Raw genomic sequence first — 54991 nt, 5'->3', positions numbered from 1 at the left:
CTGCCGGTCGATGGCCTGCATATTGATCTGGTGCGGGCACCTGAACAGTTCCCGACCATTCTTGACCGGCTGCCGGCTTACAAGGTGTTGTCGCTCGGCTTGGTCAACGGGCGTAACGTCTGGCGTTGCGACCTGGAGCAGGCGCTGGCGGTAGTCCGGCAGGCTGCTGAGCGTCTGGGAGACCGGTTGTGGATAGCGCCGTCGTGCTCCCTGCTGCATGCGCCTGTCGATCTGAATCGTGAAGATCAGCTCGATCCTGAGATCAAGTCTTGGCTGGCCTTCGCCGTGCAGAAATGCGTAGAGGTCGCGGTGCTGGCACGCGGTGCCGAACAGCCGGACGATCCACAGGTGCAGGCGGCCGTCCAGGCCAGCCGGGCCGTCCAGGCCGGGCGAGCTGCGTCGCCGCGTATCCATAAACCGGACGTGCAGGCGCGGTTGGCAGCGATCAAGCCGCGGCACAGCCAGCGTCAATCGCCGTTCGCAACGCGCATCGAACAACAGCGCGCGCGGCTGAATCTGCCGAGCTTTCCGACCACTACCATCGGTTCCTTCCCGCAGACCGCTGCGATCCGCCTGGCGCGGCAAGCGTTCCGGCAGGGCAAGCTCGCGCTGGCCGATTACACCGAAGCCATGCAGGCCGAAATCCGCCACGCGGTCGCGGTGCAGGAGCAGCTCGGGCTGGATGTGCTCGTGCACGGCGAAGCCGAGCGCAACGACATGGTCGAATACTTTGCCGAGCAACTGGATGGCTATGCCTTCACCCGTTACGGCTGGGTACAGAGTTATGGCTCGCGCTGCGTGAAGCCCGCGGTCATCTACGGGGACCTGAGCCGGCCAGCACCGATGACGGTAGAGTGGATCCGCTATGCGCAACAGCAGACCCGCAAGGTCATGAAGGGCATGCTGACCGGGCCGGTGACCATGCTGATGTGGTCCTTTACCCGCGAAGACATCAGCCGCGAGCAGCAGGCTCGGCAGCTGGCCTTGGCGATTCGCGACGAGGTGTGCGACCTGGAGGCTGCCGGCATCGGCATCATCCAGATCGACGAGGCGGCATTCCGTGAAGGCCTGCCGCTGCGCCGCGCGCAGTGGGGCACCTACCTCGACTGGGCCGTGGAAGCGTTCCGCCTGTGCGCCAGTGGCGTACGCGACGAAACCCAGATCCATACGCACATGTGCTACAGCGAGTTCAACGATGTGATCGAGGCGATCGCGGCGATGGATGCCGATGTCATCACGATCGAGACGTCGCGATCGCATATGGAGCTGCTGGAAGCCTTCCGCGCTTTCGATTATCCCAACGACATCGGCCCGGGCGTGTACGACATCCACTCGCCACGGGTCCCGGATACCGCCGAAATGGTCCAGTTGTTGGAGAAGGCGAGCGAGCGGATTCCTGCCGAGCGCCTGTGGGTCAATCCTGACTGCGGCTTGAAGACACGCGCCTGGCCGGAAACCGAGGCGGCGCTGATCAATATGGTCGCCGCCGCCCGCCACCTGCGTGCCGCCCACCGCAAGCAGGTAGCCTGAGGAACGTGGGCGATGCCGGAGGCGCTGCACCGCTGTGCGCGCCCTCCGGTTTTGGCTAAGGTAGCGCTCTCGTCCCTACCACCACACCTGCCATGACTCCTGCCATCGATCTGCTGAAAAAGGCCAAGGCCGACCATCGCATACACAGCTACGAACATGATCCCAAGTCCGCCTCGTACGGGCTCGAGGCCGCTGAAAAGCTCGGCCTCGAACCGGCGCGGGTATACAAGACGCTGCTGGCCTGCACCGAGAAGAATGAGTTGCTGGTGGCGGTGGTGCCCGTCGCCGGTACGCTGGACCTCAAGGCCCTGGCGCAGGCGGCAGGGGTGAAGAAGGTGGACATGGCCGATCCGATGGCGGCGCAACGCGCCACGGGCTATCTGGTCGGCGGGATCAGCCCGCTGGGCCAGAAGAAGCGTTTGCGCACCTTTATTGACAGCTCGGCGCAGGGGCAGCCGAGCATCTATGTCAGCGCGGGTAGGCGAGGGCTGGAAGTAGAACTGACTGCTGAATTGCTGGCCCGGCACACGGGTGGCAGCTTCGCGCCGATCGGTCGGTCATGACCGTGGTGGTCAGAGCGGAGGGAGAACTTCGCCGAGGTCGGTCGAGTTGATGCCGGGGATGTGGATCTCGCTGTGCACCAGCTGCTGGCCTTCCATCTGCGGCTGCGTCACCCAGGTAAGGATGTCGTAGTAGCGGCGGATGTTGGCGACAAAGTGCACCGGCTCGCCGCCCCGCGCGTAACCGTAGCGGGTCTTGGTGTACCACTGCTTTTGCGACAGCCGCGGGAGCATTTGCTTCACATCAAGCCATTTGTTCGGATCGAGCCCCTCGGCCTCGGCCAGCTTGCGGGCATCTTCCAGGTGGCCGCCGCCGACATTGTAGGCGGCCAGGGCGAACCAGGTGCGGTCCGGTTCCTGGATGCTCTCGGGGAGATTGGCGTGCACTTTGGCGATGTACTTACCACCGCCCTGAATGCTTTGCACCGGGTCCAGCCGGTTGGTCACGCCCATCGCCTTGGCGGTGTTGAGCGTCAGCATCATCAGCCCGCGTACGCCGGTTTTCGAAGTGGCTTCGGGCTGCCAGTGGGACTCTTGATAACCGATCGCGGCGAGCAGGCGCCAGTCCAGGCCGTGTTTCTTGGCGGTTTCGCGGAAGACTTTTTCGTAGCGTGGCAGGCGATGCTGCAGATGCTGAGCGAAGGCATAGGCGCCGACATAACCGAGCACGTCGACGTGGCCGTAGTAGCGCTCGCGCAGGCGTTGCAGGGTGCCGTTCTCACGCGCCAGGTCGAGAAACTGGTTGGCCGCCTGGAGCACGCTGTCGTCTTCGCCCTTGCCGACGATCCAGGCCAGGCTGTTCTGCTCACCCAGGTCGAACGCGGCACGGGCATTGGTGAAATAGACCTGGTTGAGCGCCAGCTCGTTGGACTCGACCAGCGTCAGGTCGACCTGGCCTTCGTCGACCATGCGCAGCAGGTCCACGACTTCTACCGCATCTGATTCTTCGTAGCGCAAATCCGGGAGTTCGGCCTGTAGCGCCTTGAGCTTTTCCGCCTGGCTGCTGCCCTTGAGTACGAGGATGCGCTTGCCGACCAGATCTTCCGGCTGCGTCGGCCGGCGCTGGCCCTTGCGGTAGACGACCTGAGTAGTGACGTCGAGGTAGGGCTGAGTGAAACGGACCGACTCTTTGCGCCCCTCGCTGGCCACCAGGCCTGCCGCCGCGAGCGCCGGACCGCCCGGGCGGTTCAGACGGGTATAGATGTCTTCGATACTGTCGGCGGTTTCGATCTGAAGCTCGACGCCCAGGTGACTGGCGAAGCGCTTGACCAGCTCGTATTCGAAGCCAGCCTCGCCGTTGCGGTCTTGGAAGTAGGTAGACGGGCTATTGCGAGTGATCACGCGCAGCACGCCTTCCTCCTTGATACGCTCCAGCGCGCTGGGCGGTTCAGCGCAGCTACTGAGCATCAGGAGGAGTCCGGTCGCCAGCAGCCAGGAGGCGCAGCGCTTTCGGAACGCGGTTTGGGCAAACATCGGCGCAGTATACGCAAAGGCGATCGGCCACCATATCTCGACAGGATCGACGGACTTTGCTAAGCGAAACGGCGGTGTGGCGTCTGGCCTCTCGCCTGGCACGGCTTGCCGACCGGCGGCCGGACCCGGACAATCCGCGCCGGCTTGCCGTTGAAACCTCTGCGCTGGCTGCATCTTCGACGCAAGGACTCACATGAGCGAGACGCCTTCGAAACCCTGGTATGTCTACCTGGTACGCGCCGCCAATAACGCGCTCTATTGCGGCATCAGTGATGACGCGCAGCGCCGTTTCGCGGCGCATCAAGGTGGCCGCGGCGCGCGCTTCTTCCACACCAGCCCGGCGGTGGCGCTGGTGTATGTCGAGACATGTCCAAGCAAGGGCGACGCGCTGCGTCGCGAACGCCAAGTCAAGCGGCTATCGAAAAAGGCCAAGGAGGCGCTGGTCGCCGCGGCGAGCTGCGCTGTGGTGAATACCGGGCCAATCAGCTGAGCGGGTAGGCCGGTCGCGTGTCGGCGAGTAAGCTGCCGGTCTACCTGAACGACTGGCGGAGCCTGATATGCACGACCTGATCCTGCACCACTATCCCACCTCGCCCTTCGCCGAAAAGGCGCGCCTGATGCTGGGCTTCAAGCAGCTCTCTTGGCGCTCGGTGCAGATTCCGCCAGTGATGCCCAAGCCCGACCTTACGGCGCTTACCGGAGGCTACCGGCGCACGCCGGTCCTGCAGATCGGTGCGGACGTGTATTGCGACACGGCGCTGATGGCTCGCCGGCTGGAAGCGGAGAAGGCCACGCCTGCCCTGTTCCCGGAGGGCCTGGAATTCGCTGCCGCGACACTTGCGCAATGGGCCGACTCGGTGCTGTTCCTGCATGCGGTGAGCCTGGTATTCCAGCCCGAATCCATGGCGCTGCGTTTTGCGCAAGTACCGAAAGCGTTCGTCGAGGCCTTCAGCAAGGATCGTGCTGCGCTATTCAGCAGCGGTTCGGTCAGCCGCGTGCCGCTGGAGCAGGCGAAGAACCATTGGCCGGTACTCATGGCGCGTTTGCAGCAGCAGCTGGCGCGATCCCGCGGTGAGTTCCTGTTGGGGAGTGCACTCTGCATAGCCGACCTGTCGGTCGCCCACTGCTTGTGGTTCCTCAAGGCCACGCCCGTGACAGCCCCACTCGTCGATGGCTACCCCGAGGTGGCCGCGTGGCTGGGCAGGGTGCTCGGTGTCGGCCATGGCGCTGGGAGCGAACTGTCTGCCGAGGATGCGTTGAAGGCGGCGCGTGAAGCCGAGCCAGCGGCGTTGCCGGACGAGGCCTTTGCTGACCCGAATGGTTTTACGGTCGGCCAGCAGGTCAGTATTGCGGCCGTCGATTACGGCACCGACCCCGTCGAAGGCGAACTGGTGTTCGCCGGTGTTGAGGAATTGATCCTGCGTCGTGAAGACCCGCGTGCTGGGCTAGTTCATGTGCATTTCCCGCGCTTTGGATTCAAGCTCGAGGCGCGCTGATGGCGGCGGCCGCGACTTCGTCAGTCGCGGCTGTGGCTGTTCAGAGTGCGATGAACAGCAGCGTGACGCCGAGCAGCAGCCGGTAGATGACGAACGGCAGCATGCCCAGCGCGTCCAGCGCCTTCAGGAACAGCTTGATGCAGAGGAAGGCAGCGACGAAGGACAGGGCTGCACCAATGAAGATGTCGTTCCAATGCGCGGCCTCGCCGGACTGTGCCAGCTCGACGGCTTTCAGCCCGCCCGCGGCAAGGATTAGCGGGATCGACAGCAGGAACGAAAAGCGCGCCGCCGTCTGACGGGTAAAGCCCAGCAGCAGGGCGGCGGTCATGGTAATGCCCGATCGGGAGGTGCCGGGAATCAATGCCAGCGCTTGGGCGAAACCGATGATCAGCGCGCTCTTCCACGTCAGCTGTTCGATTTCCGCGACCCGCCGGCCCTTGGCATCGGCGTACCACAGCAGCAGGCCGAAAAGGATCGTCGTCGCAGCGATGAATAGCATCGAGCGGGTGTACTGCTCGATGTAATCCTCCATCAGCAAACCAATGATGCCCGCCGGTAGGGTGCCGATGATGATCGCCCAGCCAAGCCGGCTCTCGGCGCTCTCCCGGCGCTGAAAGACATGGGCCAACCAGCCTCGGCTCGTGGCGATGACCTCCTGACGGAAGCAGATCAGCACGGCGAGCAGGGTGCCGACGTGCACGGCCACGTCGAACGCCTGGCCCTGATCAGGCCAGCCGAGGACCTGCGACGGCAGGATGAGGTGAGCGGAGGAGGAAATCGGGAGGAATTCGGTGATGCCCTGCACGAGGGACAAGATAATCAGGTGAAGCCAATCCATTGTTGATCCTTAGCAGAGCGGGTGTGCGGGTTGCCGGGCCGTTTGGCTGGCATGTGACTGGGAAATCCGCGATTCATTCCGCTGCGCATCTGGTTCGTTGCTGCGTCGCCACGTCGCAGTAAGGCCGCGAGGTCAGAAGCGGCTCAACCTTTGCGACGCTTCAATTGGTCTTTCAGCTGGGTCGGCAGGTTGCGAATGATGAGCATGTCACGGGCCTCGTCGTATTCGACTTTCGAGCCCAACAGGTGCGATTCGAAGCTGATCGATAGCCCTTCGGCGCGCCCAGTAAAGCGTTGGAATTGGTTGAGGGTGCGTTTGTCCGCCGGAATTTCCGGCGACAGGCCATAGTCCTTGTTGCGGATGTGTTCATAGAAGGCGCGCGGGTGATCCTCGTCGATCACGCCGGATAGCTCTTCGAGCGACATCGGCTCGCCGATTTTGGCCTGGCTGCTGGCATAGTCCACCAGAGCGCTGGTTTTCTCGCGGGCCTTTTCCTCGGGCAGGTCCTCGCTTTCGACGTAATCGCTGAAAGCCTTGAGCAGGGTGCGTGTCTCGCCGGGCCCGTCGACGCCTTCCTGACAGCCGATGAAATCGCGGAAGTACTCCGAGACCTTTTTGCCGTTCTTGCCTTTGATGAAAGAAATGTACTGCCGAGACTGCGAGTTGTTCTTCCATTCGGACAGGTTGATCCGCGTCGCCAGATGCAGCTGCCCCAAGTCCAAGTGCTTGGCTTCGGTCACGTCCAGTGCGTCGGTAACGGTCACGCCATTGCTGTGGTGGAGCAAGGCAATGGCGAGGTAGTCAGTCATGCCCTGCTGATAATGGGCGAAAAGAACGTGACCGCCTGTCGACAGATTCGACTCTTCCATTAGCTTCTGAAGGTGCTCGACGGCCTGGCGACTGAAGGCGGTGAAATCCTGGTTGCCTTCCATGTATTGCCCCAGCCAGCCGCTGAAGGGATAGGCGCCGGATTCGTCGTGAAAATAGCCCCAGGCCTTCCCCTGCTTGGCGTTGTAGCTCTCGTTGAGATCGGCCAGCAGGTTCTCGATCGCCTGGGACTGGCCCAGCTCCGAGTCACGGGCATGCAGCACGGCAGGGGTGCCGTCCGGCTTTTTCTCGATGAGGTGAACGATGCAGTGGCGAATGGGCATTTCGGGCTCGCGGCGGATGAGGCAGACGGCGCGCAGTTTACCCGAGCGACCCCGGGCTTCGCAGGGCTAAAACCAGGTGCGGCAGGTAGTCGCAATGCGGGTAAGATGGAGCCCTTTCATTTTTTACCGGGTGTTTCAGCGATGGCGATGTGGCGCAACAGTACGTGGATCCTGCTCGGTGGTTCGCTGATCCTCGCGGTATCCCTTGGCACGCGGCACGGCTTCGGGTTGTTCCTTCCGCCGATGAGCGAGGCGTTTGGTTGGGGGCGTGAGGTGTTTGCGTTCGCTATCGCCTTGCAGAACTTGATCTGGGGGCTGGCGCAACCAGTGACCGGCGCCCTGGCCGACCGTTTCGGCGTCATGCGGACGGTGATCGTCGGTGGAGTGCTTTATGCGCTTGGGCTGGCGCTGATGGCTGGCGCGGATTCGGCGGCATCCTTGTCGCTGAGCGCCGGTTTGCTCATCGGTATCGGGCTGTCCGGTACCTCGTTCTCGGTGATTCTCGGTGCGGTAGGGCGCGCTGTGCCGGCTGAAAAACGCAGCATGGCCATGGGGGTAGCCAGTGCGGCGGGCTCGTTCGGGCAGTTTGCGATGTTGCCGGGTACGCTCGGGTTGATCGGCTGGCTGGGGTGGTCCTCGGCGTTGTTGGCCCTCGGACTGCTAGTGGCACTGATCGTGCCGCTGGCCTTGATGCTGCGCAGCGGGCCGGCCGCGCCGGTGTCTGGGCCGCAGCAGTCATTGACCGAAGCCTTGCGCGAGGCGGTTGGGCACTCCGGGTTTCGGCTGTTGGCGCTGGGCTTTTTCGTCTGTGGCTTCCAAGTAGTTTTCATTGGTGTGCACCTGCCGGCCTATCTTGTCGATCAGGGCCTCCCGGCGATGGCCGGGACCACCGTGCTTGCACTGGTCGGCCTGTTCAACGTGGTGGGGACCTACACCGCCGGCTGGTTGGGCGGTTGCTACTCGAAGCCCAAACTATTGACGGCGCTGTATCTGCTGCGTGGCGTGGTCATCGCGGCGTTCTTTTTCGCTCCGCTGACGATCTGGACGGCTTATGCGTTCGGCATCGCCATGGGGTTGCTGTGGCTATCGACGGTGCCGCTGACCAACGGCACTGTGGCTACGCTGTTTGGCGTGCGAAACCTGTCGATGCTTGGCGGTATCGTCTTCCTGTTTCATCAGATCGGTTCGTTCTTCGGCGGCTGGCTGGGCGGCTGGGTCTACGATCGAACCGGCAGTTACGACCTGGTCTGGCAGATATCGATTGCCCTCAGTCTGATGGCCGCCGCGCTCAACTGGCCGATTCGCGAGCAGCCGGTCGACCGCGTACTCGCTGCGGGCGCGGCGTGATGCGCCGGCACTGGTTGTGGACGGCCGCTCTAGCGCTGGCCGCCTTCATGCTCGCCTTTGCCTGGTGGGGTTGGCATCAGGGCGGATTGGCTCTGCTGCAACTGGGCGTGGGAATCTGCTGAGGCGGCGGTGTGATCGTTTGTCGTGGCACGGGGAATCAATTCGCTGCGCCTGGCTCCAAACAAGCGAGACGAAACAACGCTGTCGCAGAACCGTCATCAGAGCCCTGTAAAAAGCTGCGGCATGCAGTCACCTGGAGCAGCACAACGATGTCCACCCTTACCGAACTCGCCCAACAGATCGCCCAGCTTTACCCCCTGCAGGACAAGCGTGTCGGCAAGCGCTATCGCGTGGTTGGGGAACTGGCCGGCATGACCGAGCTCGAGGAGATCAACGGCGAGCCGCGTTATATCCAGACCTTGGCGCTCAAGGATCGCCAGCGTTGGGATATCGCGGTCTGACACCCCGCCAGGGCGCTTTGGCTAGCCCGGGTTAGCCACGCCCCAATGCTCGGCGCGCCATCGTGCGCGTCGGTCGTCGTCCAGGAAGGTCCAGGCGACGAAGCGACTGCGCTTCTGCCCCTGTGCCATTTCGCGAATGCGCACGTCCTGTGCTCCGAGTGTCGCCAGCCGCGCTTGTAGCGGGCGGACATTGCCGCCTTTCGACACCAGCGTGCTGAACCAGCACACCTGCTGAGCCACCTCACGACTCTCATTGGCTAGCCGCCCGATAAACGCGGCCTCGCCGCCCTCGCACCACAGTTCAGCCGCCTGACCGCCGAAGTTCAGCGCGGGCAGTTTGCGTTTCGGGTCCAGCTTGCCGAGATTACGCCACTTGCGGCGGCTGCCGCTGCTGGCTTCGGCCTCGGAGGCATGGAACGGCGGATTGCACAGCGTGATGTCGAACCGGTCCGCGGGCTCGATAAGCCCGGCAAATATCTGCCGGGGCTGGCGCTGCTGGCGAATCTCGATGCGCTTTTCCAGGCGGTTCGCCTTGAGGATGGCCCGCGCCGATGCCAGCGCCGTGGCGTCGATATCCGAGCCCACGAAACGCCAGCCGTATTCATGAAGGCCGATCAGCGGGTAGATGCAGTTAGCGCCGGTGCCGATGTCCAGTACTCGGATGGAATTCCCACGCGGGATTCCGCCATCGTGCTGCTCGGCGAGCAGGTCGGCCAATCCGTGCAGGTAGTCAGCGCGGCCTGGGATCGGCGGGCAGAGGTAGCCGGGCGGGATGTCCCAATAGGCGATGCCATAGAACTGCCTGAGCAGCGCCCGGTTGAACACCCGCACCGCATCGGGGTTGGCGAAGTCGATGCTCTGCTTGCCGTAAGGGTTGAGGATGACGAACGACGCCAGTTCCGGACAGCCCGCGATCAGCTTCGGGAAATCGTAGCGACCGCTGTGCCGGTTGCGTGGGTGCAGGCTGGGGCTGCCGTGCGTGGGCGGTACGGGTGGTTTCGGAGCGGGCATGATCGGTGTGCTGTCCTGAGAGGCGGGCATTGTCCCACAGCTTTCAGCGGTGGCGGGGCACCAACAGCATCCACACCAGGCCCCACAACAAGGCGCCGGCACCGAGCCAGAACGCCGAATGTAGCGAGCCCCCCATCCCGAGCCAGACGCCTGTGAGCCAAGGGCCGGCCAATTGCGTCAGGCTGTACAGGGCGATCAGCGCGGCGGATAAACGCGGCCCTTGGTGCGGGTGCAGGGCGCGGGCGAGGCGCTGGGTCAGCAGCACCGTGCCGAGGAAGGTGCCGCCGACCAGCACGGCACAGAGCAGGATGCCCGGCGCGCCCGGCATCAAGAGGGCCGCCAGCACGCCCGCCAGTTGCGTTACGTAGCTCAGCCGTAGCGCGAGGGTGTCGCCCAGCAGGGCACCGAGGCGATTCCATAGCCAGGGCGACGGCAGCGTTGCAAACGCGACCACCAGCCAGCTGCTGTCGATGAGGAAATCGCCAGGCTCGACCTGCAGGCGAGCCACCATCGGCAGAAAGGTCATTGGCAGTATGTAACCCATTCCCGCCCCGGCATAGGACAAGAACAATGGCGTGCTGGCGCGATCGAGCAACCGACCGTTGGGCCGGTCAGGGCTATCGGTTGCGGGTGCTTCGTCCGGCAGGTCGAGTTTGGCCAGTTGTCGCCAGCCCCACCACGCCAGCGGAATGGACAGCAGAGCCGCCGGCCACCAGCGGTCGGCACCGCTGAGCACGCCGTTGCTCAAGCTCACCATCACGCTGGACAAGATCAAACCGATGCAGACCCCGAGGTAGACCAGCCCGCTGGACGAAACCCTCCGATGACGCGCCAGCCACTCGAGAATCAGGGAGGGCGCCTGGACGAACACCAGGCCATTACTGATCCCATTAAGCAGGCGCAGCATCGAGAGCAGCTCCGCGGATTCTGCCTGTGTCTGTGCCAGCGAACTGACCACGTGCAGGCCCAGCGCCCAGGGCAGGCTGCGGCGAATTTGCGTGACGCGGTGCCAGCGCAGGGCGAGCAAGGCACCGATGAGATAGCCCAGGTAGTTCCAACTAGCGATGTCCGCGCCCTGCTGGACGGTCAGCACGCCATCTTCGACGAGCCAGGGCAGCAGCGGCGTATAGATGAAACGGCCGAGCCCGTGGACGACGAGCAGCAGGGTTGCACCGGCGAGCAGAACCGGGAACAGGGCAGGGCGTTGAGGCATCGTAAGCAGACCATCCGGGAGCGGAGGTGACAGCTTAGCGGCGCGCATCGGAACGGGCCACGCTACGGATGGCTGAGACGCCATCCGGTAGTCTCAGGGGTAGCCGAGCGTGTCCTTGATCATCGGCAGGTTGCGCTCGACCCAGCGCGGGTCGACAGCGCCCCAATCGAGAATGCGATAGTGGCCGGCGTTGTGTCGCTCACCGGCCTCCTGGGCGAAACGGCAATCGATATCCAGGTCGGCGAGTGCAGCGAGGGTGTCTTGCGCAGTGCGCCGTGGCATCCCCGTCGCCTCTGTCAGCTCAGGGACGCTGCGGGCGGTACCGCTGTCAATCAGCCAGGCCACGTAGAGGCGGCGATAGAAGCTGCTTTTGGTCTTACTGACAGTCATCTCGATTCCTGTATGAGACCGCCCGGGCATCGGCGCGCCCGGGCGGAGCGGGCTCAGCGCAAGGCGAGCATGCCGATATAGGTCACCGCGCCTGCGCTATAGCCAAGAAAGGCCAGCAGGCTGACATGCCTGACGTACCAGGTGAAGCTGATCTTCTCCATGCCCATCGCCGCGACGCCGGCGGCTGAGCCAATGATCAGCGTGCTGCCGCCGGTACCGGCGCAATAGGCAAGCATCTCCCAGAAGTTGCCATCGACAACGAACTGCGACAGCCAGTTCGTCTCGTCTGGTGCGGCCGCTGCGAGGGCAGCCGGACTGACCAGCGGATACATCTTCATCGCACCGGCTACCAGCGGCACGTTGTCTACCACGGCCGAGAGCAAGCCGATGGTGTAGTTGATCGGGTAGATATGCCCGAGCGACTCACGGAGGGCAATCGCCACCTGGGTAAGGTGCCCGGCCGTTGCCAGTGCCGCGACCGCCAGCAGAATGCCAAGGAAGAACAGCACGCTGGGTGTATCGACCTTGCGCAGGACGCCGACGACCGATAGCGGGTGCTTGTGCTCGTGCTCCTTGTCGCGGTGGAGGAATTCGGTGGTGACCCACAGGACGCCGAGGCCAAAAAGGATGCCCATGTACGGTGGCAAGTGCGTGGCGGTCTTGAACACGGGCACGAAAACCAGGGCCGCGAGGCCGAGTGCCAGCACCAGGTTGCGCTCGAAGGGTGTGGTCTCAGGTGGGTTCGTCTCGGCCAGGTGGGCGCGTGCGGCGGGTCGGGGCACTTCGCCGCGCATGCGGAAGCTCAGGATCAGCAAAGGCACCAGCAGGCAGACCAGGCTGGGCAGGAAAAGGCCGACAATCACGCCCGAGGCGGTGATCTGATTGCCAATCCACAGCATGGTGGTAGTGACGTCGCCGATTGGCGACCAGGCGCCGCCGGCGTTGGCGGCGATCACCACGACGCCGACAAACAACCAGCGCTCTGGACGGCCGCGAATCAGTTTGCGCAGAAGCGAGACCATCACGATGGTGGTGGTGAGGTTATCCAGCGCAGCGGAGAGGAAGAACGTCAGGACGCCAATGATCCATAGCAGGTGGACGCGCTTGCGAGTCTGGATGCGGTCGGTGATCACCTTGAAGCCTTCGTGCGAGTCGATCAGCTCGACGATGGTCATCGCGCCAAGCAGGAAGAACAGGATCTCCGACACTTCACCCAGATGGTGGCGGAGCGATTCGATCACCGTCTCCGAGGCGCTCGCCGCTACGTGCTCACCGCCCTGCGCGAGCGGCAGGATCGAATCGGCGCCGAGCACCAGCAAGGTCCAGCAGACCACCGCGGTGAGGATGGCGAGGGCTGCTTTGTCGATCTTCAGCGGGTGTTCCAAGGCTATGCATAGATAGCCGATGAAAAAAACGACAGCCATGAGTAGGTACATCGGAGGGTCTCCATTTTGAGAAACCAGACCGGCGCGCCCGTGGGGCGGCGACTCGGTAATGGCAGGCCCGAGTGATGCAGATGGCTGTACGAAGGGATGAAGCTGAACCGCGGCACTGAAGGCTGACGCCGGCGTTGGAACCTGGGATGCGTGCGGTGCGCGGTCATCGGCACCTGCTGCTTCATGTTCTATAGCGCGTTGCTGATATCCGGCCTGCCTAGTCATTGTTGTGTCCGTGGCGGGATAGTGTATCGGCCGCCACGGTTTTTACTTGTCATCGATCAAGAGCAACGGGCCAAACGAAAAGGCCAGCACTTGAAGATGCTGGCCATTTCGTCTGTCACAGGCTTGCGATGCGCTCGCGTTGCTCCACCAGCCGTGCCTTGGCCTGTTCGGCTTCGGCCAACTTGGCGCGCTCTTTCTCGATCACGTCAGCGGGTGCCTTGTTGACGAATCCTGCGTTGCCGAGCTTGCCGCCGACACGCTTGACCTCGCCGTCGAAACGGGCGATCTCCTTGTCGAGGCGGGCCAGTTCCGCATCCTTGTCGATCAGCCCGGCCATGGGCACCAGCACCTGCATGTCACCGACCAGTGCGGTCGCCGACAGCGGCGCTTCGTCATCGGCGCCGAGGATGCGCACGCTTTCCAGCTTGGCCAGCTTCTTCAGCAGCGGCTCGTTGTCGGCTAGGCGACGACGGTCGGTTTCGCCGGCGTTGCCGAGCACCACGTCGATGCGCTTGGCCATGGAAATGTTCATCTCGCCGCGGATCTGGCGAATGCCAAGCATGAAGGCTTTGACCCACTCGATGTCGTTTTCGGCCGCTTCGTCGAGGCGCTCCGGATTGAATTCCGGCCAGGGCTGCAACATCAGCGTCGGACCGGATTTACCGGCCAGAGGCGCGACGCGCTGCCAGATTTCCTCGGTGATGAAGGGCATGAACGGATGCGCCAAGCGCAGGGCTGTTTCCAGTACCCGCACCAGAGTGCGGCGCGTGCCGCGCTGGCGTTCGGCGCTGGCGGTCTCGTCCCAGAGCACAGGCTTGACCAGCTCGAGGTACCAGGCGCAGTACTCGTCCCAGATGAACTCGTAGAGCGCCTGCGCGGCCAGGTCGAAGCGGAAGGCTTCCAATTGGCGATTCACTTCGCTTTCGGTGCGCTGAAGCGCCGAGATGATCCAGCGATCGACCGAGGACAGCTCGACGGGCTCGCCATTTACCCCGGTGTCTTTGCCCTCGGTATTCTCGAAAACGAAATTGGCCGCGTTCCAGATCTTGTTGCAGAAGTTGCGATACCCCTCGACGCGCCCCATGTCGAACTTGATGTCGCGGCCGGTGGACGCCAGCGAGCAGAAGGTGAAGCGCAGGGCGTCGGTGCCGTAGCTGGCGATGCCTTCTGGGAATTCGTTGCGGGTCTGCTTGGCGATCTTCTCGGCGAGCTTGGGCTGCATCATGCCGCTGGTGCGCTTTTGCAGCAGTTCGTCCAGCGTAATGCCGTCGACGATGTCCAGCGGGTCGAGCACGTTGCCCTTGGACTTGGACATCTTCTGGCCCTGGCCATCGCGGACCAGGCCATGCACGTAGACCGTCTTGAAGGGGATCTGCCCGGTCAGGTGGGTCGACAGCATGATCATCCGGGCAACCCAGAAGAAGATGATGTCGAAGCCGGTGACCAGCACGTCGGTGGGGTGGAAGGTCTTGAGGAAGTCGGTCTGTTCCGGCCAGCCGAGCGTAGAGAAAGTCCACAGGCCCGAGCTGAACCAGGTGTCCAGCACGTCATCGTCCTGGCGCAGTTCGACCTCGTTGCCGAGGTTGTAGCGGGTGCGCGCTTCCATCTCGTCGCGGCCGACGTAGACGTTGCCGGCCTCGTCATACCAGGCCGGAATGCGATGGCCCCACCACAGCTGGCGGCTGATGCACCAATCCTGGATGTCGCGCATCCAGCTGAAATACATGTTTTCGTACTGCTTGGGTACGAACTGGATATCGCCGTTCTCCACCGCCGCGATGGCCTTCTCGGCCAGCGGCTTGGTGGAGACGTACCACTGATCGGTCAGCCAGGGTTCGATGATCGTGCCGGAGCGATCACCGCGGGGGACTTTCAGTGCGTGGTCGTCGATCTTCTCCAGCAGGCCCATGGCATCGAATTCGGCGACGATGGCCTTGCGGGCATCGAAGCGGTCCATATGCGCGTAGCCGTCCGGCAGGCTCGGGTCGACCTTGTCGTTCGGCGTGCCGTCGATGTTGAACACCTGTGCGCGCGCCAGTACCGCGGCGTTGCGATCGAAGATGTTGATCAGGGGCAGGTGGTGGCGCTTGCCGACTTCGTAGTCGTTGAAATCGTGTGCGGGGGTGATCTTTACGCAGCCGGTGCCGAACTCGAGGTCAACATAGTCGTCGGCAACGATCGGGATCAGGCGGTTGACCAGCGGCAGCATGATGTGACGGCCGATCAGGTCCTTGTAGCGCTCGTCTTCAGGGTGCACGGCAACCGCGGCATCACCCAGCACGGTTTCCGGGCGGGTCGTGGCGACGACCAGGTAATCCTGGCCATCCGCAGTCTTACAGCCGTCGGCCAAGGGGTAGCGCAAATGCCAGAGGTGACCTTTCTCGTCGTGATTCTCGACCTCGAGATCGGAGATCGCGGTGTGCAGCTTGGTGTCCCAGTTGACGAGCCGCTTGCCGCGGTAGATCAAACCGTCCTCATGGAGCCGGACAAAGGCTTCCTTCACGGCATTGGACAAGCCGGCATCCATGGTGAAGCTTTCGCGTGACCAATCGACCGATGAGCCCAGGCGGCGAATCTGGCGGGTGATGTTGCCCCCGGACTCTTCCTTCCACTGCCACACCTTGTCGAGAAACTTCTCGCGGCCCAGGTCATGCCGGCTGACGCCCTGCGCGCCAAGTTGGCGCTCGACGACCATTTGCGTGGCGATGCCCGCGTGATCGGTGCCAGGCTGCCAAAGCGTGTTACGGCCCTGCATGCGGCGCCAGCGAATCAGCGCATCCATGATCGCGTTGTTGAAACCATGACCCATGTGCAGGCTGCCAGTCACGTTCGGCGGCGGGATCATGATGGTGTAGGGCTCGCCCGACCCCTGGGGTGCGAAGTAGTTGTTCGATTCCCAGGTCTGGTACCAGGAGGTTTCGATGGCGTGCGGCTGGTAGGTCTTGTCCATGCGGCGGGACCCTTAGAACGGCTAATCGGAAAAGCGGGCAAGTATAAAGGCAAAGTAGCAGAGCGGCGGAACCGCTATGGCGCTTTTATGTCACGCGCGGGGCGGGGCGCTGTGACATCCAGCGCGCCGGCAGGGATGGGCGTCTAGGGGCGCTGGGACTTGATCAGTTGTGCGGCGCGCGCTTCCAGTCGCTGGCGCAATTCCGCTTCGATCTGCGGGACGAAATCATCGATCACATCTTGCAGGATCAACTGCGCTGCGGTGCGGAGCTCGTGGTCCAAATGGCGCTCGGCCAGGGTGCGGAAGGCGGTGCGAACGGCCGGCTCACGCGGTTGCACGGTTTCGGGGGCCGGATCGACGACGTCAGACAATAGCGGGATGCTGTCCGGGTCAAGGGCTTCGCTCACCAGTTCGGGTTCATGATCGCCAAGCAGCGCGCGGATCGACTCCAGGTCGTCGAGCAGTTCGGAGGGTTTGTCGGGGATTGTCTGGGTCATCTGTGGTTCCGGGTTGAGCGTCCAGGCTGCTATGGCGCTCTGTCGCCCTGCCTGGCGACATCGTGCTGTTCGATGCGGCAGGCCCGCGTCGGTATTCGCTAGAGTTCGACACGCTTGGGATCATAGCCGCGCTGACGATACAGGCGGAAGTTGTCCCGGCAAACGGTCAGCAATTCTGGCTGTTGGTTGACGATCTCGATCACTCGGCTGAACCGGTCGACATGCGGAGAGAGGTTGGGTGAAAGATTCACCAGCAGGCCCTGCTGGGCGGCTGGCGTCTCGTCCGTTCCGATCACCACTGGTGCCAGGGGGTCGTGCTCGTGCAATTCATGCGGGACGAAACGTTCGGCACGGAAGTGCCAAAGCAAGGTGTCGAGCTCCTCGCACTGGCGGGCATTCTCGCAGCGGATAAAGACGGGCATGCCATGCTGCCAGCCCTTGCTCGCGAGCTGGCAGGCCGCACGGGCGCGGCTCGCCGGCTCGCTGTCCGCCAGCACGTAAAACTCGATACGGGTCATGCCGCTTGCGCACCGGCGCCGATCACGCCTGACCCGCCTGGTCCAGCAGGTATTGCATCAGTAGCGGCACGGGGCGACCGGTTGCGCCCTTGTCCTTACCGCCGCTGGTCCAGGCGGTGCCGGCGACGTCCAGGTGTACCCAGGGGTAGGCCTTGGTGAAGCGCGACAGGAAGCACGCAGCAGTGATGGTGCCGGCCTTCGGGCCGCCGATGTTGGCGATGTCGGCGAAGGGGCTGTCCAGTTGCTCTTGGTATTCGTCGAACAGCGGCAATTGCCAGGCGCGGTCGTCGGCCTTCTGCCCGGCGCCCAGCACCTGCTGGATAAGTTCGTCATTGTTGCCGAGCAGGCCGGATGTGTTGCTGCCGAGCGCCACGATGCAGGCGCCGGTCAGGGTGGCGATGTCGATGACCGCGCGCGGCTTGAAACGCTCGGCATAGGTCAGCGTGTCGCAGAGCACCAGGCGACCTTCGGCATCGGTGTTGAGGATCTCGACCGTCTGGCCGCTCATGGTCGTCACGATGTCGCCGGGGCGGGTGGCGTTGCCGCTTGGCATGTTCTCGGCGCAGGCCAGCAAGCCGACAAGATTGATCGGCAATTGCAGCTCCAGTACGGCGCGGAAAGTCCCGAGCACACTGGCGGCGCCGCACATGTCGTACTTCATCTCATCCATGCCCTGGCCGGGCTTGAGGCTGATGCCGCCGGTGTCGAAAGTGATTCCCTTGCCGACTAGAGCATAGGGTTGTTCCCCTTTCTTGCCGCCGTTGTACTGCATTACGACGATGCAGCCTGGTTGCTCGCTGCCCTGAGATACGGCCAGGAAGGATCCAGCTCCCAGCTCGCGCAGTTTCTTCTCGTCCAGAACATCGACCTTGAGCCCCTTGAAGGCCTTGCCTAACTGCCTGGCCTGATCGGCCATATAGTTCGGGTGGCAGACGTTCGGCGGCAGGTTGCCCAGGTCACGGGTCAGGCTCATGCCGGCGGCGATGGCCGTGGCGTGGCGTGTGGCGAGTTCCGCTTCGGTCTGTTCGGGTTTGTCGACCAGCAGGGTGAGCTTGCGCAGCGCGGGAACGTCGGCCTTCTTGCTTTTGAATTGATCGAAGACATAGCGACCATCAGCCAGTGCCTCGACCAGAATGCGCGCGCGCGCATAGCCATCACGGTTCTTGAGGCGCACGTCCTGCAGCGCAATGGCAGCATCCGTTCCGCCGAGACCCTTGAGCGCCCCTAGCGCGGCGGCGGACGCCTTGCGCCATTGGCGGGTATCAAGTTCATCGAACTTGCCGACACCCAGTAGCAGCACCCGCTCGGCCTTCAGGCCGGGCAGGCTGTGCTGAAGCAGCGTCTGGCCCGGCTTGCCCTGGACGTCGCCGCGCTTGAGGATCGCGCTGATGGCGCCATTGCAGGCCTGATCCACGGTTTGGGCTACTGGGCCGAGCGCCCGGTCTTCACCGACCGGCAGGATCAGTGTGGCGGTTTTGGTCGCGGCGGCTTTGCTGTTCTTCACAACGAATTCCATGGCGTCAGGTCCCCAAGACAAAGAGTCGGGTTTGCAGGATAATGCCGGGCTCATTTTCCGGTGGTTCGTCGAGCGGGAGGGTTGGTCTCAACACCTCGCCCAGTGCGGACCGGCTACTTGGCGGCTAGTTTGAGCGCAGCCGCCGGAGCCTGACAACCCTGGAGTGTCCGGTTTGATCGTCTTTCGTTACCTGTCCCGTGAGCTGCTGGTTACCCTGAGCGCGGTCAGTGCGGTGCTGCTTGTGATCATCATGAGCGGCCGCTTCATCAAATACCTGGCGCAGGCGGCGCAAGGCGTGCTCGATCCTGGCGTGCTGCTGATGATCATGGGCTATCGCTTGCCTGGGTTCCTCCAGTTGATCCTGCCGCTCGGGCTGTTTCTCGGCATCCTGCTCGCGTACGGCCGGCTTTACCTGGACAGCGAGATGACCGTCCTGTCGGCAACCGGCATGAGCCAGCGCCGCCTGCTCGTCTATAGCCTGGGTCCAGCAGCGCTGGTCGCTGCGTTGGTGGGTTGGTTGAGCCTAGGCCTGGCGCCGCAAGGCGTGGCCCAAGTTGATCGCATCCTCAACGAGCAGGACTCGCTGACCGAATTCGACACGCTTGTTCCCGGACGCTTTCAGACCCTGCGAGACGGCACGCGGGTGACCTATACCCGCGAACTGACGGCCGACCGTACCGAGCTGGCGGGCGTCTTCATTTCCGAGACGAACCTGTCCAGCGCCACAGGCGAGAAGCGTGGCCTGTCGGTGCTGGTCGCCGAGCGTGGCCGTCAGGAGATACAACCCGACGGCAGTCGCTACCTGATTCTCGAGAATGGCTACCGCTACGACGGTAATCCTGGCCAGGCGAACTATCGTGCGATTCAGTACGACACCTATGGCGTGCTGCTGCCCAAGCCTGAGGTAAGCGTGGAGTTGAGCGAGCGCGAGGCGATGCCGACCCGCGAATTGCTGGGTAGCGACAACATCCGGCTGCAGTCGGAATTGCAGTGGCGAATTTCACTGCCGATGCTGGTGTTCGTCGTCACGCTGCTGGCTGTGCCGCTATCGAAAGTCAATCCGCGACAGGGCCGGTTCCTCAAACTGCTGCCGGCCATCCTTCTTTATATGGCATACCTGGCGTTGCTGATCGCGGCGCGCGGTTCGATGGACAAGGGGCGCATCCCTGTTGCGCTTGGGTTGTGGTGGGTGCACGGGCTGTTCTTCGTGCTGGGGTTGCTCCTGGTGTATTGGGAACCGCTGCAGCTGGCCTGGCGCCGGCGCCGCGCTGCACGGGAGGTGCGCCATGCGTAAGCTCGATCGCTACATTGGTATCAATGTGCTTCTGGCGATTCTGACGGTGCTCGGCATCATTGTCGGCCTGGCACTGCTATTTGCCTTCATCGACGAGCTCGGTGACGTCAAAGGCACGTATGGAACTTTGGACGCAGCGCTTTACGTGCTGCTTACGACCCCTTCTCGGCTTTACGAGATGCTGCCAATGGCCGCGCTGATCGGCTGCCTGATCGGGCTCGGTACGCTGGCCAGTAGCAGCGAGCTGACCATCATGCGCGCAGCTGGTGTGTCTCTTGGCCGTATCGTGATCGCAGTGATGAAGCCGATGCTCGTGTTGTTGCTCGTTGGCATCCTGATTGGCGAATACGTCGCGCCTTGGAGCGAGAACATAGCGCAAGCGACGCGGGCATCGGCGCAGGGGGCGGGTGAGGCGCAGAGTAGCAAGCGCGGCCTCTGGCATCGACAGGGCGACGAGTTCGTTCACATCAACGCGGTGCAGCCCAGCGGCACGTTGCTAGGCGTTACCCGCTACCGGTTCGATGATCGGCGCCAATTGGTTTCCGCCAGCTTCGCGCGTCGTGCACGCTATGAGGACGGCTACTGGCAGTTGGTCGATCTGTCGACGACGCACTTCCGCGGCGATCACACCGAGGTGGTTCGCGCGCCGCAAGAGCGCTGGGATGTACAGTTGACGCCTCAGTTGCTTGGTACGGTGGTGATGGAGCCAGACGCACTTTCGGTAACCGGTCTGTGGCGCTACATCCATTACCTCGGTGAGCAAGGGCTCAATAACAGTCGTTACTGGCTGGCATTCTGGACCAAAGTGCTGCAGCCGGTCGTGACGGTGGCGTTGGTCCTGCTGGCCATCTCGTTCATTTTCGGGCCGCTGCGCTCGGTCACGCTGGGGCAGCGGATCTTCACGGGTGTGGTCGTAGGGTTCGTGTTTCGCATATTGCAGGATCTGCTGGGGCCGGCGAGCCAGGTATTCGGCTTCTCGCCGCTGCTGGCTGTCGTAGTGCCGGCCGCCATTTGTGCTGCGGCTGGGATGCTTCTGCTGCGCAGGGCCGGTTAACCGGACGCAGGCCGCCCGGCCTGCGTGGGTCCAGCACTATTTCTTATGGATATTCTTGGGAAGTTGAACCACCTGGCTTTCTGAATAGATGTCATGCCAGGTGCGGTTCTGCTTGTCCCACAGCATCCACCAGTAGCCCAGTCCGAGCGGAAGCCAGGAAATGATCGCCAGAAGGAAGCGCAGCAGCGCCTGCCACAGGTCGATCGCGCTACCGTCGGTATTCTGGATGCGTACCCCCCAGACCTGCATGCCGAGCGTCTGCCCGTTGTGCGTCCAAAACTTTGCGAAGAACGCGAAGAGAGCAAACAGCAGTAGCGTGGAAAGCAATGGATCGATATCCAGGCTGCCGGCCTCGGCCATTACCTTGAGTGCGTCGCTGCCGTAGATGGCGCGCAGGATGACCTGTTGGTAGAGCAGCGTCACGACCATCATCAGGGCGATTGATAAAAAGGCGTCATAGAAGATCGCGGCAAGCCGGCGGATCAGGCCGGCTGCAGGAAACGGACCCTGAGGTTGGAGGCGGTGGTGGCGCATTGGGCTGTCTCGTCGCGAGGGGCGGTTGCGCATTCTACGGAATTGCGCGCATGAAAAAGCCCCTGATGTTGCCATCAGGGGCTTTTCGGAGCGGGGCTTATTCCTGGATTTGAACCTGGTCAGCCTGCATGCCCTTTTGACCTTGCACAGCGATGAAGCTGACCTTCTGGCCTTCTTTCAGGCTCTTGAAGCCGTTGCCTTCGATCGCGCGGAAGTGCACGAACAGATCCGGACCGCTCTCAGGCGTGATGAAACCAAAACCTTTCTCGTCGTTAAACCACTTGACGGTACCGTTCTGACGATTCGACATAGCGTTGTATCCTTGAAACTCAATAGTAGAAGCGCCTCTGCATGGCAGAAGGCGGAAACTGGTTGCAAGGAGTAAAGAGTCGAACGGGATGTAGCAAATCAAAGGATCTACTGCACCAGGTCACGATTCAACGGCGACCCATGCAAACACAGTGGGCACACTCTACGATAACTCGCCGGCCCATGCCAAGCCCTCGGAGTCATAGAATCTGTCCACTGCAAACGGCGCTTTTCAGCGCTTTTTCTAGATGTTTCGAATGTGTTCGTTGCTGCGGTTCGACCGCTTTACAGGCTTGCCTGTAAGGTCGAGCAGGCGAAGTGCATCATCCGACTTCGCGCCTGAAGGCCGCTTCTGGCTTTAGCGGCCGATGCCGAGGACGAGGTCGTCCGCGGTCTTGATTCATGGTGCCTCGAGAGAGACTCGAACTCTCACGTTGTTACCAACGGCGGATTTTGAATCCGCTGCGTCTACCGATTCCGCCATCGAGGCACAGTGGCGGCGCAGTATAGGGATGCAGTTGAGCGCGGTCAATCGTCTATCGTGGTCAGCGTCTGGTCTTTCCGCTAAGCTTTGCGCCCTTCGAATGTCGTGCCGATTCAGCCGCAATGTTAGTTTCCGATTTTTCCTTCGATCTGCCTGATGAATTGATTGCCCGGCACCCGCTTGCCGAGCGTCGTGCGAGCCGGTTGCTGGTGCTCGACGGGCCAAGCGGCCAGTTGGCACACCGCGCGTTCGCCGATTTGCTGGACTACGTTCGTCCCGGCGACCTGATGGTTTTCAACAACACCCGGGTCATTCCTGCGCGGCTTTTCGGGCAGAAGGCGTCCGGTGGGCGGGTCGAGGTGCTGGTCGAGCGTGTGCTGGATGACCATCGGGTGCTGGCGCATGTTCGATCTAGCAAGTCGCCCAAGCCGGGTAGCCTGATACATATCGAGGGCGGCGCTGAGGCGACGATGCGGGCACGGCATGACGCGCTGTTCGAGCTTGAGTTCGCCGAGCCGGTACTGGCGTTGCTCGACCGGGTCGGGCATATGCCGTTGCCTCCCTATATAGATCGGCCGGATGAACAGGCAGACCGGGAGCGCTACCAGACGGTGTATGCCGAACGCGCTGGCGCGGTCGCGGCGCCGACAGCCGGGTTGCATTTCGACGCGCCATTGCTCGAGGCCTTGCGCAAGAAAGGTGTGGAGAGCGCCTTCGTAACGCTGCACGTTGGCGCTGGAACCTTTCAGCCTGTCCGCGTCGATCGCATCGAAGAACATCTGATGCATCGTGAATGGCTCGAGGTCAGCCCGGCGGTGGTCGATGCAGTGCAGGCTTGCAAGGCGCGAGGCGGGCGAGTCATCGCTGTGGGCACTACCAGCGTTCGCTCACTGGAAAGCGCCGCGCGCAATGGCGAATTGGCGCCGTTCAGTGGCGATACAGACATTTTCATTTACCCAGGCAAGCCCTTCCATGTGGTCGATGCCCTGGTGACCAACTTCCACCTTCCCGAATCGACCTTGCTGATGCTCGTTTCCGCGTTCGCCGGATATCGGGAAACCATGGCGGCCTATGCCGAGGCGATTGCCAGTCGCTATCGCTTCTTCAGTTATGGCGATGCCATGTTCATCACGCGCAACCCGGCCGCACGCGGTCCCGAGGATTCACGATGAGTCGTACCTGTCACATGTCGTTCGAGCTGCTCGCTACCGAAGGGAGGGCGCGGCGCGGTCGGCTGACGTTCCCGCGCGGAACGGTCGAGACGCCTGCGTTCATGCCCGTTGGTACCTACGGGACCGTCAAAGGCATGCTGCCACGCGACGTCGAGTCGATTGGTGCGCAAATCATTCTGGGCAACACGTTCCACCTCTGGCTACGACCAGGAACGGAGGTCATCAAGGCGCACGGCGACCTGCATGACTTCATGCAATGGCAGGGGCCGATTCTCACCGACTCGGGTGGTTTCCAGGTATTCAGCCTTGGCGCGATGCGCAAGATCAAGGAGGAGGGCGTCTACTTCTCCTCGCCGGTCGATGGCGCCAAGGTGTTCATGGGGCCGGAGGAGTCGATGCAGGTACAACGGGACCTGGGCTCGGACATCGTGATGATTTTCGATGAATGCACGCCTTATCCAGCCGACGAAGATGTCGCGCGTCGCTCGATGGAGCTGTCCTTGCGTTGGGCGAAGCGCTCTAAGGTCGCACATGGTGAGAATCCGGCAGCGCTGTTCGGTATCGTCCAAGGCGGCATGCACGAGTCGCTGCGTATGCGTTCGCTGGAAGGTCTGTGCGAGATCGGGTTCGACGGACTGGCTATCGGCGGGTTGTCTGTGGGCGAGCCGAAGGAGGAGATGATTCGCGTGCTCGACTTTCTGCCGTCGGCGATGCCCGACGACAAGCCGCGCTACCTGATGGGTGTTGGCAAGCCGGAGGACCTGGTCGAGGGCGTGCGCCGCGGCGTGGACATGTTCGATTGCGTCATGCCCACGCGCAACGCACGCAACGGGCATCTGTTCACCGACAGCGGTGTGGTCAAGATCCGCAATGCCTTCCACCGTTTCGACGACTCCCAGCTCGATCCGGATTGTGATTGTTACACCTGCAAACACTTCTCCAGAGCCTATCTGCACCATCTGGACAAGTGCGGCGAAATGTTGGGCAGCATGTTGAATACAATCCACAATCTCAGGCATTACCAGCGGCTTATGGCTGGTTTACGCGACGCCATTCAACAGGGTACATTGGCCGCCTTTGTCGACACCTTCTACGCCAAGCGTGGCCTGCCAACGCCGCCGCTTGCCTGACGATTCCTATAACTAACTGATCTCTGCAACAGGAGTGCTACATGAGCTTTCTGATTCCCGCCGCCTACGCTCAGGAAGCTGCTGCCGGTCCCGCCGGTAGTGGTTTCGAGTGGCTGTTCCTGGTCGGCTTCCTGGTCATCTTCTATCTGATGATCTGGCGCCCCCAGGCCAAGCGCGCCAAGGAGCATAAGAACTTGATCGGCGGCCTGCAGAAGGGCGACGAGGTGGTGACCTCGGGTGGCATCGCTGGCAAGGTAACCAAAGTGACCGACGATTTCGTCGTGATCGAGGTTTCCGATTCGGTTGAGCTGAAATTCCAGAAGGTGGCGATTGCCGCAACGCTGCCCAAGGGCACGTTGAAAGCCATCTGAGCTGACTTCACTCAACATCAAACGACGGGGCGCGCAAGGCGCCCCGCGTCATTAGACGGGCTGCGTCATGCTCAATAGATTCCCTCTCTGGAAATACCTGCTGATCGTGGTGGTGCTTGGCATCGCCCTGATCTATTCGGCGCCGAACTTGTACCCGGACGATCCGGCGGTGCAAATTACCGGCGCGGCAACCTCGTTGAACGTAACCGAAGCCGATCTCGAGCGCGCTCGCTCGGCGCTTGTCGACGCCGGAATCGAAGTCAAGGCGGCGAGCTTGAGCGAAGACGGCCGAGGCGGGCTGTTGCGATTGGTTGATCAAGACGACCAGCTGCCAGCCAAGGATGTGGTGCGTCGTGCTTTAGGTGACGCTTATGTCGTGGCGCTGAACCTCGCGCCTACCACGCCTGAATGGCTTCGCGATCTCTCTGCCAGCCCAATGAAGCTCGGACTTGATCTTTCCGGCGGCGTGCACTTTCTGCTCGAAGTCGACATGGATAAGGCCGTCGAGACCCGTCTCAACGTGCATGAAGGCGAGGTCAAGAGCCTGTTGCGCAAGGAGCGCGTCCGCTATCGCAGCCTGCCGCAGGCAGGTAACGCTATTCAGCTTGGCTTTGCTGAATCCGACACGTTGGAGCGTGCGCAGTCGTTGATCCGGCAAAACTTCAACGACTTCACGCTGACCACGACCGAGCGTAGCGGTCAGCAGGTGCTGGCCTTGACCCTGACCGAGGCCAAGCTGGCCGAGATCCGGGAATATTCGATCAAGCAGAACCTGACGACGGTACGCAATCGCGTCAACGAACTAGGCGTTTCCGAGCCGCTGGTGCAGCGGCAGGGTGCGAACCGGATCGTCGTCGAGTTGCCTGGTGTGCAGGACACGGCCGAGGCCAAGCGGATCCTTGGCAAGACCGCCAACCTGGAGTTCCGGCTCGCTGCAGAAGCCGATGCCTCGCGCGCGAGCACTGAGACGTTCGAGTTCCGCGAGGAGGGTCGGCCGCCCGTTCAGCTGGAGCGAAACCTGATCATTACGGGCGATCAGGTGACCGATGCGCAGGCCAGCTATGACGAGAATGGGCGTCCTCAGGTAAACATCCGTCTTGACGGGCATGGTGGCGACCTGATGAATCGCGCCACTCGAACCAACGTCGGGCGCAGCATGGCGGTGATTTTCATCGAGCAGCGCCCTGTTACGCGGTACGTTAAGCAGACCGTCGATGGGGTCGAGCAGGAAGTGCCCGTCGAGACGTTCCAGGAAGAGAAGAAGATCATCAGCCTGGCGACCATCCAGTCTGCACTGGGAAGTCAGTTCCGTATCACGGGGCTCGACGGCCAAGGTGAATCGTCGGAGCTGGCGCTGCTGCTGCGTGCCGGTGGCCTCGCCGCTCCCATGTACTTCGCCGAAGAGCGCACCATCGGTCCGAGCCTGGGCGCAGAGAACATCAAATTGGGTGTCCAGGCGGCGATGTGGGGCTTCCTCTTCGTCGCTCTGTTCATGGTAGTGATCTACAAGTTCTTCGGCGTATTGGCGACCGTAGCGTTGCTCTTCAACATGGTGGTGCTGACGGCCCTTATGTCGCTGCTCGGGGCGACACTTACCCTGCCGGGTATCGCTGGCATCGTGTTGACCATGGGTATGGCTGTGGATGCGAACGTGCTGATCTTTTCCCGTATCCGCGAGGAAATTGCCAACGGCATGTCGATCCAGCGCGCCATTCATGAAGGCTTCGACCGCGCCTTTTCCGCCATCGTGGACGGAAACCTGACCACCTTACTGGTTGGCGGAATCCTGTTCGCCATGGGCACTGGGCCGATCAAAGGCTTCGCGGTGACACTGTCGCTGGGCATCCTGACGTCCATGTTCACTGCCATCATCGTGACTCGCGCCATGGTCAACTTGATCTATGGTGGCCGCGATCTCAAGAAGTTGTGGATTTAAGGGGCTAGCACGATGAAACGCGTAATCAATTTCATGGGCGTGCGCTACGTGGCGTTCGCCATGACCGTCCTGCTGACCTTGGCCTCGCTTGGCAGCCTCGCCATCAAGGGTTTGAATTTCGGCCTCGACTTTACTGGCGGCACGTTGATCGAGCTCTCCTACGAACAGCCGGTATCGCTGGATCAGGTTCGCGGCCAATTGGGGCGTTCCGGGTTCGGCAGTGCGGTAGTGCAGAGCTTTGGTGCGACCACTGATGTGCTGGTGCGAATGCCTGGCGATGATCCGCTGTTGGGCGAACAGATCGCCGAAGCGCTTCGGGGCGATGCATCGGCGGGTGACATTACTGTCAAGCGGGTCGAATTCGTCGGGCCGGCAGTAGGAGAAGAATTGCGCGACCAGGGTGGTCTGGGAATGCTGCTCGCCCTCGGTGGGATTCTGGTGTATGTCGCGTTCCGCTTCCAGTGGAAGTTCGCGCTCGGCGCGGTCCTGTCGCTGTTCCACGACGTCATTCTTGTGCTGGGTGTGTTTTCGCTGTTTCAGATTTCGTTCGACCTGACCGTGTTGGCGGCCGTACTGGCGGTCATCGGTTATTCCCTGAACGACACCATCGTGATCTTCGACCGGATTCGAGAGAATTTTCGGGTGCTGCGCAAGGCCGAGCTGATCGAAAACATCAACATCTCTACAACCCAGACGCTTCTGCGCACGCTCGCAACCTCGGTTTCGACGTTGCTGGCCGTGGGCGCTCTGATGGTGTTCGGTGGCGAAAACCTGTGGGGCTTCTCGTTGGCTTTGTTAATCGGCGTCGGTGCAGGCACCTATTCGTCGGTCTATGTAGCGGGCATGTTGCTGACGTGGCTGAACTTGACCCGAGATGACCTTATTCCGCCTGTGGTCGAAGAGGTGGATGAACGTCCCTGATCGACTGCTTCGAACTTCCTCGTGGCTGGGTTGTCAGACTCGCGCAGTCGGGCCAGGTACCGCCGAAAAGAGGAAGTTCGAGTGAATAAGTCGTTATTGATGGGTGCAGTCGTTGGCGCTGTGGTGGCCACTGCGGGTGGTGCGTTTGCAACTTATTCGCTGATGGATCGTGGTCCAGCGTTTGCGAGTGTCCTGTCCGCTGATCAGATCAAGGAAACCATCAAGACGCCGCGTGAGGTGTGCAAGGACGTCAGTGTGACTCGGCAGCGCCCGGTTCAGGACAGTAACCGGATAGCCGGCACCGCGGTTGGGGCGGTTGTTGGCGGTTTGCTGGGCAGCCAGGTTGGGGGCGGGAACGGCAAGAAAATCGCAACGGTCGCTGGCGCCGTCGGCGGCGGCTATGCCGGCAACAAGGTCCAGGAAAGCATGCAGAGCCGGGACACCTATACGACTGTCGAAACGCGTTGCTCGACCGTAACCGATTCGCACGACAAAATCGTCGGCTATGACGTCAAGTACGATATCGATGGCAAGGTTGGACGCGTGCGGATGGACCAGGATCCCGGAGCGCAGATTCCCCTGCGTGACGGCGAGCTCGTCCTGAACCAGGCGCAGAAATGAAAAAACGCCCGTAAGGGCGTTTTTTTATGGTGATGCCTCGTTGCGTAGGCGCGCTTCAGCGCTTCAAGCTTGGCGATAGATGCGGTTGGATAGCTGTCAGCACGGCCTTGAAGCACTTGGTGTTGCCAGCCACTATCTGGCCCTTCTCAAGAAATTCGTGACTGCCGCTGAAATCGCTCACGAGTCCGCCGGCTTCTTGAATCAGTAGCGCACCGGCCGCCATGTCCCATTCGGAAAGCCCGAATTCCCAGAACGCGTCGTAGCGGCCCGCGGCTACGTAGGCCAGGTCCAGGCTGGCTGCGCCTGCGCGACGCAGGCCGGCAGTCTGGCCGACCAGGCTACGAAACATGTTGAGATAGTTGTCGAGATTGTCGAGTTGCGCGTCGCGGAACGGGAAGCCGGTACCCAGCAGTGCGCCTTCTAGGCTCTTGCGTGCGCTGACTCGCAAACGGCGCCCGTTGAGGGCAGCGCCTCGGCCGCGGCTTGCGGTGAATTCTTCCTGGCGGACCGGGTCGACGACGATCGCATGCTCCAGGCGGCCCCGGTATTTGCAGGCGATGCTCACCGCGTAATGCGGCACGCCGCGAAGGAAATTGGTGGTGCCGTCGAGCGGGTCGATAACCCAGAGGTAATCCGTGCCGTCGCCGCTGCCTTCAAGCAGTCCGCCTTCCTCGCCGAGAATGCCGTGATTGGGGTATGCCTTGCGCAGAGCGGTAACGATGATTTGCTCGGCGGTCCTGTCGACCTCTGAAACGTAGTCCCGTGCATCCTTTTCGCTGACCGAGATCACGTCCAGGCGCTCGGTGGAACGGACAATCATCTCGCCGGCGCTACGGGCGGCACGCAGCGCGATATTCAGCATGGGCTGCATCGATCAAATACCTGGTCGTTTAAAGAAAGCCGGCGATTCTAGCAGAAAGCGACGCCGGGGGGAGTGGGTGCGCGCTCCGGTCGCTCAATGGCGGAGTCGGAGGCGCTTACGGTAAGCTTCCGGTTTGTTTTGCGGACGATAATGCTGTGTCGCTTGAGAATATTCGTGTGGTGTTGGTCAACACCAGCCATCCCGGCAACATCGGAGGTGCCGCGCGGGCCATGAAGAACATGGGTTTGTCGCGGTTGTACTTGGTGGACCCGGAAGACTTCCCTAGCGGCGAAGCCAATGCGCGTGCATCGGGTGCGACAGATATCCTCGACGCGGCTGTTGTAGTACCAACGCTCGAAGAGGCATTGATTGGCTGCAGTGTTGCAATGGGCACTAGTGCCCGTGATCGGCGGATCCCTTGGCCGCTGCTCGATCCTCGCGAGTCTGGCTCGGTATGCATGGAGCAGGTAGCCGAGGGCGCGGAGGTAGCGCTCGTATTTGGCCGCGAGTATGCGGGGCTTACAAACGAAGAACTGCAGCGTTGCCATTACCATGTGCATATCCCGTCGAATCCGGACTTCAGCTCGCTGAACCTGGCGGCTGCCGTCCAGGTGCTCACCTATGAGGTGCGGATGGCCTGGCTCGCGACGAGTGGGCAGCCAACCAAACAGGCAAAGCTAGAAACCACTTCGATGCTCAATGCCCAACCCGTCACTGCTGACGAGCTCGAACACTACTACACCCATCTTCAGCAAACGCTCGTGGATATTGGATTCCTCGATCCCAGCCGCCCCCGCCACCTGATGCCGCGCCTGCGTCGTCTTTATGGGCGTAGCGGCATCAGCAAGCTGGAGATGAATATCCTGCGAGGCATTCTGACCGAAACCCAGAAGGCCGTTCGCGGTGAACCCCATAAACGGAGATCAGATTGATGTTCGAGCGCATGCGTGAAGACATCCAGAGCGTGTTCCATCGCGATCCGGCGGCGCGTAACGCTTTCGAGGTGGTCACCTGTTATCCCGGCTTGCATGCAGTCTGGTTTCATCGGGTTTCGCATTGGTTATGGGTCAACGACTGCAAGTGGCTGGCGCGCATGAATTCGAATCTGGCGCGCTGGCTGACCGGTATCGAGATTCATCCCGGCGCGCAGATCGGTCGACGCTTCTTCATCGATCATGGGATGGGCATCGTAATCGGCGAAACCGCGCAGATCGGCGATGACGTCACGCTCTATCACGGGGTAACCCTGGGCGGTACGAGTTGGAACAAGGGCAAGCGTCACCCAACCCTCGAAGACGGTGTCATCGTTGGGGCGGGCGCGAAGATCCTTGGTCCGTTCACCGTCGGCGCTGGCGCGAAGGTCGGCTCGAATGCCGTGGTTACACGTGAGGTTCCGGCTGGTGCGACCGCTGTCGGCATCCCTGGACGCGTCATTGCCAAACCGAGCGATGAGCAGGAAGCAAAGCGCAAGGCGATGGCAGAGAAGATCGGCTTCGATGCCTACGGTGTGACCGAAGACATGCCCGATCCGGTCGCGCGCGCCATCGGAAAGCTGCTTGATCACGTTCAAGCTGTAGAGGAGCGCATGGATGGCATGTGTGAGGCCCTCAAGGCGTTGGGTAGCGATTACTGCGCCAAGAAGATGCCGGAGCTGCGTGACGAGGACTTCGAGCAGGTCAAAGACCATGTGGAGCAGGCCCGGTCTTGACGTGCCGCCTCGCTCCGCTGCTGGTATCATGCCGGCCGGTTTACGGTGACGGTCCTGATAACAGGAGGGCTGTTACGGCGGAATGTCCGAGTAAATCAATCGGACTTATAGTTGATCTAAATACTCGGGTATTGCATACTTGCGCCAAACCATGATGCTTGGTGCGAACCGATGCGATTGACAACCAAAGGCCGTTACGCCGTTACCGCGATGCTTGATCTTGCGCTGCATGCGCAACATGGTCCTGTATCGCTTGCGGATATTTCCGAACGGCAGGGCATCTCGCTTTCCTACCTTGAGCAGCTGTTCGCGAAATTGCGGCGCGGCAGCCTGGTCACGAGCGTCCGAGGTCCAGGCGGAGGCTATCAGCTTTCGCGTGAAATGGCGGGCATTCAGGTAGCGCAGGTTATCGATGCGGTCAACGAATCGGTCGACGCCACCCGTTGCCAAGGCTTGGGTGACTGTCATTCAGGTGATACCTGTCTTACCCACCACCTATGGTGTGATCTCAGCCAGCAGATACATGAGTTCCTAAGTGGTATCAGTCTGGCGGATTTGGTGATGCGTCGCGAAGTGCAGGAAGTTGCATTGCGCCAGGACATGCGTCGCGCCAAGGGGCAAGCTCCGCAACTGGATAAGATCGAAGCGTCCGCCGTCGAATGAGCAGGACGACTGCCTGATAGGAGATACCTGATGAAATTGCCGATTTACCTGGATTACTCCGCTACTACGCCGGTCGATCCACGTGTGGCCGAGAAGATGGTCGAATGCCTCACCGCCGAGGGCAACTTTGGGAATCCGGCTTCGCGCTCCCATGCCTTTGGCTGGAAAGCGGAAGAGGCGGTCGAAAATGCCCGTCGCCAGGTCGCCGAGCTGGTTAATGCCGATCCGCGCGAAATCGTCTGGACCTCCGGTGCGACCGAGTCGGACAACCTAGCGATCAAAGGCGTCGCTCACTTCTACGCCTCTAAAGGCAAGCACATCATTACGAGCAAGATTGAACACAAGGCCGTGCTGGATACCACCCGTCAACTCGAGCGCGAAGGGTTCGAAGTGACCTATCTCGATCCGGGTGAGGACGGCATCATCACGCCGGGCATGGTCGAAGCGGCACTACGCGACGACACCGTGCTCGTATCCATCATGCATGTGAACAACGAGATCGGGACGGTTAACGATATTGCCGCCATCGGCGAGCTGACACGCTCCCGTGGCGTGCTGTTTCATGTCGACGCAGCCCAGTCGACTGGCAAAGTGGAAATCGACCTCGACCAGATGAAGGTCGATCTGATGTCTTTCTCAGCACACAAAACCTACGGCCCGAAGGGTGTCGGTGCGCTTTACGTACGCCGCAAGCCGCGCGTCCGGCTTGAAGCCCAGATGCATGGTGGTGGACACGAGCGGGGCATGCGCTCCGGCACGCTCGCGGCGCATCAGTCGGTTGGCATGGGTGAGGCTTTCCGGATCGCCAAGGAAGAAATGGCGTCTGAGCGCGAGCGCATCCGCGCCTTACGGGACCGCTTCTTCAAGCAGGTCGAGCATCTCGAAGAGCTGTATGTCAACGGCAGCATGACGGCGCGCGTACCGCACAACCTGAACCTGAGCTTCAACTACGTCGAGGGTGAGTCGCTGATCATGGCGCTGAAGGATCTCGCCGTGTCCTCCGGCTCTGCCTGTACTTCCGCATCGCTCGAACCCTCGTACGTGCTGCGTGCGCTGGGTCGCAACGACGAGCTCGCGCACAGCTCGATCCGCTTTACGTTCGGCCGCTTCACGACGGAGGAAGAGGTTGACTACGCCGCGCAGAAAGTCAGCGAGGCGGTCACCAAGTTGCGAGAGCTTTCGCCCTTGTGGGACATGTTCAAAGACGGCGTCGATATTTCAAAGGTCGAGTGGACTGCCCACTGAACCGTCGAACTCCCGCTTAGCCTGATTCAACGAGGATTGCACCATGGCATACAGTGACAAGGTCATCGACCACTACGAGAACCCGCGTAACGTCGGCAAGTTCGATGCCGAGGACCCTTCCATCGGTACTGGCATGGTCGGCGCTCCGGCCTGCGGCGACGTTATGCGCTTGCAGATCAAGGTCAACGAGCAGGGCATCATTGAGGATGCGAAGTTCAAGACCTATGGTTGCGGCTCCGCGATCGCGTCGAGTTCCCTGGCCACCGAATGGATGAAGGGCAAGACGCTAGAAGAAGCCGAGACGATTAAGAACACCCAGCTCGCTGAAGAGCTCGCATTGCCGCCAGTGAAAATTCACTGTTCAGTACTGGCCGAAGATGCGATCAAGGCGGCCGTGCGCGACTACCGTACGAAGAAAGGGCTGCCGCAGGCCTAAGGAGGTACCGATGGCAATCAGTATGACCGCGGCGGCTGCGAACCACGTCAGGCGCTCGCTGGAAGGGCGCGGCAAGGGGCTTGGTATTCGCTTGGGTGTGCGGACTACCGGCTGCTCCGGCCTGGCTTATGTGCTCGAATTCGTTGACGAGGCAGCTGCCGAGGATGCGGTTTTCGAAAACCATGGCGTCAAGGTGATCATCGATCCGAAAAGCCTGGTCTACCTCGACGGGACCGAACTCGATTTCGTGCGTGAAGGGCTGAACGAAGGCTTCAAGTTCAACAACCCCAACGTGCGTGGCGAGTGCGGTTGCGGCGAAAGCTTCAACATCTGAGGTCGCCGTGGGAAGTCCCTGTCATTACGCGTTGTTCGATCTGCAGCCAGCATTCGATCTCGATCTGGAACAGCTGTCGGTGCGCTACCGCGAGATGGCTCGCAAGGTCCATCCGGATCGTTTCGCCGATGCTGGCGAGGCTGAGCAGCGTCGTGCGGTCGAGCAATCGGCCAATCTCAATGAGGCCTACCAGACTCTCAAGAGCCCCTCGCGTCGCGCACGTTACTTGCTGACCCTGCGAGGGCGGGAGATGCCGCTTGAGGCGACAGTGCAGGATCCCGCGTTTCTGATGCAGCAGATGCAGTGGCGCGAGGAACTCGAGTCACTCCACGACGATGGGGATCAGTCCGGTGTGATGGCTTTCAAGGCCCGCCTGAAAGCCGCGCAGCAGTCCATCAATGACTCGTTTTCCATCATTTGGGAAGACGAGGCTCAGCGTGACGAAGCCGAACGCCTGGTGCGGCGGATGCAGTTTCTCGACAAATTGTCTCAGGAAGTGCGTCAGCTCGAAGAGCGCCTCGACGAATAACCCAGCGCAGCCACTGGCGCTGCGCCCGAAATAAGACAGACATGGCCTTACTTCAAATAGCTGAGCCCGGACAAAGCCCGAAGCCCCATCAGCGGCGGCTTGCGGTGGGTATCGACCTGGGTACGACTAACTCGCTGGTGGCCGCCTTGCGTAGTGGCATCACTGCTCCGCTGGCTGACGCCCAAGGCGACGTGATCCTGCCCTCCGCGGTGCGCTACCACACTGACCGCGTCGAGGTGGGCAAGGTAGCCAGGGAGGCTTCGGCGTCCGACCCGTTGAACACGGTTGTCTCGGTCAAACGCCTCATGGGGCGTGGCATCGGCGACGTCAAGCAGCTGGGTGTACAGCTGCCGTATCGCTTCGTCGAAGGGCAGTCGCAGATGCCATTCATCGAAACGGTACAGGGCGCCAAGAGCCCCGTCGAAATATCCGCCGAAATCCTTCGTGCACTGCGTGAGCGCGCCGAGGCCGTGCTCGGGGGTGAGCTGGTTGGCGCTGTGATCACGGTGCCTGCCTACTTCGATGATGCACAGCGGCAGGCGACCAAGGATGCTGCGCGTTTGGCAAATCTGAACGTCCTGCGCTTGTTGAACGAGCCCACTGCCGCGGCAGTCGCCTATGGATTGGATCGTCAGGCCGAAGGCGTCGTGGCCATCTATGACCTGGGTGGCGGAACGTTCGACATCTCGATATTGCGGTTGTCCAAAGGCGTATTCGAAGTGCTCGCTACAGGTGGCGATACGGCGCTTGGCGGGGACGACTTCGATCACGCCGTGGCGGGATGGATCTTGGCTAAGGCGGGCACGTCCGAAGACCTCGACCCGGGCGCACAACGTGAAGTGCTGCGTATTGCCTGCGACGCTAAAGAAAAACTCAGTGAGCTGGACTCAGTGGCCGTCCGCTATGGCGATTGGTCGGGTGAGCTGACGCGCGCCACGTTCAATGAGCTGGTCGATCCCATGATCATGCGCAGCCTCAAGGCCTGCCGACGGGCATTGCGCGATTCGTCCGTCGAGCTCGGGGAAGTAGGCGCGGTGGTGATGGTTGGCGGGTCCACGCGCGTTCCGCGTGTTCGCGAATTGGTCGGCGAAATGTTTGGACGCGAGCCACTGACCGATATCGATCCTGACCAAGTCGTCGCGATCGGTGCGGCGATTCAGGCTGAAACGCTGGCCGGCAACAACCGGGATGGCGAAGAGCTCTTGCTGCTGGATGTGATTCCGCTGTCCCTCGGTCTCGAGACCATGGGCGGGTTGATGGAGAAGATCATCCCGCGCAACACCACGATTCCCGTGGCGCGCGCGCAGGACTTCACCACCTATAAAGATGGCCAGACGGCCATGATGATTCATGTGCTGCAGGGTGAGCGTGAATTGATCACGGATTGCCGTTCCCTGGCACGCTTCGAGTTGCGTGGTATCCCACCGATGGTGGCTGGCGCCGCCAAGATTCGCGTCACCTTTCAGGTCGATGCCGATGGATTGCTCAGTGTTTCTGCCCGCGAGACGGCCTCAGGCGTCGAATCGAGCATTCAGGTCAAGCCGTCTTATGGGCTGACCGATGGCGAGATCGCTCGCATGCTTGAGGACTCGTTCCACAAGGCCGGCGAGGACAAGGTCGCTCGTGCGCTTCGCGAACAGTTGGTCGACGCGCAGCGTCTGATCGAGGCCGTCGAAAGCGCCGTCGAGACAGATGGCGATCGCCTGCTTAGCGAAGAGGAGCGCATCGCGATCCTGGCACAGGTGGATACGCTTCGCAGCTTGATGGATAGCCCGGATGGTGCTGCGATCGAGCGGGAGATCAAGCGGCTGAGCCAGATTACAGATGCTTTTGCCGCGCGCCGGCTGGATTCCACCGTCAAGGCTGCGCTAGCCGGGCGGCGGCTCAACGATATCGAGGATTGACCCAATGCCGCAGATTGTTTTTCTGCCCCACGTCGACCATTGCCCGGACGGTGCAGTTGTGGACGCACAGCCAGGTGAGACGGTGCTCGACGCCGCGCTTCGCAACGGTATCGACATCGAGCATGCCTGCGAGAAGTCTTGCGCCTGTACGACATGCCACGTCGTGATTCGCGAAGGGTTCGGGTCGCTCGAGGCATCCGACGAGCTCGAAGACGACATGCTCGACAAGGCGTGGGGGTTGGAGCCGCACTCGCGTCTATCCTGCCAGGCGGTTGTCGCTGAGAGCGATCTCGTTGTGGAGATTCCCAAGTACACCATCAATCAGGTTTCTGAAGGTCACTGAAGATGGCACTCAAATGGGCAGATGTGCTCGATATTGCAATCGAGCTGGCTGACAGCAAACCGGATATCGATCCGCGATACGTGAATTTCGTCGAGTTGCACCGTTGGGTTGTAGCGCTGCCGCAATTTTCCGATGATCCGCAGCGTGGCGGTGAGAAGGTGCTGGAGGCGATACAGGCAGCCTGGATCGACGAAGTCCAGTGATCCTCGTCGTGCCGCCGTTGCGTTAGCAGCTGCTCGCTGCAGTCTGGCCACGGCCTTATATTCTTAATCCGAACCCGCGTATAATCCGTGGGTTTACTCGTTAGCTTTAACCCTCAGTTTGGAGTCCTACATGGCCCTGCAACGCACCTTCTCCATCATCAAGCCTGACGCTGTCGCCAAGAACGTGATCGGCGAAATCACCACCCGTTTCGAGAAGGCCGGCCTGCGCGTCGTCGCTTCCAAGATGGTCCAGCTGTCCGAGCGCGAAGCGGCCGGCTTCTACGCTGAGCACAGCGAGCGCGGCTTCTTCAAGGATCTGGTTGCGTTCATGACTTCCGGCCCGGTCATCGTGCAGGTATTGGAAGGCGAGAACGCCGTCCTCAAGAACCGTGAGTTGATGGGTGCCACCAATCCGAAGGAAGCCGCTCCGGGTACCATTCGTGCCGATTTCGCCGTCTCCATCGACGAGAACGCCGTGCACGGCTCCGACTCCGAGGCGTCCGCAGCGCGCGAAATCGCTTACTTCTTCGCGGCCACCGAAGTGTGCGCACGCATTCGCTGATCAGGCGAAGGTGAATCCAGATGAATGTATCGACCGGTAAGGTAAACCTGCTGGGGCTGACCCAGTCGCAGATGGAAGGCTTCTTCGATTCGATAGGGGAGAAGCGCTTTCGTGCCGGTCAGGTCATGAAGTGGATTCACCACTTCGGCGTCGATGATTTCGATGCCATGACCAACATTGGCAAGGTTTTGCGCGAAAAGCTCAAAGCCGCTGCCGAGATTCGGGGTCCGGAGATCGTCAGCGAAGACATTTCCGCCGATGGCACACGCAAGTGGGTGGTGCGCGTGGCGTCGGGCAGTTGCGTAGAGACGGTTTATATCCCTCAGGGTGGCCGCGGGACGCTGTGCGTCTCCTCCCAGGCGGGATGTGCGCTGGATTGCAGCTTCTGCTCGACCGGCAAACAAGGTTTCAATAGCAATCTCACTGCAGCCGAAGTGATTGGTCAGGTGTGGATTGCGAACAAGTCATTCGGCACCATTCCGGCCAAGATCGACCGGGCTATCACCAACGTGGTGATGATGGGGATGGGCGAGCCGCTATTGAACTTCGATAACGTGGTCGCTGCCATGCACATCATGATGGACGACCTCGGCTACGGTATATCCAAACGTAAGGTGACCTTGTCGACCTCCGGCGTCGTTCCGATGATCGAGGAGCTCAGCAAGGTAATCGACGTATCCCTGGCGCTATCGCTGCATGCGCCTAATAACGCGTTGCGTGACCAGTTGGTGCCGATCAATAAGAAATATCCACTCGAGATGCTGCTGGCAGCCTGTCAGCGCTACATTTCGAACCTGGGTGAAAAACGCGTGCTCACGATCGAATACACGTTGCTCAAAGGCGTCAATGATCAGCCTGAGCACGCTGATGAACTGATCGCGTTGCTCGCCAGCATTCCGTGCAAAATCAATCTGATCCCGTTCAATCCCTTCCCTCATTCTGGATATGAGCGGCCCAGCAACAATGCCATCCGCCGTTTTCAGGACATGCTGCACAAAGCCGGGCACAATGTGACCGTGCGTACCACGCGTGGCGAGGATATCGACGCCGCGTGCGGCCAGCTGGTCGGTCAGGTGATGGATCGTACACGCCGAAGCGAGCGCTACATCGCCGTGCGTGAACTGCATTCCGAGCCAGGTACGGCGACCGTCGTTTCGAACCGCTCCTGAGGGGATGCTAATGTTTTTGCGCGTCGCGCTGCTGTTGTTTGTTGGTTTGTTAGCTGGTTGCGTGTCTTCTGGTTCCATTGATCCGCTGCGCACCAGCGAGGGGCGCACCGAGGCGCGCGATGCCTATATCCAGCTCGGTATCGGTTACCTGCAACAAGGCGATACGTCGCGTGCTAAACGACCGTTACGCAAAGCCCTGGAGCTGGATCCGAATAGCGCGGATGCCCATGCTGCGTTGGCGCTAGTGTTCCAGACCGAAATGGAAAACAAACTCGCCGACGAGCATTACCGCAAAGCGCTTTCCAGCCGCAACGACGCGCGCATCTTGAACAATTACGGAAGCTTCCTGTTCGAGCAGAAACGTTACCAGGAGGCGCTTGAGCGTTTTTCCAAGGCAGCTGAAGACAACCTCTATTCTGAGCGCTCTAGGGTTTTTCAAAACATGGGCATGACCGCGTTGCAGCTTGGGCAACGCGAGCAGGCAGAAACCTATTTCACCCGGGCCTTGCGCCTCGACAGCCGGCAACCGCGCGCACTGCTCGAACTTGCCCAACTGGCTTACGAGGACAAGCAGTACGTCCCGGCCAAGCGTTACTACGACAGCTTCAGTCGTCTGTCCGAGCAGAACGCGCGCAGCCTGCTGCTAGGCATTCGTCTGGCTACTATTCACCAGGACCGCGGCCAGGCCGCTAGCCTCGCGCTGCAACTCAAGCGGCTCTACCCTGGGACTGCCGAATACCAACAGTTTCTATCGGAGCAACGATGACAGCGCCACAATCCGAAGCCGCTTCCTCGGCGCTTGCCAACCCCGGCGAAACCCTGCGTGCCGCGCGTGAAAGCAAGAATTGGTCGCTTTCTTCGGTGGCCCAGCAGCTTAATCTGTCAGAGCGCTCACTAACTCAGATCGAGGCTGGCGACTTCAGCCAGATGCCGGGCCACACTTTTGCCCGTGGCTACGTTAGGGCCTATGCCAAGCTGCTGGGGTTGGATCAAGCTCGATTGGTCCAGCAGTTCGACCACCACACTGGTACCGATGCAACCGGTAGCCGCGTCAACAGCTTGGGCTACATCGACCAGCCGGTGAGGCTGTCCCGCAGCATGGTGCGGTTCTTCACGTTCTTGCTGACCATTGTCATCGCAGTGGGAGCGTTTCTTTGGTGGCAGGACCGTACGGCTCGAAATGAATCCGGTCGATCGGTTTCCGCGCTCGAGCGGATCGAGGTGGAAGCCGCCGATGGCACCACCGAAATCCACCTGCTCGATCGTGCTGAGGAGCCCGAAGAGCCAGCCGCCGACGCTGCTGACCCAGAGCACTCACTGCCTGAACCGACTGAGGCACCAGCGCCGGCGACTGAATCGCAGGTCACGATCGAACAGACGCTGGGCCAACCTAACGCTGCTGCACCGGTAGAGCAGTCTGCAACTGCTGACCCGGCCGCTCCGACCGAAGCAGCTATTGCGCTTGAGCCGGTCCCAGTCACGCCGGCCGAGACGGAAGCCCCAGCAGCCGAAACAGCACAGTCGGCACAAACCGAAGTGGCACAAGGGGAGGGCCAGTTGAGCCTGGTCTATAACGCCGATTGCTGGACCCAGGTCACCGATGCCGATGGCAACGTACTCTACAGCGCGCTGGCGCGAGCCGGCACTAGCCGCACCGTCACGGGCAAGGTGCCGCTCGATGTTCATCTGGGCTTCGCCTCTGGCGTTGAGGTCCGGTTCAACGGCGAAGCGGTCGATCTCTCTGGCAAAACACGTGGCGAAACAGCCCGTTTCAAGCTCGGACAGTAATCATGCATAGTGAGTCTCCTATCAAACGTCGACCGTCCCGCAAGATCTGGGTCGGCAACGTCCCGGTTGGCGGCGACGCGCCAATTGCCGTGCAGAGCATGACCAACACCGAGACCTGCGATGTCGATGCGACTGTCGCGCAGATCCAGCGTTTGCAGGATGCCGGTGCCGATATCGTCCGCGTTTCCGTGCCCTCCATGGAGGCGGCCGAAGCATTTGGCAAGATCAAGCAGCGTGTCGGCGTTCCGCTGGTTGCAGACATCCACTTCGATTATCAGATCGCGTTGCGGGTGGCTGAGCTCGGTGTGGACTGTCTGCGTATCAATCCCGGCAACATCGGTCGCGAGGACCGCGTGCGTGCGGTGGTCGAAGCAGCCCGCGAGCGAGGTATCCCGATCCGTATCGGTGTCAATGCGGGCTCCCTGGAAAAGGATCTGCAAAAAAAATATGGCGAGCCGACACCGGAAGCACTGGTTGAATCCGCGCTGCGCCATGTCGAGCACCTGGATCGGCTGAATTTTCCGGATTTCAAAGTCAGCGTGAAGGCGTCCGACGTCTTCATGGCTGTAGCGGCTTACCGGTTGCTCGCCGACAAGATCGAGCAGCCGCTACACCTGGGCATCACCGAAGCCGGTGGGTTGCGCTCCGGTACCGTCAAGTCCGCCGTGGGGCTGGGCATGCTCTTGGCCGAGGGGATCGGCGACACCATCCGTATCTCGCTAGCGGCCGATCCGGTCGAGGAAATCAAGGTTGGGTTCGATATTCTGAAGTCCCTGCGGCTGCGCTCGCGTGGGATCAACTTCATCGCCTGCCCGAGCTGCTCCCGACAGAATTTCGATGTCGTGAAGACGATGAACGATTTGGAGGGGCGCCTGGACGATCTGCTCGTGCCGATGGACGTCGCGGTCATCGGCTGCGTGGTCAATGGCCCCGGCGAAGCCAAGGAAGCCCACATTGGCTTGACCGGAGGCACGCCGAACAACCTGGTCTACATAGACGGCAAACCTGCGCAAAAACTGAACAACGAGAATCTCGTAGACGAGCTGGAACAGTTGATCCGCCGCAAAGCTGCGGAAAAGACCGAGGCCGATGCTGCGTTGATCCTGCGCAGCTGATAAGGAAAGAAATTGAGCAAGTCCCTGCAAGCCATCCGCGGCATGAACGACATTCTGCCGCAGCAAACGCCGGTTTGGCGCTACCTCGAAACGACCTTCGCCGAACTGCTCGATGCCTATGGCTACAGTGAGATTCGCCTGCCGATCCTGGAATTCACCGATCTGTTCGCACGCGGCATCGGCGAAGGCACCGATGTCGTGGATAAAGAGATGTACACCTTCCTGGACCGCAACGAGGAATCGCTGACCTTGCGTCCAGAAGGCACTGCCGGTTGTGTTCGTGCGGTTCTTGAACATGGCATGACTGGTGGCGGCCAGGTGCAAAAGCTGTGGTACAGCGGCCCAATGTTTCGCTATGAGAAGCCACAAAAGGGGCGCTATCGCCAGTTCCACCAGATCGGGGTTGAGGTCTTCAACCAGCCCGGTCCTGACATTGATGCCGAACTGATCGTGTTGACTGCTCGGCTGTGGAAGCGCCTCGGCTTTGCCGACGCGGTAACGTTGCAGCTCAACAGTCTCGGTTCCAGCGAGGCGCGGGCCCGCTATCGCGAGGCGCTGGTCGCTTATCTGCAGCAGCGCTTCGACCAGCTTGACGAGGACAGCCAGCGCCGCCTGACGACAAATCCGCTGCGCATTCTCGACAGCAAGAATGCCCAGACCCAGGCATTGCTCGCTGACGCTCCCACCCTTCATGACTACCTGGACGAGGAATCCCGCCTTCACTTCGAGGGGCTCAAGGCTCGGCTGGACGCGGCGGGTATCGCCTACGAGATCAATCCGAAGCTGGTCCGCGGGCTGGACTATTACGGTCGTACCGTGTTCGAGTGGGTCACGGACAAGCTGGGTGCACAAGGCACCGTCTGTGCCGGGGGCCGTTACGACGGACTGGTGACCCAGTTTGGTGGTAAACCGACACCTGGCGTAGGGTTCGCGATGGGCATCGAGCGGCTGGTACTGCTGCTCGAGACACTGGCGCTGGTTCCCGCCGAGCTGAATCGCCCCGCGCATGCATATATCTGTGCGTTCGGCGAGGCCGCTGAGCTCGCGGGCCTGGCGCTGGCCGAGCGGCTTCGAGACGAGTTGCCTGGCTTGCGGCTGCTGGTCAATGCCGGCGCCGGAAGCTTCAAGAGTCAGTTCAAGAAGGCCGACAAGAGCGGGGCGCGCGTTGCGCTGATCCTCGGTGAGGACGAGTTGGCCGAGCGCGTGGTAGGTTTCAAGCCGCTGCGCGACGACACCGAGCAACAAAGCATTGGCTGGGACGCTCTTGCAGCGCGCCTGGCTGCCTGCATGGCATGACCGGCAGGCCTGAAAATCGCGAATCGAAAGGAGTAACGGAGTGACCTCGGGCTCAGAAGAAGAACAATTGGCGGCAATCAAGGATTGGTGGCAGCGTAACGGCAAGCCGCTGCTGCTTGGTGCCGTCGTGGCGTTGATCCTGGTGTTCGGTTGGCAATTCTGGCAGAAGCGCCAGCTCACCCAGGCGCAGAACGCCTCAGCTGTCTATCAGCAGCTACTTAACGCGGTGCTGGAAGAAGGTGAAGTGGATACGGCCGAAGTGTCGCGTCTTGGCAATGTGCTGAAGAACGAGTTTGCCGGTACTCACTATGCGCAGTACGGCAGCCTATTCGTTGCCAAGGTGGCGGTTGAGAGCGGGCGCCTGGACGAAGCAGCGACCGAGCTGCAGGCCGTCATCGACAAACCGGCCGACAAGACGCTCGGCGAACTAGCGCGCCAGCGCCTGGCAAGGGTGATGGCTGCGCAGGACAAAGCCGAGGCGGCTTTGGGCTTGCTCGATGGTGAAGCGCCCAAGGCTTTCGCTGCCAGTCGCGAAGAGTTACGCGGTGATCTGCTCGTGCAGCTGGGCCGCAACGATGAGGCCCATGCCGCCTATACCAAGGCCAAGGAGGCACTGTCGCAGGATGCCGCCATTGGCGGACTTCAGCTGAAACTGGACGACCTGGCTCGTGGAGAGGCGTGAATTGATGCGTTGGAAAACTGCCGCGCTATTGTCGATGGCCATATTGGCTGCCGGTTGCAGTAGCAACGATACGAAAGAACCCGAGCCTGCCGAATTGGTGAAGTTCGATCAGGAAGTCGAACTGAAAACCGAGTGGAGCCGCTCGATCGGTGACGGACAAGGCGAAACCTATAATCTGCTGGTTCCGGCCGTGTATGGCGACGAAATCTTCGCTGCCGATAACGAGGGCCTGGTCGTCGCGATGGATCGTCACACCGGCAAGGTGAACTGGAAGCAGGAGCTCGAGGTGCCCGTTTCCGGTGGCGTCGGCGTCGGCTACGGGCTGGTGCTGGTGGGTACGCTGCGTGGCGAGGTCATTGCACTCGACGTATCCAATGGTGAAGAGCGCTGGCGCAGCCGCGTCGGCAGCGAGGTGCTGTCTGCACCGGCTGTGAATGGCGACGTAGTGGTCGTTCAGACCCAGGACGACCGCGTCCTTGCCTTGGAAATAGACACCGGGACGCAACGCTGGAGCTACGAAAGCTCGCCGGCAGTCCTCACGCTTCGGGGAACCGGTGCGCCCTTGCTGACCAATCAGCTCGCGGTGGCCGGCCTGTCCAGCGGTAAGGTTGTCGCGCTGGATACTGGCCGTGGTCTGCCTGTATGGGAGCAGCGTATCGCCATACCGCAGGGGCGTTCCGAACTCGAGCGCGTCGTGGACATCGATGGCGGCCTGCTGCTTTCGGGGGGCACGCTTTATGTGGCGAGCTTTCAGGGACGCGCAGCGGCGCTGGACCTGGAAAGCGGTCGTGTCCTTTGGCAGCGTGATGCTTCGACTTCATCGGGCGTCGCGCTGGGCTACGGTAGTGTTTACGTGAGCCAGGCCGAAGGCACCGTTCTGGGGATTGATGAGCGATCCACGACCGTACTGTGGAGCAACGACTCGCTGGCCCGTCGCGGCCTCTCCGGACCGGCCGTGTTTTCGAGCTACGTTGCGGTTGGCGACAAGGAAGGCTATCTGCACTTGCTGAGTCAGGTCGACGGCCGTTTCGTGGCGCGTACCCGTATCGACAGTGATGGCGTCCGTGTCAGTCCGGTCGTCGAAGGCGACTGGCTGTACGCATTCGGCAACGGTGGCAAGCTCGTCGCGCTGACCATTCGCCAGGCGGACTGAGCCCCTCGTTCGCACGGTGCCTCGCCTTGGCGGGGCAACGATATCCGGCCGCTGCCCTGCAGCGGCCTTCGTGTTTTCTGAAATAACGCAGTGGAGAGCCGTATGGTTCCCGTAATCGCCCTGGTGGGCCGCCCCAACGTCGGCAAGTCGACGCTGTTCAACCGCCTGACCAAGAGCCGTGACGCCATCGTCGCCGAGTACGCCGGCCTGACCCGAGATCGTCAGTATGGCGAGGCAAAGTGGCAGGGCCGCACCTATATCGTTATCGATACCGGGGGCCTCACCGGTGATGAGCAGGGCATCGACGCGAAGATGGCCGAACAATCGCTGCAGGCGATGCAGGAAGCCGACGCGGTGATGTTCATGGTCGATGCGCGCGCCGGAATGACACCAGGCGACCAGATGATCGCCGAACATCTGCGCAAGATGAACAAGCAGTACTTCCTGGTGGTGAACAAGGTCGACAGCATCGATCCCGACTTGGCCCGGGCTGAGTTCAGCCCACTCGGGCTCGGTGACGCGCTGCCGATCGCCGCTGCCCACGGCCGCGGCATCAACTACATGCTTGAGCGCGCGCTGGGGGCCTTTCCGCGCGACAACGTCGAGACGCTGGAGGACGGCGAGTCGGATGAGGTCGTTGCTCTCGAGGAAGGCCAGGAGCCGAAGCGGATTCCGGGCCCGAGCGAGAAGGACGGGATCAAAATCGCCATCATCGGGCGCCCTAATGTCGGCAAGTCCACGTTGGTCAATCGCATGCTGGGCGAGGAGCGGGTGATCGTCTATGACCAGGCCGGCACGACGCGCGACAGTATCTATATTCCCTTCGAGCGCGATGAGGAAAAGTACACGCTGATCGACACCGCTGGGGTGCGCCGTCGCGGCAAGATCTTCGAGGCCGTCGAGAAGTTTTCGGTGGTCAAGACGTTGCAGGCGATCCAGGATTCGAACGTGGTCATCTTCGTGATGGATGCGCGCGAAGGCGTGGTCGAGCATGACCTGAACCTGCTCGGCTTCGTGCTGGAAAGCGGGCGTGCCCTGGTGATCGCGCTGAACAAGTGGGATGGCATGGAGCCCAGCGAGCGCGACTACGTCAAGACCGAGCTGGAGCGCCGGCTGTTCTTCGTTGATTTCGCCGATATTCATTTCATCTCGGCCAAGCATGGCACGGGCGTGGGTAACCTCTACCAATCCGTTCAGGCGGCCTTCAGGTCCGCTGTCACTCGCTGGCCGACCAGCCGTTTAACGCAGATTCTCGAGGATTCGGTTCGCGAGCATGCGCCGCCTATGGTGTCTGGCCGTCGAATCAAGCTGCGCTACGCCCACCTTGGGGGCGCTAACCCGCCGCTGATCGTGATCCACGGCAATCAGGTCGAAGCGGTGCCGAAGTCTTACACGCGCTACCTGGAGAACACCTACCGGCGTGTGCTCAAGTTGGTCGGCACACCGATCCGGATCGAGTACAAGGGCGGGGAAAACCCTTACGAGGGGAAGAAGAACACCCTGACCGACCGCCAGGTCAACAAAAAGCGGCGCCTCATGTCGCACCATAAGAAGGCTGAGAAGAAGCGTCGCGACAAAAAGCGCTGACGCTTCAGCCTTCGTCGAACGACTGGTCCATGTCCAGGGCCGGTCGTGGGTGCCTGGGTTTGCCGACCTGGCGAGCGGGGTTGCCGACCACGGTGGTATGCGGCGCTACCGCATGCAGCACGATACTGCCGGCACCCACCTTGGCGCCTTCGCCGATCTCGATGTTGCCTAGAATCTTCGCCCCCGCCCCGATCATCACGCCGCTGCGCACCTTCGGGTGCCGGTCGCCGCTTTCCTTACCGGTTCCGCCCAGCGTCACGCCCTGCAGAATCGAGACATCGTCGCCGACCTGCGCGGTTTCGCCGATGACGATCCCAGTGCCGTGGTCGAGCATGATGCCGCTGCCGATGCGGCTGGCTGGATTGATGTCGATGCCCAGGCGCTGGTTGCAGCGCGACTGTATGAAGAGCGCGAGCAGGCGTTCGTCCTGCTGCAGTAATTGATGGCCGACGCGATAGGCCTGAAGCGCCAGGTAGCCTTTGGAGAAGAGGAAGGCTTCGAGCAAGTTCTCGTAGGCCGGGTCGCGGTTGACGATCGCCTCCAGATCGCGCCAACCCTGTTCGGCCAGTTGTGGGGCGGCGCGGTGAAGGGTGGTGAAGCGGTCGCGAAGGGCGACGGCCTGCGCGTCGTTGTCAGCCAGCGCACGGCCGATGTTTTCCGCGAGTGCGTCGCCCAGGTTGGAGTGAGCCAGGACGGCCTGTTGGAGTAGTCCATGCAAGGCCGGTTCCTTTTGCTGTGCCTGCCCGGCTTGGGCGTGTAGCGCTTGCCAGAGGGTCGGATGGGTGTCGCTGGGCATGCCTGATCCTTATCCGAAGCGGAAGTCGTAGGGCTGTCGTGTCGCTCAACTGTAGCAGCCCAGCCGCGTTGCCCGGACGGCCTCGTATCGGGCCGCCTGCATCGGCTATTCTGTCGGACCCTGCCGTAGCCCGTGCGGCAGGCCAGTTGGAAGGCGGCCATGCTCATCAGTAAATTGCCCCATGTCGGCACTACCATCTTCACCACCATGTCGCAGCTGGCGGCTCAGACGGGTGCGCTGAACCTGTCGCAGGGCTTCCCTGATTTTGACGGCCCGGATGCGTTACGCGAGGCCGTGGCCCACCATGTCATGGCCGGGCACAACCAGTACGCCCCCATGACCGGCCTGCCAGCGTTACGCGAGCAGGTGGCCAGCAAGGTCGCGGCACGCTACGGTCGGCAAGTCAGTGCCGATACCGATGTCACCATTACGCCCGGCGCTACCCAGGCGATCTTTTGCGCAATCCACGCGGTCGTCCGGCCGGGCGACGAAGTGATCGTGTTCGATCCCTGCTATGACAGCTACGAGCCCTCCGTCGAGCTGGCTGGAGGTGTGTGCGTGCATCAAGCGCTGAGCCTGCCAGGCTTCTCGATCGACTGGCAGAAGCTGGCTGATGCGATCAACCCGCGTACGCGCATGATCGTGCTGAACACGCCGCACAATCCCAGTGGGACTCTGATCGAGCGGGCGGATCTTGACCGCCTGGCGACGCTGATTCGCGACCGTGACATCTACGTGCTCAGCGACGAGGTGTACGAACATCTGGTGTTCGACGGCCGTGAGCATGCCAGCGTGCTGCGTCACGACGAGCTGTACGAGCGCGCCTTCGTGGTCAGCTCGTTCGGCAAGACCTACCACGTCACCGGCTGGAAGACCGGCTACGTCATCGCGCCGCCTGCGCTCGGCAACGAGCTGCGCAAGGTGCACCAATACGTCAGCTTTACCGGCGTAACGCCGCTGCAGTGGGCGCTGGCGGATTTCATGGCAGCCCACCCGGAGCATCTCGACGAGTTGCCGGGCTTCTACGAGGCCAAGCGTGATCTGTTCTGCGACCTGCTCGCCGGCTCGCGATTCAGCTTCAACCGGGCGGCTGGCACCTATTTCCAGCTGGCTGACTATTCGTCGATTCGCCCCGATCTCGATGACGTCTCGATGTCCGAATGGTTGACCCGGGAGCATGGCGTCGCGACGATTCCGATCTCAGTGTTCTACCAGACGCCGCCGGAAGGCCTGCGACTGGTTCGCTTCTGCTTTGCAAAACGAGAGGAGACGCTGCGCCAGGCAGCGGAACGACTATGCGCGATTTGACAACCCTACCCGATCTTGAGCTGGCGCTCATCCAGACGAGCCTCGTCTGGCAGGATGCCCAGGCCAACCGGGAGCAGTTCATCGGCTTGCTCGACGAGGCGCGCGGCGCCGATCTGATCGTGCTTCCCGAGATGTTCACCACCGCTTTTTCGATGAGCGCCGCAGAATTGGCCGAGCCCGAGGAAGGGCCGACCTATGCGTGGCTGCGCGAGCATGCGGCGCGGATGAAGGCGGTGGTCACGGGTAGCGTCATCATCGAGGCGGCGGACGGCACGCACCGCAACCGGTTACTCTGGGCGCGCCCTGATGGCCAAATCGCTCATTACGACAAGCGCCACTTGTTCCGCATGGCTGGCGAGCACGAGCACTACACTGCCGGCAGCGAACGCGTGCTGTTCGAACTGAACGGCTGGCATGTGCGTCCGTTGATCTGTTACGACCTGCGCTTCCCGGTATGGAGCCGCGACGCGCACGACACCGACCTGCTGCTCTACACGGCAAACTGGCCCGCCGCGCGGCGCAGTGCCTGGAACCGGTTGCTGCCGGCGCGTGCCATCGAGAACCTGTGTTTCGTGGCGGCGGTGAATCGGGTCGGGGAAGACGGTAAAGGCTACCCATACAGCGGTGATAGCCAGGTGCTCGACTATTTGGGCGATCCGCTGCTGGAAGCTGGCGATGCGGACGGCGTGTTCCGGATAACGCTAAGTGCTGGCAACCTCGCAAGGTTTCGCAGCAAGTTCCCGGCTTATCGCGATGGCGATGCGTTTGAGCTGAAGTATTGAGCGCGGCGAGTCAGCGACGGGCGGCCCGGCTTTGCTTGTGACGCCACATCAGCATGCCGTAGATCGAGGCGTTGGTCAGCACGACGATAGCCGCCAGCGCGTACTGCACAGGTACGCTCAGCCAGTCGGGGTAGATGAGCGGCAGCAGGTGATGCTCGATGAAACCAGCCTCGTACCCGGCCTCGCCCGCGAGCCGGCGTAGCTGATTTTCCAGGCCGGTCAGTGGGCATAGGCGGCCAGTGAGCTCGACATAGACGCCCCAGGCCGCAGCGGGGAGATGCAGCACAATCCAGCCCCGCTTCCAGGCGACCAACAGGCCGCCAAGCAACACGAACAGAATGAATGCCAGGTGCACTAGCAGTACCGCATCCGCGGCAATCCGGTAGAGCATGACGTCATTCCCTCGAACTGGGCGGGTTGAAGGCGCTGATCTGGCGGTCTTGCCGGCGGGCCAGCAGGCCTACCGCGAACAGCGCACCAAGCAACGCCATGAACATGTCCGACTGGGTGTCCCAGGGGTCGCCCTGCGTTCCGAGAAAATCCTCTGCACCTTGGCCGGCCAGCAACGCCACCCACCACTCGATGAGTTCGTAGAAGGCGCTGAATCCCAAGGCCACGCAGATGGCGAGGAAACCGAGCATCCGCCCTGGCCTGACGACGCCGAGGCGTAGCAGGATCTCCCGGGCCAGCAGCGCAGGGGTAACGCCCTGGATGAAGTGGCCAAGCTTGTCGTAGGGGTTGCGCTCCAGGTCCAGCCAATCCTGGACCCAGAAGCCCGGCGGCACCCGGGCGTAGGTGTAGGCGCCACCGAGAATCAGGACCAACGCATGAATGGCGATCACCCCATACAACAGCCGCGTCAGCGGCAAACGACCGTAGCTCCAAACGAGCAGCGGGGCGGCAATCAGCACGGGTGCAACTTCGAGTAGCCAGGTGGCGCGGTCATAAGGCGCGATGCCGGAGCAGACAAGGGCCAGCAGAACCCCGGTTGAGAGCGTCGCGTAGAGCGTTTTATCGTGCATGTCAGGCCTCCCGGATGCAGCAGAGCATGCAATGCGCGCCTGGCCGGCGCAACGACCTAGCCCGGCCTCCCGAATGTTCGTTCTGCGTCGCCATGGCGAGAGAGCAGGCGAGGGCAGCGCTGCAGGTCGACCTGGCCAACATAGCGGTTGGCGTTGCCCTGCGCGCAAGCCACGCTACGGTTTCGCCAGCGTTCCCATTCGTCGACCGGATACTGCCTGTTCCATAGGTCGTAGAGCCGTCGGTCTTGCTTCGACAGGCGCAGGTGATAGCGCTCGCTCATGTACAGGTAAACCCGGGCGATCACGCCGCGGCTGTAAGCCGGCGGCATGGCGGTGCGTTGTTTGAAGTTCACCACGAACGGGCATGCCCCGTACTGGGTCGGCTTTTCGCTGAGCATGCCGAAACCGTAGTTGCTGCGATCGCCGTTCACTTCTCCGACGACGGGCACGAGATTGTGCAGGTCGGCTTCCGCCTGGCTGAATACCGGATCGCGAGAGGTGCATTGCTTGCGGCCGCCCTGTTGCCAGCATTGTCGCTGGTGGCCGATCACCCAAGCCGGGACGATGTGCTCCCATTCGACCCGCGCGGCGCGCCTGGGCTGTTTTCGGGGTTGGTAGCCACAGCTGGCGAGGTCGATGCGGCTGCCCTTGAACTGACAGCGGCAATAGAAGTCGACGGGGCGTTCGGCATAGATCCGCGAGGCGATCTTCTTCGCTTCGCGAAACGTGCGTGGCGCCTCGGCGTGGGTCTGGACGGGTAAAAGCAAGGCGAGCAGAAGCAGGCTGAGCAGGCGCATGGTGTTCTCGACGACAGGCTGAGAATCGCATCCATGCGGGGCGCGCTATCTTACTGATCTGGCTGAATCTTCATAGATAACAATAAGTTACTGATATCACCTGGCCTGCTCCAAGCCCAGCCGATTGATCCGCAGCGAGGCCAGGATAATTACTCCACCAATGGCCAACAGCAACAGATTGGTTTCGGTGCCCCAGATGACCAGGTTGAGAATCAGGCCAACCGGTACGGCCATGTTGTTCATGACCGCAAGGGTCCCGGCGTCGACCAGCGTGGCCCCCTTGTTCCAGCAGAACTGGCCCAGCGCCGTCGCCAACACGCCCATCCAGATCAATACGCCCCATTGGGCCGGGGTACTCGGTAATTTGTCTGGATTGCCGAACAGCAACCATGCCGGCAGCACGATGACCAGTGCCCCGAGGAAGAAATAACCGAAGCGGCGGTAAAGCGGAATGTCCGAAGGATAGCGCTGGGCCAGATGCTTATAGCCGACCTGGCCGGCAGCGAAGGTAAAGTTCGCCAGCTGCATGAGCAGGAAGCCGCCTAGGAAGTCCTCGGTGATACCGTCGTAGCGGATGATCGCTGCGCCAAGCACCGCCACGGCGGCGGCCACCAGTGCCCACGGGTTGAAGCGGCGGTTGATCGCGTCGTCGATGAGCGTCACGTGCAGGGGCGTCAACACCGTGAACAGCAGCACTTCGGCGACGGTCAACACGTTGAAACTGAGGTAGAGGCACAGGTAGGTCACGCCGAATTGCAGCGCGCCAACCAGCGTGACACCGGCGATGAAACCGGGCGCCACACCACGCCAGCGTGTCAAGGGCAGGAACACGGCGCTGGCGAGCAGCACGCGGGTGAGAACGGCGAAGTAGCTGTCGACCTGGCCGGCAAGGTAGGCGCCGATCAGGTTAAAGGAATAGGCCCAGAGCAGGGTGACGAGAACCAGGTAGCGCATGCCGACTCCTCATGACGGGGCGGCGACCATACCGGCTCGGTGCGAAAGGGGGAAGAGGTCGTGCAGCCATCCCGAGGCGCGAATGCGCCCCGGGTTAGGTGGTCGCGTCAGGCCGCCTTGCTCTGCGCTTCGCGAGATGCCCGGTTCAAGGCGCTAAACAGCGCGCGAATGCTGGCTGTCGTGATGTTTTCGTCGATGCCGATTCCATGCAGCGGTCGCTCGCCGTCCAGGCGGACCTCGATATAGGCGGCCGCGCGGGCGTTGCTGCCGGCGCCGATCGAATGCTCGTGGTAATCCATGATCTCCAGCTTGACCGGCAAGCCCGCAACCAGCGCCTCCAGCGGGCCCTTGCCGATGCCGCGCCAGCGCATGATCTCGCCCTCGCTGGACACCTCCACATCGACGGCGCTGGTGCCGTTCTCCTCCTGCAAGCGATGGCTCTTCAACGTGTAGGGGGCGGTAGCCTGCAAGTACTCGCTTTCCAGCAATGCATAGATCTGCTTGGCACTCATTTCCAGGCCGAGGCGATCGGTTTCGCGTTGCACCACCTGGCTGAACTCGATCTGCATGCGCCGTGGCAGGCTGATGCCGTATTCCTGCTCGAGCAGGTAGGTGATGCCACCCTTGCCGGACTGGCTGTTGACACGAATCACCGCTTCGTAGCTGCGGCCGATGTCGGCCGGGTCGATTGGCAGATAGGGCACTTCCCACATGCCGTTCGGGTCCTGCTGGCTGAAACCCTTGCGGATCGCGTCCTGGTGCGAGCCGGAGAAGGCGGTGTGGACCAGGTCGCCGACATAGGGATGGCGCGGATGCACCGGCAGCTGGTTGCATTCCTCGACCACCTTGCGCACGGCGTCGATATCGGAGAAGTCCAGTTGCGGATCGACACCCTGGGTGTAGAGGTTCAGCGCCACGGTCACCAGGTCGACGTTGCCGGTGCGTTCGCCGTTGCCGAACAGGCAGCCTTCGACGCGATCGGCACCCGCCATCAGGCCCAGCTCGGTGGCGGCGACACCGGTGCCGCGGTCGTTATGGGTGTGCAGGCTGATCAGCACGCTGTCGCGCTTGTTTACATGGCGACCGAAGTACTCGATCTGATCGGCGTAGATGTTCGGCGTCGCCGCTTCGATCGTCGCCGGCAGGTTGAGAATCAGCTTCTGCGCAGGCGTCGGCTGGAACACCTCGATCACGGCGTTGCACACCTCGACGGCAAAGTCGGTCTCGGTCGAGCTGAACACCTCGGGCGAATACTCGAAGCGCCAATCGGTTTCAGGCGCTGCCTCGGCCAGACGCTTGATGACCTTCGCCGCGCTCACGGCGATGTTCACCACACCGGCCCTGTCCTGGTTGAAGACGATGCGGCGGAAGCTCGGCGCGGTCGCGTTGTAATAGTGGACGATGGCCCGCTTGGCGCCCTTAAGCGATTCGAAGGTACGGGTGATCAGGTCCTCGCGGGCCTGGGTCAGTACCTGGATGGTCACGTCGTCGGGAATATGACCGCCCTCGATCAGTTCACGGACGAAATCGAAATCGGTCTGCGACGCCGACGGGAAGCCCACCTCGATCTCCTTGAGGCCGATCTGCACCAGTGTCTTGAAGAAACGCATTTTCTTGCCGGCATCCATCGGCTCGATCAGCGACTGGTTGCCGTCGCGCAGATCGGAGCTCAGCCAGATCGGTGCCTGCGTGATGGTTTTCGATGGCCAGGTCCGATCCGCAATGTTGATCGCCGGAAAAGCGCGATATTTCGTCGAGGGATTCTTGAGCATGGTCATGGTGTTTCTCCGTCGGTGGCGTGGGCGAGAGGGGGCGGCTCTCGCGTACAGCATCGTTGATGGTGCAAACCTAGTTGGTCTCCGGGATCTATTGCAAGAACAGTTTTAAAATTGGAATAAATCACCAATTATTCTTTTTGAAAGCAATAAATGGTTGGAAAGGGTGGCTGGTTGGGCGTTCGCTTGCCGCCTGGCTTGCGGCCTCATGTCGCATCGATGGGTCGAATGGGCGTGCGATGATCCTGCCGCTCCGCTGGAGCTTGTCTGAAACAGGAATGCAGTCGTGACACGCAAAGGGCTTTCGACATCGAGCATCTGGCTTGGCTTGTTCGCCATGCTGATGATTCATGTCGGCCCCTTGTACTCCGCCCTGCAGGCCACCGCTGCGCAGACATCCAACGCCAGTGCGCATGTGCACCTGCATGATGAGCTAGGGCAGGCGGCTTCTACCGCCATGGACCACCACGGCGGCCGCGGGGTCAGTGCCCCCGCATGGCTGAGCGCGCTGAAATTCTGCGGCTATTGCGAGCTGCTGACGCTCAATCCGCCGCTGACACTGTCGTTGCAGCTAGCCTTGCCGCTGCTGCGTCCTGTCCCCGTCCATGCACTGCCTGCGAAGCCTCTGCCCCCGACCCGGCGCAGCAGCAGCGGATACCCGCGCGCGCCACCCGTACTGCCTGGCTGATGCTCCGGGCCGCCTGCACGCGGCCTGACAAGTCAACGCAGATATGGAAAACCTATGTCCAGGCACACTCGTGGTTGCACGGCGCGCTCGCGCCTGTCCGTTACTTTTGCTCTTCGTCCTGGCTGCCGTCGCTGGCAGCTGGCCCATGGCGCCTTGCTGGCCGTGCTGGCCGGCACGGCGCTCGCGGCCGAACCTACCGATCCGCAGGACCACGCCGCGCATGCCGACGCTGGCGCGACGTATGAGCTGGCGCCCATGGTCATCACTGGTGTCGCGCAGCAATCGCCGCTCACCGTGGTCACCGATCCGAAGGTTCCGCGCCAGCCGATGCCGGCCAGCGACGGTGCCGATTACCTGAAGACCATCCCCGGCTTCTCGGCGGTGCGTAACGGCGGCGTCAACGGCGATCCGGTGTTTCGTGGCATGTTCGGCTCGCGCCTGAAGTTGCTGTCCAACGGCGGCGAGATGCTTGGCGCTTGCCCGAGCCGCATGGACTCGCCCAGCTCGTACATCAGCCCGGACACCTACGACAAACTGACGGTCATCAAGGGGCCACAGACGGTGCTCTGGGGCCCCGGCGCGTCGGCTGCCACGGTGCTCTTCGAGCGTGAGCCGGAGCAGTTCAGCGAGCCGGACTACCGCCTCAATGGCAGCGTGCTGACGGCTTCGAACGGACGCTTCGACCGTAACCTCGATGCGGCCGCCGGCAATGCCCAAGGCTACGCGCGGCTGATGGCCAACAGTTCGCAGGCCGATGACTACGCCGATGGCAACGGCGATACCGTCCCGTCGCGCTATGCCAAGTGGAACAGCGACGTCGCGCTGGGCTGGACGCCCGACGACGACACGTTG

Annotated in this window: 57 protein-coding genes and 1 tRNA gene (2 of these 58 cut by a window edge); 37 read left to right on the top strand and 21 right to left on the bottom strand. The window is 61.7% G+C overall.

Annotated elements, in window-relative coordinates; translation table 11 throughout:
• Both metE and ybaK read left to right on the top strand, forming a co-directional pair.
• On the top strand, positions 1-1530 hold the 3' portion of the coding sequence (metE, locus tag KXR72_RS05970) for a 5-methyltetrahydropteroyltriglutamate--homocysteine S-methyltransferase (protein WP_437420158.1). The gene continues 771 nt to the left of window position 1, outside the view; the window shows 1530 of its 2301 coding nt (coding positions 772-2301); the start codon falls outside the window, past its left edge; its stop codon occupies positions 1528-1530.
• Between the two features lie 92 nt (positions 1531-1622).
• Positions 1623-2093 (top strand): Cys-tRNA(Pro) deacylase, encoded by a 471-nt coding sequence (ybaK, locus tag KXR72_RS05965; protein WP_437420157.1) that lies wholly within the window; start codon positions 1623-1625, stop codon positions 2091-2093.
• A 9-nt stretch (positions 2094-2102) separates the two neighbouring features.
• Here ybaK and mltF read toward each other — a convergent pair whose 3' ends face one another.
• The gene (gene mltF, locus KXR72_RS05960) at positions 2103-3563 is read right to left on the bottom strand and encodes a membrane-bound lytic murein transglycosylase MltF (RefSeq protein WP_437420156.1); all 1461 of its coding nucleotides are present in this window, start codon (positions 3561-3563) and stop codon (positions 2103-2105) included.
• Between the two features lie 193 nt (positions 3564-3756).
• Here mltF and KXR72_RS05955 point away from each other — a divergent pair, with 193 nt between their 5' ends.
• On the top strand, positions 3757-4053 hold the full coding sequence (locus tag KXR72_RS05955; RefSeq protein WP_437420155.1) for a GIY-YIG nuclease family protein: 297 nt from the start codon (positions 3757-3759) through the stop codon (positions 4051-4053).
• 67 nt (positions 4054-4120) lie between these two features.
• On the top strand, positions 4121-5059 hold the full coding sequence (locus KXR72_RS05950) for a glutathione S-transferase family protein (protein ID WP_437420154.1): 939 nt from the start codon (positions 4121-4123) through the stop codon (positions 5057-5059).
• Between the two features lie 40 nt (positions 5060-5099).
• Here KXR72_RS05950 and KXR72_RS05945 read toward each other — a convergent pair whose 3' ends face one another.
• Together KXR72_RS05945 and yejK are read right to left on the bottom strand one after the other, a co-directional pair.
• A complete protein-coding gene (locus KXR72_RS05945; protein WP_437420153.1) occupies positions 5100-5897 on the bottom strand; it encodes an undecaprenyl-diphosphate phosphatase in 798 nt (265 codons plus the stop codon).
• A 143-nt stretch (positions 5898-6040) separates the two neighbouring features.
• Positions 6041-7048 (bottom strand): nucleoid-associated protein YejK, encoded by a 1008-nt coding sequence (yejK, locus tag KXR72_RS05940; RefSeq protein ID WP_437420152.1) that lies wholly within the window; start codon positions 7046-7048, stop codon positions 6041-6043.
• 141 nt (positions 7049-7189) lie between these two features.
• On the opposite strand from yejK, the gene KXR72_RS05935 reads away from it, so the two are divergent.
• Together KXR72_RS05935 and KXR72_RS05930 are read left to right on the top strand one after the other, a co-directional pair.
• Positions 7190-8395, top strand: a complete 1206-nt coding sequence (locus KXR72_RS05935) for an MFS transporter (RefSeq protein WP_437420151.1) — start codon at positions 7190-7192, stop codon at positions 8393-8395.
• 269 nt (positions 8396-8664) lie between these two features.
• The gene (locus tag KXR72_RS05930; protein WP_045425197.1) at positions 8665-8856 is read left to right on the top strand and encodes a hypothetical protein; all 192 of its coding nucleotides are present in this window, start codon (positions 8665-8667) and stop codon (positions 8854-8856) included.
• A 21-nt stretch (positions 8857-8877) separates the two neighbouring features.
• Here the strand turns inward: KXR72_RS05930 and rlmF are convergent, their stop codons facing one another.
• The 8 genes from rlmF to KXR72_RS05890 all read right to left on the bottom strand — a co-directional run bounded on the left by rlmF (position 8878) and on the right by KXR72_RS05890 (position 18612).
• Positions 8878-9867: a 23S rRNA (adenine(1618)-N(6))-methyltransferase RlmF gene (gene rlmF / locus KXR72_RS05925; RefSeq protein WP_437420150.1), complete on the bottom strand. Its 990-nt coding sequence runs from the start codon at positions 9865-9867 to the stop codon at positions 8878-8880.
• A 43-nt stretch (positions 9868-9910) separates the two neighbouring features.
• A complete protein-coding gene (locus KXR72_RS05920; protein ID WP_437420149.1) occupies positions 9911-11080 on the bottom strand; it encodes a YbfB/YjiJ family MFS transporter in 1170 nt (389 codons plus the stop codon).
• Between the two features lie 93 nt (positions 11081-11173).
• Complete coding sequence (locus KXR72_RS05915; protein ID WP_437420148.1) at positions 11174-11470, bottom strand: winged helix-turn-helix domain-containing protein; 297 nt, start codon at positions 11468-11470, stop codon at positions 11174-11176.
• A 53-nt stretch (positions 11471-11523) separates the two neighbouring features.
• On the bottom strand, positions 11524-12906 hold the full coding sequence (nhaD, locus tag KXR72_RS05910) for a sodium:proton antiporter NhaD (protein ID WP_437420147.1): 1383 nt from the start codon (positions 12904-12906) through the stop codon (positions 11524-11526).
• 340 nt (positions 12907-13246) lie between these two features.
• On the bottom strand, positions 13247-16081 hold the full coding sequence (locus KXR72_RS05905; protein WP_437420146.1) for a valine--tRNA ligase: 2835 nt from the start codon (positions 16079-16081) through the stop codon (positions 13247-13249).
• A 143-nt stretch (positions 16082-16224) separates the two neighbouring features.
• Positions 16225-16578, bottom strand: coding sequence for a DNA polymerase III subunit chi (locus tag KXR72_RS05900; RefSeq protein WP_437420145.1), 354 nt, complete (start codon positions 16576-16578; stop codon positions 16225-16227).
• Between the two features lie 98 nt (positions 16579-16676).
• On the bottom strand, positions 16677-17096 hold the full coding sequence (locus KXR72_RS05895) for a DNA polymerase III subunit chi (RefSeq protein ID WP_437420144.1): 420 nt from the start codon (positions 17094-17096) through the stop codon (positions 16677-16679).
• Between the two features lie 22 nt (positions 17097-17118).
• The gene (locus KXR72_RS05890) at positions 17119-18612 is read right to left on the bottom strand and encodes a leucyl aminopeptidase (protein WP_437420143.1); all 1494 of its coding nucleotides are present in this window, start codon (positions 18610-18612) and stop codon (positions 17119-17121) included.
• Positions 18613-18784: 172 nt separating this feature from the next.
• Between KXR72_RS05890 and lptF the strand changes: the two genes are divergently transcribed.
• Entirely contained in the window at positions 18785-19906 is a 1122-nt protein-coding gene (lptF, locus tag KXR72_RS05885; protein ID WP_437420142.1) for an LPS export ABC transporter permease LptF, read from the top strand.
• Positions 19899-20960: an LPS export ABC transporter permease LptG gene (gene lptG / locus KXR72_RS05880; protein ID WP_437420141.1), complete on the top strand. Its 1062-nt coding sequence runs from the start codon at positions 19899-19901 to the stop codon at positions 20958-20960. The genes lptF and lptG overlap by 8 nt, the downstream gene beginning before the upstream one ends.
• A 36-nt stretch (positions 20961-20996) precedes the next feature.
• Here lptG and KXR72_RS05875 read toward each other — a convergent pair whose 3' ends face one another.
• From KXR72_RS05875 to KXR72_RS05865, 3 genes are all read right to left on the bottom strand, one after another.
• Positions 20997-21494 (bottom strand): RDD family protein, encoded by a 498-nt coding sequence (locus KXR72_RS05875; protein WP_437420140.1) that lies wholly within the window; start codon positions 21492-21494, stop codon positions 20997-20999.
• 97 nt (positions 21495-21591) lie between these two features.
• Complete coding sequence (locus tag KXR72_RS05870) at positions 21592-21804, bottom strand: cold-shock protein (protein WP_014853413.1); 213 nt, start codon at positions 21802-21804, stop codon at positions 21592-21594.
• A gap of 402 nt (positions 21805-22206) precedes the next feature.
• Positions 22207-22293: transfer RNA gene (locus KXR72_RS05865), tRNA-Leu, on the bottom strand.
• 116 nt (positions 22294-22409) lie between these two features.
• Here KXR72_RS05865 and queA point away from each other — a divergent pair.
• The 6 genes from queA to KXR72_RS05835 all read left to right on the top strand — a co-directional run bounded on the left by queA (position 22410) and on the right by KXR72_RS05835 (position 28438).
• Positions 22410-23459 carry a tRNA preQ1(34) S-adenosylmethionine ribosyltransferase-isomerase QueA gene (gene queA / locus KXR72_RS05860; protein ID WP_437420139.1) on the top strand — a complete coding sequence of 350 codons (1050 nt, stop codon included), beginning with the start codon at positions 22410-22412 and terminating at the stop codon, positions 23457-23459.
• Between the two features lie 14 nt (positions 23460-23473).
• Entirely contained in the window at positions 23474-24589 is a 1116-nt protein-coding gene (gene tgt, locus KXR72_RS05855) for a tRNA guanosine(34) transglycosylase Tgt (RefSeq protein ID WP_437420387.1), read from the top strand.
• 41 nt (positions 24590-24630) lie between these two features.
• The gene (gene yajC, locus KXR72_RS05850; RefSeq protein ID WP_222909120.1) at positions 24631-24960 is read left to right on the top strand and encodes a preprotein translocase subunit YajC; all 330 of its coding nucleotides are present in this window, start codon (positions 24631-24633) and stop codon (positions 24958-24960) included.
• 67 nt (positions 24961-25027) lie between these two features.
• On the top strand, positions 25028-26896 hold the full coding sequence (gene secD / locus KXR72_RS05845; protein ID WP_437420138.1) for a protein translocase subunit SecD: 1869 nt from the start codon (positions 25028-25030) through the stop codon (positions 26894-26896).
• 12 nt (positions 26897-26908) lie between these two features.
• Positions 26909-27817 (top strand): protein translocase subunit SecF, encoded by a 909-nt coding sequence (gene secF, locus KXR72_RS05840; protein ID WP_437420137.1) that lies wholly within the window; start codon positions 26909-26911, stop codon positions 27815-27817.
• Positions 27818-27898: 81 nt separating this feature from the next.
• Positions 27899-28438 (top strand): glycine zipper 2TM domain-containing protein, encoded by a 540-nt coding sequence (locus KXR72_RS05835; RefSeq protein WP_437420136.1) that lies wholly within the window; start codon positions 27899-27901, stop codon positions 28436-28438.
• A 55-nt stretch (positions 28439-28493) separates the two neighbouring features.
• Here the strand turns inward: KXR72_RS05835 and suhB are convergent, their stop codons facing one another.
• Positions 28494-29309 carry a type III secretion system regulator SuhB gene (suhB, locus tag KXR72_RS05830; RefSeq protein ID WP_437420135.1) on the bottom strand — a complete coding sequence of 272 codons (816 nt, stop codon included), beginning with the start codon at positions 29307-29309 and terminating at the stop codon, positions 28494-28496.
• A 146-nt stretch (positions 29310-29455) separates the two neighbouring features.
• On the opposite strand from suhB, the gene trmJ reads away from it, so the two are divergent.
• The 19 genes from trmJ to der all read left to right on the top strand — a co-directional run bounded on the left by trmJ (position 29456) and on the right by der (position 46017).
• Entirely contained in the window at positions 29456-30232 is a 777-nt protein-coding gene (gene trmJ / locus KXR72_RS05825; RefSeq protein ID WP_437420134.1) for a tRNA (cytosine(32)/uridine(32)-2'-O)-methyltransferase TrmJ, read from the top strand.
• The gene (gene cysE / locus KXR72_RS05820) at positions 30232-31008 is read left to right on the top strand and encodes a serine O-acetyltransferase (protein WP_437420133.1); all 777 of its coding nucleotides are present in this window, start codon (positions 30232-30234) and stop codon (positions 31006-31008) included. Before trmJ ends, cysE (KXR72_RS05820) begins: the two co-directional genes overlap by 1 nt.
• A gap of 171 nt (positions 31009-31179) precedes the next feature.
• Positions 31180-31671, top strand: a complete 492-nt coding sequence (iscR, locus tag KXR72_RS05815) for a Fe-S cluster assembly transcriptional regulator IscR (RefSeq protein WP_437420132.1) — start codon at positions 31180-31182, stop codon at positions 31669-31671.
• 30 nt (positions 31672-31701) lie between these two features.
• Complete coding sequence (locus tag KXR72_RS05810; protein ID WP_437420131.1) at positions 31702-32916, top strand: IscS subfamily cysteine desulfurase; 1215 nt, start codon at positions 31702-31704, stop codon at positions 32914-32916.
• 43 nt (positions 32917-32959) lie between these two features.
• Positions 32960-33352 (top strand): Fe-S cluster assembly scaffold IscU, encoded by a 393-nt coding sequence (gene iscU / locus KXR72_RS05805; protein WP_437420130.1) that lies wholly within the window; start codon positions 32960-32962, stop codon positions 33350-33352.
• A 10-nt stretch (positions 33353-33362) separates the two neighbouring features.
• Complete coding sequence (gene iscA, locus KXR72_RS05800) at positions 33363-33686, top strand: iron-sulfur cluster assembly protein IscA (RefSeq protein WP_437420129.1); 324 nt, start codon at positions 33363-33365, stop codon at positions 33684-33686.
• Between the two features lie 7 nt (positions 33687-33693).
• Positions 33694-34215, top strand: a complete 522-nt coding sequence (hscB, locus tag KXR72_RS05795) for a co-chaperone HscB (protein ID WP_437420128.1) — start codon at positions 33694-33696, stop codon at positions 34213-34215.
• Between the two features lie 41 nt (positions 34216-34256).
• Positions 34257-36119, top strand: coding sequence for a Fe-S protein assembly chaperone HscA (gene hscA / locus KXR72_RS05790; RefSeq protein WP_437420127.1), 1863 nt, complete (start codon positions 34257-34259; stop codon positions 36117-36119).
• A 4-nt stretch (positions 36120-36123) separates the two neighbouring features.
• Positions 36124-36462: an ISC system 2Fe-2S type ferredoxin gene (fdx, locus tag KXR72_RS05785; RefSeq protein ID WP_437420126.1), complete on the top strand. Its 339-nt coding sequence runs from the start codon at positions 36124-36126 to the stop codon at positions 36460-36462.
• A gap of 2 nt (positions 36463-36464) precedes the next feature.
• Entirely contained in the window at positions 36465-36665 is a 201-nt protein-coding gene (gene iscX / locus KXR72_RS05780; protein ID WP_437420125.1) for a Fe-S cluster assembly protein IscX, read from the top strand.
• 130 nt (positions 36666-36795) lie between these two features.
• The gene (gene ndk / locus KXR72_RS05775; protein WP_437420124.1) at positions 36796-37227 is read left to right on the top strand and encodes a nucleoside-diphosphate kinase; all 432 of its coding nucleotides are present in this window, start codon (positions 36796-36798) and stop codon (positions 37225-37227) included.
• Between the two features lie 20 nt (positions 37228-37247).
• Positions 37248-38396 carry a 23S rRNA (adenine(2503)-C(2))-methyltransferase RlmN gene (rlmN, locus tag KXR72_RS05770; RefSeq protein ID WP_437420123.1) on the top strand — a complete coding sequence of 383 codons (1149 nt, stop codon included), beginning with the start codon at positions 37248-37250 and terminating at the stop codon, positions 38394-38396.
• A 10-nt stretch (positions 38397-38406) separates the two neighbouring features.
• Positions 38407-39162, top strand: a complete 756-nt coding sequence (pilW, locus tag KXR72_RS05765) for a type IV pilus biogenesis/stability protein PilW (RefSeq protein WP_437420122.1) — start codon at positions 38407-38409, stop codon at positions 39160-39162.
• Positions 39159-40184, top strand: coding sequence for a RodZ domain-containing protein (locus KXR72_RS05760; protein WP_437420121.1), 1026 nt, complete (start codon positions 39159-39161; stop codon positions 40182-40184). Before pilW ends, KXR72_RS05760 begins: the two co-directional genes overlap by 4 nt.
• Before the next feature lie 2 nt (positions 40185-40186).
• On the top strand, positions 40187-41299 hold the full coding sequence (ispG, locus tag KXR72_RS05755) for a flavodoxin-dependent (E)-4-hydroxy-3-methylbut-2-enyl-diphosphate synthase (protein WP_437420120.1): 1113 nt from the start codon (positions 40187-40189) through the stop codon (positions 41297-41299).
• 12 nt (positions 41300-41311) lie between these two features.
• Entirely contained in the window at positions 41312-42595 is a 1284-nt protein-coding gene (gene hisS, locus KXR72_RS05750) for a histidine--tRNA ligase (RefSeq protein ID WP_437420119.1), read from the top strand.
• A 40-nt stretch (positions 42596-42635) separates the two neighbouring features.
• The gene (locus KXR72_RS05745) at positions 42636-43277 is read left to right on the top strand and encodes a YfgM family protein (RefSeq protein WP_437420118.1); all 642 of its coding nucleotides are present in this window, start codon (positions 42636-42638) and stop codon (positions 43275-43277) included.
• 4 nt (positions 43278-43281) lie between these two features.
• Complete coding sequence (bamB, locus tag KXR72_RS05740) at positions 43282-44430, top strand: outer membrane protein assembly factor BamB (protein WP_437420117.1); 1149 nt, start codon at positions 43282-43284, stop codon at positions 44428-44430.
• A gap of 102 nt (positions 44431-44532) precedes the next feature.
• Positions 44533-46017: a ribosome biogenesis GTPase Der gene (der, locus tag KXR72_RS05735; protein WP_437420116.1), complete on the top strand. Its 1485-nt coding sequence runs from the start codon at positions 44533-44535 to the stop codon at positions 46015-46017.
• Positions 46018-46021: 4 nt separating this feature from the next.
• Here der and cysE (KXR72_RS05730) read toward each other — a convergent pair whose 3' ends face one another.
• A complete protein-coding gene (gene cysE, locus KXR72_RS05730) occupies positions 46022-46813 on the bottom strand; it encodes a serine O-acetyltransferase (RefSeq protein WP_437420115.1) in 792 nt (263 codons plus the stop codon).
• A 159-nt stretch (positions 46814-46972) separates the two neighbouring features.
• On the opposite strand from cysE (KXR72_RS05730), the gene KXR72_RS05725 reads away from it, so the two are divergent.
• Positions 46973-48121, top strand: coding sequence for a pyridoxal phosphate-dependent aminotransferase (locus tag KXR72_RS05725; RefSeq protein WP_437420114.1), 1149 nt, complete (start codon positions 46973-46975; stop codon positions 48119-48121).
• A complete protein-coding gene (locus KXR72_RS05720; RefSeq protein WP_437420113.1) occupies positions 48109-48903 on the top strand; it encodes an amidohydrolase in 795 nt (264 codons plus the stop codon). The genes KXR72_RS05725 and KXR72_RS05720 overlap by 13 nt, the downstream gene beginning before the upstream one ends.
• A 10-nt stretch (positions 48904-48913) precedes the next feature.
• On the opposite strand, the gene KXR72_RS05715 is transcribed toward KXR72_RS05720, so the two are convergent.
• The 5 genes from KXR72_RS05715 to leuA all read right to left on the bottom strand — a co-directional run bounded on the left by KXR72_RS05715 (position 48914) and on the right by leuA (position 53454).
• Positions 48914-49294 (bottom strand): DUF2784 domain-containing protein, encoded by a 381-nt coding sequence (locus KXR72_RS05715; protein ID WP_437420112.1) that lies wholly within the window; start codon positions 49292-49294, stop codon positions 48914-48916.
• Between the two features lie 4 nt (positions 49295-49298).
• The gene (locus KXR72_RS05710) at positions 49299-49925 is read right to left on the bottom strand and encodes a DUF2238 domain-containing protein (protein WP_437420111.1); all 627 of its coding nucleotides are present in this window, start codon (positions 49923-49925) and stop codon (positions 49299-49301) included.
• A 56-nt stretch (positions 49926-49981) separates the two neighbouring features.
• The gene (locus KXR72_RS05705; RefSeq protein WP_437420110.1) at positions 49982-50722 is read right to left on the bottom strand and encodes an endonuclease; all 741 of its coding nucleotides are present in this window, start codon (positions 50720-50722) and stop codon (positions 49982-49984) included.
• Between the two features lie 96 nt (positions 50723-50818).
• Complete coding sequence (locus tag KXR72_RS05700) at positions 50819-51676, bottom strand: carboxylate/amino acid/amine transporter (RefSeq protein ID WP_437420109.1); 858 nt, start codon at positions 51674-51676, stop codon at positions 50819-50821.
• A 107-nt stretch (positions 51677-51783) separates the two neighbouring features.
• Positions 51784-53454 carry a 2-isopropylmalate synthase gene (leuA, locus tag KXR72_RS05695; protein ID WP_437420108.1) on the bottom strand — a complete coding sequence of 557 codons (1671 nt, stop codon included), beginning with the start codon at positions 53452-53454 and terminating at the stop codon, positions 51784-51786.
• A 283-nt stretch (positions 53455-53737) separates the two neighbouring features.
• Here leuA and KXR72_RS05690 point away from each other — a divergent pair, with 283 nt between their 5' ends.
• Both KXR72_RS05690 and KXR72_RS05685 read left to right on the top strand, forming a co-directional pair.
• On the top strand, positions 53738-54139 hold the full coding sequence (locus KXR72_RS05690) for a DUF2946 domain-containing protein (RefSeq protein WP_437420107.1): 402 nt from the start codon (positions 53738-53740) through the stop codon (positions 54137-54139).
• Positions 54140-54193: 54 nt separating this feature from the next.
• A protein-coding gene (locus KXR72_RS05685) for a TonB-dependent copper receptor (RefSeq protein ID WP_437420106.1) crosses the window boundary here: on the top strand, positions 54194-54991 show its 5' end (the start). 1323 nt of this gene lie beyond the right edge of the window; the window shows 798 of its 2121 coding nt (coding positions 1-798); the start codon lies at positions 54194-54196; its stop codon lies off the right edge, out of view.

It is taken from the genome of Stutzerimonas chloritidismutans, assembly GCF_051486945.1.
In the GTDB taxonomy this organism is placed as follows: Bacteria; Pseudomonadota; Gammaproteobacteria; order Pseudomonadales; family Pseudomonadaceae; genus Stutzerimonas; species Stutzerimonas chloritidismutans_B.
The sequence above is the reverse complement of the archived record's forward strand: the minus strand, read 5'-3'. Positions and strand labels throughout refer to the sequence as shown.

Excerpts from the sequence above, each read along its gene's own strand:
- ybaK (WP_437420157.1), top strand. The coding sequence starts at position 1,623 with ATGACTCCTGCCATCGATCTGCTGAAAAAGGCCAAGGCCGACCATCGC.
- mltF (WP_437420156.1), bottom strand. The coding sequence starts at position 3,563 with ATGTTTGCCCAAACCGCGTTCCGAAAGCGCTGCGCCTCCTGGCTGCTG.
- KXR72_RS05955 (WP_437420155.1), top strand. The coding sequence starts at position 3,757 with ATGAGCGAGACGCCTTCGAAACCCTGGTATGTCTACCTGGTACGCGCC.
- KXR72_RS05950 (WP_437420154.1), top strand. The coding sequence starts at position 4,121 with ATGCACGACCTGATCCTGCACCACTATCCCACCTCGCCCTTCGCCGAA.
- KXR72_RS05945 (WP_437420153.1), bottom strand. The coding sequence starts at position 5,897 with ATGGATTGGCTTCACCTGATTATCTTGTCCCTCGTGCAGGGCATCACC.
- yejK (WP_437420152.1), bottom strand. The coding sequence starts at position 7,048 with ATGCCCATTCGCCACTGCATCGTTCACCTCATCGAGAAAAAGCCGGAC.
- KXR72_RS05935 (WP_437420151.1), top strand. The coding sequence starts at position 7,190 with ATGGCGATGTGGCGCAACAGTACGTGGATCCTGCTCGGTGGTTCGCTG.
- KXR72_RS05930 (WP_045425197.1), top strand. The coding sequence starts at position 8,665 with ATGTCCACCCTTACCGAACTCGCCCAACAGATCGCCCAGCTTTACCCC.
- rlmF (WP_437420150.1), bottom strand. The coding sequence starts at position 9,867 with ATGCCCGCTCCGAAACCACCCGTACCGCCCACGCACGGCAGCCCCAGC.
- KXR72_RS05920 (WP_437420149.1), bottom strand. The coding sequence starts at position 11,080 with ATGCCTCAACGCCCTGCCCTGTTCCCGGTTCTGCTCGCCGGTGCAACC.
- KXR72_RS05915 (WP_437420148.1), bottom strand. The coding sequence starts at position 11,470 with ATGACTGTCAGTAAGACCAAAAGCAGCTTCTATCGCCGCCTCTACGTG.
- nhaD (WP_437420147.1), bottom strand. The coding sequence starts at position 12,906 with ATGTACCTACTCATGGCTGTCGTTTTTTTCATCGGCTATCTATGCATA.
- KXR72_RS05905 (WP_437420146.1), bottom strand. The coding sequence starts at position 16,081 with ATGGACAAGACCTACCAGCCGCACGCCATCGAAACCTCCTGGTACCAG.
- KXR72_RS05900 (WP_437420145.1), bottom strand. The coding sequence starts at position 16,578 with ATGACCCAGACAATCCCCGACAAACCCTCCGAACTGCTCGACGACCTG.
- KXR72_RS05895 (WP_437420144.1), bottom strand. The coding sequence starts at position 17,096 with ATGACCCGTATCGAGTTTTACGTGCTGGCGGACAGCGAGCCGGCGAGC.
- KXR72_RS05890 (WP_437420143.1), bottom strand. The coding sequence starts at position 18,612 with ATGGAATTCGTTGTGAAGAACAGCAAAGCCGCCGCGACCAAAACCGCC.
- lptG (WP_437420141.1), top strand. The coding sequence starts at position 19,899 with ATGCGTAAGCTCGATCGCTACATTGGTATCAATGTGCTTCTGGCGATT.
- KXR72_RS05875 (WP_437420140.1), bottom strand. The coding sequence starts at position 21,494 with ATGCGCCACCACCGCCTCCAACCTCAGGGTCCGTTTCCTGCAGCCGGC.
- KXR72_RS05870 (WP_014853413.1), bottom strand. The coding sequence starts at position 21,804 with ATGTCGAATCGTCAGAACGGTACCGTCAAGTGGTTTAACGACGAGAAA.
- queA (WP_437420139.1), top strand. The coding sequence starts at position 22,410 with ATGTTAGTTTCCGATTTTTCCTTCGATCTGCCTGATGAATTGATTGCC.
- tgt (WP_437420387.1), top strand. The coding sequence starts at position 23,474 with ATGTCGTTCGAGCTGCTCGCTACCGAAGGGAGGGCGCGGCGCGGTCGG.
- yajC (WP_222909120.1), top strand. The coding sequence starts at position 24,631 with ATGAGCTTTCTGATTCCCGCCGCCTACGCTCAGGAAGCTGCTGCCGGT.
- secD (WP_437420138.1), top strand. The coding sequence starts at position 25,028 with ATGCTCAATAGATTCCCTCTCTGGAAATACCTGCTGATCGTGGTGGTG.
- secF (WP_437420137.1), top strand. The coding sequence starts at position 26,909 with ATGAAACGCGTAATCAATTTCATGGGCGTGCGCTACGTGGCGTTCGCC.
- suhB (WP_437420135.1), bottom strand. The coding sequence starts at position 29,309 with ATGCAGCCCATGCTGAATATCGCGCTGCGTGCCGCCCGTAGCGCCGGC.
- cysE (WP_437420133.1), top strand. The coding sequence starts at position 30,232 with ATGTTCGAGCGCATGCGTGAAGACATCCAGAGCGTGTTCCATCGCGAT.
- iscR (WP_437420132.1), top strand. The coding sequence starts at position 31,180 with ATGCGATTGACAACCAAAGGCCGTTACGCCGTTACCGCGATGCTTGAT.
- KXR72_RS05810 (WP_437420131.1), top strand. The coding sequence starts at position 31,702 with ATGAAATTGCCGATTTACCTGGATTACTCCGCTACTACGCCGGTCGAT.
- iscU (WP_437420130.1), top strand. The coding sequence starts at position 32,960 with ATGGCATACAGTGACAAGGTCATCGACCACTACGAGAACCCGCGTAAC.
- iscA (WP_437420129.1), top strand. The coding sequence starts at position 33,363 with ATGGCAATCAGTATGACCGCGGCGGCTGCGAACCACGTCAGGCGCTCG.
- hscA (WP_437420127.1), top strand. The coding sequence starts at position 34,257 with ATGGCCTTACTTCAAATAGCTGAGCCCGGACAAAGCCCGAAGCCCCAT.
- fdx (WP_437420126.1), top strand. The coding sequence starts at position 36,124 with ATGCCGCAGATTGTTTTTCTGCCCCACGTCGACCATTGCCCGGACGGT.
- iscX (WP_437420125.1), top strand. The coding sequence starts at position 36,465 with ATGGCACTCAAATGGGCAGATGTGCTCGATATTGCAATCGAGCTGGCT.
- ndk (WP_437420124.1), top strand. The coding sequence starts at position 36,796 with ATGGCCCTGCAACGCACCTTCTCCATCATCAAGCCTGACGCTGTCGCC.
- rlmN (WP_437420123.1), top strand. The coding sequence starts at position 37,248 with ATGAATGTATCGACCGGTAAGGTAAACCTGCTGGGGCTGACCCAGTCG.
- pilW (WP_437420122.1), top strand. The coding sequence starts at position 38,407 with ATGTTTTTGCGCGTCGCGCTGCTGTTGTTTGTTGGTTTGTTAGCTGGT.
- KXR72_RS05760 (WP_437420121.1), top strand. The coding sequence starts at position 39,159 with ATGACAGCGCCACAATCCGAAGCCGCTTCCTCGGCGCTTGCCAACCCC.
- ispG (WP_437420120.1), top strand. The coding sequence starts at position 40,187 with ATGCATAGTGAGTCTCCTATCAAACGTCGACCGTCCCGCAAGATCTGG.
- bamB (WP_437420117.1), top strand. The coding sequence starts at position 43,282 with ATGCGTTGGAAAACTGCCGCGCTATTGTCGATGGCCATATTGGCTGCC.
- der (WP_437420116.1), top strand. The coding sequence starts at position 44,533 with ATGGTTCCCGTAATCGCCCTGGTGGGCCGCCCCAACGTCGGCAAGTCG.
- cysE (WP_437420115.1), bottom strand. The coding sequence starts at position 46,813 with ATGCCCAGCGACACCCATCCGACCCTCTGGCAAGCGCTACACGCCCAA.
- KXR72_RS05725 (WP_437420114.1), top strand. The coding sequence starts at position 46,973 with ATGCTCATCAGTAAATTGCCCCATGTCGGCACTACCATCTTCACCACC.
- KXR72_RS05720 (WP_437420113.1), top strand. The coding sequence starts at position 48,109 with ATGCGCGATTTGACAACCCTACCCGATCTTGAGCTGGCGCTCATCCAG.
- KXR72_RS05715 (WP_437420112.1), bottom strand. The coding sequence starts at position 49,294 with ATGCTCTACCGGATTGCCGCGGATGCGGTACTGCTAGTGCACCTGGCA.
- KXR72_RS05710 (WP_437420111.1), bottom strand. The coding sequence starts at position 49,925 with ATGCACGATAAAACGCTCTACGCGACGCTCTCAACCGGGGTTCTGCTG.
- KXR72_RS05705 (WP_437420110.1), bottom strand. The coding sequence starts at position 50,722 with ATGCGCCTGCTCAGCCTGCTTCTGCTCGCCTTGCTTTTACCCGTCCAG.
- KXR72_RS05700 (WP_437420109.1), bottom strand. The coding sequence starts at position 51,676 with ATGCGCTACCTGGTTCTCGTCACCCTGCTCTGGGCCTATTCCTTTAAC.
- leuA (WP_437420108.1), bottom strand. The coding sequence starts at position 53,454 with ATGACCATGCTCAAGAATCCCTCGACGAAATATCGCGCTTTTCCGGCG.